The sequence below is a fragment of the Botrimarina colliarenosi genome (assembly GCF_007859955.1).
Taxonomy (GTDB): Bacteria; Planctomycetota; Planctomycetia; order Pirellulales; family Lacipirellulaceae; genus Botrimarina; species Botrimarina colliarenosi.
Window position 1 is genome coordinate 1742992 of record NZ_SJPR01000001.1, and the last position, 56033, is coordinate 1799024.

At 63.8% G+C, this 56033-nt stretch carries 56 protein-coding genes and 1 tRNA gene (2 of these 57 only partly in view); 23 read left to right on the forward strand and 34 right to left on the reverse strand.

Features of this window, described 5'->3' with window-relative positions:
• From Pla108_RS06905 to repC, 4 genes are all read right to left on the reverse strand, one after another.
• Nucleotides 1-1322, reverse strand: partial view of a GAP1-N2 domain-containing protein gene (locus Pla108_RS06905; protein WP_231934318.1) — the start only. It extends 1372 nt beyond the left edge of the window; only the first 1322 of its 2694 coding nucleotides appear in the window; its start codon is at nt 1320-1322; its stop codon lies beyond the left edge, outside the window.
• On the reverse strand, nt 1319-2329 hold the full coding sequence (locus Pla108_RS06910) for a hypothetical protein (protein WP_231934320.1): 1011 nt from the start codon (nt 2327-2329) through the stop codon (nt 1319-1321). The genes Pla108_RS06905 and Pla108_RS06910 overlap by 4 nt, the downstream gene beginning before the upstream one ends.
• 333 nt (nt 2330-2662) lie before the next feature.
• Complete coding sequence (locus tag Pla108_RS06915) at nt 2663-4333, reverse strand: hypothetical protein (RefSeq protein WP_146444130.1); 1671 nt, start codon at nt 4331-4333, stop codon at nt 2663-2665.
• A 705-nt stretch (nt 4334-5038) separates the two neighbouring features.
• The gene (repC, locus tag Pla108_RS06920; RefSeq protein WP_146444131.1) at nt 5039-6340 is read right to left on the reverse strand and encodes a plasmid replication protein RepC; all 1302 of its coding nucleotides are present in this window, start codon (nt 6338-6340) and stop codon (nt 5039-5041) included.
• 660 nt (nt 6341-7000) lie between these two features.
• Between repC and Pla108_RS06925 the strand changes: the two genes are divergently transcribed.
• Nucleotides 7001-7603 carry a hypothetical protein gene (locus Pla108_RS06925; RefSeq protein ID WP_146444132.1) on the forward strand — a complete coding sequence of 201 codons (603 nt, stop codon included), beginning with the start codon at nt 7001-7003 and terminating at the stop codon, nt 7601-7603.
• Between the two features lie 390 nt (nt 7604-7993).
• Nucleotides 7994-8119 (forward strand): hypothetical protein, encoded by a 126-nt coding sequence (locus tag Pla108_RS21450; RefSeq protein ID WP_261342511.1) that lies wholly within the window; start codon nt 7994-7996, stop codon nt 8117-8119.
• Nucleotides 8120-8125: 6 nt separating this feature from the next.
• On the opposite strand, the gene Pla108_RS06930 is transcribed toward Pla108_RS21450, so the two are convergent.
• Together Pla108_RS06930 and Pla108_RS06935 are read right to left on the reverse strand one after the other, a co-directional pair.
• Nucleotides 8126-9679 carry a relaxase/mobilization nuclease domain-containing protein gene (locus Pla108_RS06930; RefSeq protein ID WP_197526309.1) on the reverse strand — a complete coding sequence of 518 codons (1554 nt, stop codon included), beginning with the start codon at nt 9677-9679 and terminating at the stop codon, nt 8126-8128.
• Complete coding sequence (locus tag Pla108_RS06935; protein WP_146444134.1) at nt 9669-10136, reverse strand: plasmid mobilization protein; 468 nt, start codon at nt 10134-10136, stop codon at nt 9669-9671. Before Pla108_RS06935 ends, Pla108_RS06930 begins: the two co-directional genes overlap by 11 nt.
• Before the next feature lie 541 nt (nt 10137-10677).
• Here Pla108_RS06935 and Pla108_RS06940 point away from each other — a divergent pair.
• Together Pla108_RS06940 and Pla108_RS06945 are read left to right on the forward strand one after the other, a co-directional pair.
• Complete coding sequence (locus Pla108_RS06940; protein WP_146444459.1) at nt 10678-10965, forward strand: type II toxin-antitoxin system TacA family antitoxin; 288 nt, start codon at nt 10678-10680, stop codon at nt 10963-10965.
• Entirely contained in the window at nt 10962-11471 is a 510-nt protein-coding gene (locus Pla108_RS06945; protein WP_146444135.1) for a GNAT family N-acetyltransferase, read from the forward strand. The genes Pla108_RS06940 and Pla108_RS06945 overlap by 4 nt, the downstream gene beginning before the upstream one ends.
• Here the strand turns inward: Pla108_RS06945 and Pla108_RS06950 are convergent.
• From Pla108_RS06950 to Pla108_RS06965, 4 genes are all read right to left on the reverse strand, one after another.
• On the reverse strand, nt 11468-12361 hold the full coding sequence (locus tag Pla108_RS06950) for an ArdC family protein (RefSeq protein ID WP_146444136.1): 894 nt from the start codon (nt 12359-12361) through the stop codon (nt 11468-11470). The two genes, Pla108_RS06945 and Pla108_RS06950, sit on opposite strands and share 4 nt — an antisense overlap.
• A 206-nt stretch (nt 12362-12567) precedes the next feature.
• A complete protein-coding gene (locus tag Pla108_RS06955; protein ID WP_146444137.1) occupies nt 12568-13254 on the reverse strand; it encodes a site-specific DNA-methyltransferase in 687 nt (228 codons plus the stop codon).
• A complete protein-coding gene (locus tag Pla108_RS06960; protein WP_146444138.1) occupies nt 13251-13733 on the reverse strand; it encodes a hypothetical protein in 483 nt (160 codons plus the stop codon). Before Pla108_RS06960 ends, Pla108_RS06955 begins: the two co-directional genes overlap by 4 nt.
• Nucleotides 13730-14008, reverse strand: coding sequence for a hypothetical protein (locus Pla108_RS06965; protein ID WP_197526311.1), 279 nt, complete (start codon nt 14006-14008; stop codon nt 13730-13732). Before Pla108_RS06965 ends, Pla108_RS06960 begins: the two co-directional genes overlap by 4 nt.
• A gap of 178 nt (nt 14009-14186) precedes the next feature.
• On the opposite strand from Pla108_RS06965, the gene Pla108_RS06970 reads away from it, so the two are divergent.
• Complete coding sequence (locus Pla108_RS06970) at nt 14187-14666, forward strand: DUF2726 domain-containing protein (protein WP_146444140.1); 480 nt, start codon at nt 14187-14189, stop codon at nt 14664-14666.
• Nucleotides 14667-14808: 142 nt separating this feature from the next.
• Here the strand turns inward: Pla108_RS06970 and Pla108_RS06975 are convergent, their stop codons facing one another.
• Both Pla108_RS06975 and Pla108_RS21235 read right to left on the reverse strand, forming a co-directional pair.
• A complete protein-coding gene (locus Pla108_RS06975) occupies nt 14809-17922 on the reverse strand; it encodes a TIM barrel protein (protein WP_146444141.1) in 3114 nt (1037 codons plus the stop codon).
• Nucleotides 17916-18116: a hypothetical protein gene (locus tag Pla108_RS21235; RefSeq protein ID WP_231934322.1), complete on the reverse strand. Its 201-nt coding sequence runs from the start codon at nt 18114-18116 to the stop codon at nt 17916-17918. Before Pla108_RS21235 ends, Pla108_RS06975 begins: the two co-directional genes overlap by 7 nt.
• Here Pla108_RS21235 and Pla108_RS21600 point away from each other — a divergent pair.
• Entirely contained in the window at nt 18029-18367 is a 339-nt protein-coding gene (locus tag Pla108_RS21600) for an integrase core domain-containing protein (protein WP_390615424.1), read from the forward strand. The two genes, Pla108_RS21235 and Pla108_RS21600, sit on opposite strands and share 88 nt — an antisense overlap.
• A 135-nt stretch (nt 18368-18502) precedes the next feature.
• On the opposite strand, the gene Pla108_RS06985 is transcribed toward Pla108_RS21600, so the two are convergent.
• The 5 genes from Pla108_RS06985 to Pla108_RS07005 form a co-directional block, all read right to left on the reverse strand.
• Nucleotides 18503-18853: a hypothetical protein gene (locus tag Pla108_RS06985; protein ID WP_146444143.1), complete on the reverse strand. Its 351-nt coding sequence runs from the start codon at nt 18851-18853 to the stop codon at nt 18503-18505.
• A gap of 277 nt (nt 18854-19130) precedes the next feature.
• Entirely contained in the window at nt 19131-19661 is a 531-nt protein-coding gene (locus Pla108_RS06990; RefSeq protein WP_197526312.1) for a hypothetical protein, read from the reverse strand.
• A 294-nt stretch (nt 19662-19955) separates the two neighbouring features.
• Nucleotides 19956-22088 carry a hypothetical protein gene (locus tag Pla108_RS06995; protein ID WP_146444145.1) on the reverse strand — a complete coding sequence of 711 codons (2133 nt, stop codon included), beginning with the start codon at nt 22086-22088 and terminating at the stop codon, nt 19956-19958.
• Nucleotides 22085-22801, reverse strand: coding sequence for a hypothetical protein (locus tag Pla108_RS07000; RefSeq protein WP_146444146.1), 717 nt, complete (start codon nt 22799-22801; stop codon nt 22085-22087). The genes Pla108_RS06995 and Pla108_RS07000 overlap by 4 nt, the downstream gene beginning before the upstream one ends.
• On the reverse strand, nt 22798-23448 hold the full coding sequence (locus Pla108_RS07005) for a hypothetical protein (protein ID WP_146444147.1): 651 nt from the start codon (nt 23446-23448) through the stop codon (nt 22798-22800). Before Pla108_RS07005 ends, Pla108_RS07000 begins: the two co-directional genes overlap by 4 nt.
• Nucleotides 23449-23661: 213 nt before the next feature.
• Between Pla108_RS07005 and Pla108_RS07010 the strand changes: the two genes are divergently transcribed.
• The 7 genes from Pla108_RS07010 to Pla108_RS07040 all read left to right on the forward strand — a co-directional run bounded on the left by Pla108_RS07010 (nt 23662) and on the right by Pla108_RS07040 (nt 30026).
• Nucleotides 23662-24777, forward strand: a complete 1116-nt coding sequence (locus Pla108_RS07010) for a hypothetical protein (RefSeq protein WP_146444148.1) — start codon at nt 23662-23664, stop codon at nt 24775-24777.
• 72 nt (nt 24778-24849) lie between these two features.
• Complete coding sequence (locus Pla108_RS07015) at nt 24850-26379, forward strand: vWA domain-containing protein (RefSeq protein ID WP_146444149.1); 1530 nt, start codon at nt 24850-24852, stop codon at nt 26377-26379.
• Between the two features lie 51 nt (nt 26380-26430).
• Complete coding sequence (locus Pla108_RS07020; RefSeq protein ID WP_146444150.1) at nt 26431-28098, forward strand: type IV secretory system conjugative DNA transfer family protein; 1668 nt, start codon at nt 26431-26433, stop codon at nt 28096-28098.
• Between the two features lie 3 nt (nt 28099-28101).
• Nucleotides 28102-28419, forward strand: coding sequence for a hypothetical protein (locus Pla108_RS07025; protein WP_146444151.1), 318 nt, complete (start codon nt 28102-28104; stop codon nt 28417-28419).
• Nucleotides 28416-28844: a hypothetical protein gene (locus Pla108_RS07030; protein WP_146444152.1), complete on the forward strand. Its 429-nt coding sequence runs from the start codon at nt 28416-28418 to the stop codon at nt 28842-28844. Before Pla108_RS07025 ends, Pla108_RS07030 begins: the two co-directional genes overlap by 4 nt.
• The gene (locus tag Pla108_RS07035; protein WP_146444153.1) at nt 28841-29590 is read left to right on the forward strand and encodes a hypothetical protein; all 750 of its coding nucleotides are present in this window, start codon (nt 28841-28843) and stop codon (nt 29588-29590) included. The genes Pla108_RS07030 and Pla108_RS07035 overlap by 4 nt, the downstream gene beginning before the upstream one ends.
• A 136-nt stretch (nt 29591-29726) precedes the next feature.
• Nucleotides 29727-30026, forward strand: coding sequence for a helix-turn-helix domain-containing protein (locus tag Pla108_RS07040; protein WP_146444154.1), 300 nt, complete (start codon nt 29727-29729; stop codon nt 30024-30026).
• A gap of 345 nt (nt 30027-30371) precedes the next feature.
• On the opposite strand, the gene Pla108_RS07045 is transcribed toward Pla108_RS07040, so the two are convergent.
• The 3 genes from Pla108_RS07045 to Pla108_RS07055 form a co-directional block, all read right to left on the reverse strand.
• Nucleotides 30372-30923, reverse strand: coding sequence for a HEPN domain-containing protein (locus Pla108_RS07045; protein ID WP_146444155.1), 552 nt, complete (start codon nt 30921-30923; stop codon nt 30372-30374).
• Nucleotides 30924-31302: 379 nt separating this feature from the next.
• Entirely contained in the window at nt 31303-31713 is a 411-nt protein-coding gene (locus tag Pla108_RS07050; protein WP_146444156.1) for a transposase, read from the reverse strand.
• The gene (locus Pla108_RS07055) at nt 31710-32132 is read right to left on the reverse strand and encodes a transposase (protein WP_146444157.1); all 423 of its coding nucleotides are present in this window, start codon (nt 32130-32132) and stop codon (nt 31710-31712) included. The genes Pla108_RS07050 and Pla108_RS07055 overlap by 4 nt, the downstream gene beginning before the upstream one ends.
• A gap of 249 nt (nt 32133-32381) precedes the next feature.
• Between Pla108_RS07055 and Pla108_RS07060 the strand changes: the two genes are divergently transcribed.
• On the forward strand, nt 32382-33725 hold the full coding sequence (locus tag Pla108_RS07060; RefSeq protein WP_146444158.1) for a TIR domain-containing protein: 1344 nt from the start codon (nt 32382-32384) through the stop codon (nt 33723-33725).
• 96 nt (nt 33726-33821) lie between these two features.
• On the opposite strand, the gene Pla108_RS07065 is transcribed toward Pla108_RS07060, so the two are convergent.
• Genes Pla108_RS07065 through Pla108_RS07075 form a run of 3 tightly spaced genes read right to left on the reverse strand, consistent with a single transcriptional unit; the run spans nt 33822 to nt 35657 of the window.
• Nucleotides 33822-34730, reverse strand: a complete 909-nt coding sequence (locus tag Pla108_RS07065; protein ID WP_146444159.1) for an ImmA/IrrE family metallo-endopeptidase — start codon at nt 34728-34730, stop codon at nt 33822-33824.
• Nucleotides 34690-35052 carry a hypothetical protein gene (locus Pla108_RS07070; protein ID WP_146444160.1) on the reverse strand — a complete coding sequence of 121 codons (363 nt, stop codon included), beginning with the start codon at nt 35050-35052 and terminating at the stop codon, nt 34690-34692. Before Pla108_RS07070 ends, Pla108_RS07065 begins: the two co-directional genes overlap by 41 nt.
• Nucleotides 35049-35657 (reverse strand): RNA polymerase sigma factor, encoded by a 609-nt coding sequence (locus Pla108_RS07075; protein WP_146444161.1) that lies wholly within the window; start codon nt 35655-35657, stop codon nt 35049-35051. The genes Pla108_RS07070 and Pla108_RS07075 overlap by 4 nt, the downstream gene beginning before the upstream one ends.
• 217 nt (nt 35658-35874) lie before the next feature.
• Here Pla108_RS07075 and Pla108_RS07080 point away from each other — a divergent pair, with 217 nt between their 5' ends.
• The gene (locus Pla108_RS07080) at nt 35875-36375 is read left to right on the forward strand and encodes a lamin tail domain-containing protein (protein WP_146444162.1); all 501 of its coding nucleotides are present in this window, start codon (nt 35875-35877) and stop codon (nt 36373-36375) included.
• 188 nt (nt 36376-36563) lie between these two features.
• Here the strand turns inward: Pla108_RS07080 and Pla108_RS07085 are convergent, their stop codons facing one another.
• The 6 genes from Pla108_RS07085 to Pla108_RS07110 form a co-directional block, all read right to left on the reverse strand.
• Nucleotides 36564-38000, reverse strand: a complete 1437-nt coding sequence (locus tag Pla108_RS07085; RefSeq protein ID WP_146444163.1) for a glycosaminoglycan attachment protein — start codon at nt 37998-38000, stop codon at nt 36564-36566.
• Nucleotides 38001-38231: 231 nt separating this feature from the next.
• Nucleotides 38232-39491, reverse strand: coding sequence for a tyrosine-type recombinase/integrase (locus tag Pla108_RS07090; protein ID WP_146444164.1), 1260 nt, complete (start codon nt 39489-39491; stop codon nt 38232-38234).
• 198 nt (nt 39492-39689) lie between these two features.
• A tRNA-Pro gene (locus Pla108_RS07095) sits at nt 39690-39763 on the reverse strand.
• Between the two features lie 142 nt (nt 39764-39905).
• Nucleotides 39906-41150, reverse strand: coding sequence for a CAP domain-containing protein (locus Pla108_RS07100; protein WP_146444165.1), 1245 nt, complete (start codon nt 41148-41150; stop codon nt 39906-39908).
• A gap of 478 nt (nt 41151-41628) precedes the next feature.
• Nucleotides 41629-42933 carry an aminotransferase class V-fold PLP-dependent enzyme gene (locus Pla108_RS07105; RefSeq protein WP_146444166.1) on the reverse strand — a complete coding sequence of 435 codons (1305 nt, stop codon included), beginning with the start codon at nt 42931-42933 and terminating at the stop codon, nt 41629-41631.
• Between the two features lie 113 nt (nt 42934-43046).
• Complete coding sequence (locus Pla108_RS07110) at nt 43047-43442, reverse strand: iron-sulfur cluster assembly scaffold protein (protein WP_146444167.1); 396 nt, start codon at nt 43440-43442, stop codon at nt 43047-43049.
• Between the two features lie 218 nt (nt 43443-43660).
• On the opposite strand from Pla108_RS07110, the gene Pla108_RS07115 reads away from it, so the two are divergent.
• Nucleotides 43661-46495, forward strand: coding sequence for an SHD1 domain-containing protein (locus Pla108_RS07115; RefSeq protein WP_197526314.1), 2835 nt, complete (start codon nt 43661-43663; stop codon nt 46493-46495).
• A gap of 175 nt (nt 46496-46670) precedes the next feature.
• Nucleotides 46671-47402 carry a class I SAM-dependent methyltransferase gene (locus tag Pla108_RS07120; protein WP_197526315.1) on the forward strand — a complete coding sequence of 244 codons (732 nt, stop codon included), beginning with the start codon at nt 46671-46673 and terminating at the stop codon, nt 47400-47402.
• 17 nt (nt 47403-47419) lie between these two features.
• On the opposite strand, the gene Pla108_RS07125 is transcribed toward Pla108_RS07120, so the two are convergent.
• Nucleotides 47420-47653, reverse strand: a complete 234-nt coding sequence (locus Pla108_RS07125; RefSeq protein ID WP_146444170.1) for a hypothetical protein — start codon at nt 47651-47653, stop codon at nt 47420-47422.
• A 263-nt stretch (nt 47654-47916) separates the two neighbouring features.
• Here Pla108_RS07125 and Pla108_RS07130 point away from each other — a divergent pair, with 263 nt between their 5' ends.
• Nucleotides 47917-48504, forward strand: a complete 588-nt coding sequence (locus tag Pla108_RS07130; protein WP_146444171.1) for a hypothetical protein — start codon at nt 47917-47919, stop codon at nt 48502-48504.
• Nucleotides 48505-48527: 23 nt separating this feature from the next.
• Here the strand turns inward: Pla108_RS07130 and Pla108_RS07135 are convergent, their stop codons facing one another.
• From Pla108_RS07135 to Pla108_RS07145, 3 genes are all read right to left on the reverse strand, one after another.
• Nucleotides 48528-49577 carry a PIN/TRAM domain-containing protein gene (locus Pla108_RS07135; RefSeq protein WP_146444172.1) on the reverse strand — a complete coding sequence of 350 codons (1050 nt, stop codon included), beginning with the start codon at nt 49575-49577 and terminating at the stop codon, nt 48528-48530.
• A 165-nt stretch (nt 49578-49742) separates the two neighbouring features.
• Complete coding sequence (gene dgt, locus Pla108_RS07140) at nt 49743-50885, reverse strand: dGTP triphosphohydrolase (protein ID WP_197526316.1); 1143 nt, start codon at nt 50883-50885, stop codon at nt 49743-49745.
• A 37-nt stretch (nt 50886-50922) separates the two neighbouring features.
• The gene (locus Pla108_RS07145; RefSeq protein WP_146444174.1) at nt 50923-51465 is read right to left on the reverse strand and encodes an HIT domain-containing protein; all 543 of its coding nucleotides are present in this window, start codon (nt 51463-51465) and stop codon (nt 50923-50925) included.
• 127 nt (nt 51466-51592) lie between these two features.
• Here Pla108_RS07145 and Pla108_RS07150 point away from each other — a divergent pair, with 127 nt between their 5' ends.
• From Pla108_RS07150 to Pla108_RS07165, 4 genes are all read left to right on the forward strand, one after another.
• On the forward strand, nt 51593-52591 hold the full coding sequence (locus Pla108_RS07150) for a M28 family peptidase (protein WP_146444175.1): 999 nt from the start codon (nt 51593-51595) through the stop codon (nt 52589-52591).
• Between the two features lie 43 nt (nt 52592-52634).
• Nucleotides 52635-52994 (forward strand): CDGSH iron-sulfur domain-containing protein, encoded by a 360-nt coding sequence (locus Pla108_RS21245; protein ID WP_231934323.1) that lies wholly within the window; start codon nt 52635-52637, stop codon nt 52992-52994.
• 304 nt (nt 52995-53298) lie between these two features.
• Nucleotides 53299-54186 (forward strand): hypothetical protein, encoded by an 888-nt coding sequence (locus tag Pla108_RS07160; RefSeq protein WP_146444176.1) that lies wholly within the window; start codon nt 53299-53301, stop codon nt 54184-54186.
• Between the two features lie 91 nt (nt 54187-54277).
• A complete protein-coding gene (locus tag Pla108_RS07165) occupies nt 54278-54562 on the forward strand; it encodes an antibiotic biosynthesis monooxygenase family protein (protein WP_146444177.1) in 285 nt (94 codons plus the stop codon).
• An 85-nt stretch (nt 54563-54647) separates the two neighbouring features.
• Here the strand turns inward: Pla108_RS07165 and Pla108_RS07170 are convergent, their stop codons facing one another.
• Nucleotides 54648-55439: a sugar phosphate isomerase/epimerase family protein gene (locus tag Pla108_RS07170; protein WP_146444178.1), complete on the reverse strand. Its 792-nt coding sequence runs from the start codon at nt 55437-55439 to the stop codon at nt 54648-54650.
• A 133-nt stretch (nt 55440-55572) separates the two neighbouring features.
• Here Pla108_RS07170 and Pla108_RS07175 point away from each other — a divergent pair, with 133 nt between their 5' ends.
• Nucleotides 55573-56033, forward strand: partial view of a hypothetical protein gene (locus Pla108_RS07175; protein WP_146444179.1) — the 5' portion only. It continues 2497 nt past the right edge of the window; only the first 461 of its 2958 coding nucleotides appear in the window; it begins with the start codon at nt 55573-55575; its stop codon lies beyond the right edge, outside the window.

Consider the following 56033-nt stretch of genomic DNA (forward strand, 5'->3'; position numbering starts at 1 on the left):
GGTTTATCCTTCTGCGAGTGCTGACGGTCGATCACGTCGCCGTTATCGGGGGCGACTTTTTCTTCTGATGACCTAGTAATGGAGCTTTCCCACTTCGTGTCAGTCGCTTTCGCCTCGCCAGAATCAATGACTTCGGCTGTCGGTCCGAAGGGAAACCCTACGATCACCGCGCCGACCGCGACGCCCAGGAGCAGCAGGATCGATCCCGCGACAATCAAAACGGGCAGGGGGAGCGAGCTTCTCGCGCGACGTCGCGGTTCCCAGAGTTCGTCTTCCAGGCGGCGATGTCCTTCTACAGGCGTTGGCCGCATCGGCAACATCGGAGGCGCCGCACCGGTCTCCCATCCCCGTGGAGCCCCAGCGGGGACCGTGGGAACCTCGACTGGATTGTCGTTGATCTCAGCCGGGCCGCGTGCAGCCGGCGTGATCGTTGCCGCTGGTTTTTCGTCGAAAGGTCGCTGCTGATTTGGTGAACTCACTTGAGGAAGCGTGCCGGTTCGGGCCGCTTCCGTATACGGCGACGATTCGAGTGCGGGGCCTCGTTGAGCCAGGTCAATCACCAAGCGGTCGGGGGTGCGACGCAGGCGTTCGGCCTCCGGCGTCCCCTCTGCTATGCCGCGCCAGAGACAATCGACGCCGGGGGGAGTTATCGCGAAGTAGGTGCTAAAGGAGCACGTCCAACGCGCCGTGGGGGGCATCAGCCGCTGGGACTCGGCGAAGAGCGGAAGAAGGTCCGTCCCGGACGGGAAGATGACGTACGCGGGTTCGTTGGGGCGCTCGATCGCATGTCGCGCCAGCACGCCACCCCATCCGGCATCCCCCATAGCGGCTTCCCAAGCGGTACACCGCGACGCGACGACATCGGGGGGCGTCGGCCGCCGACTCGGGGGAAGGGTCCGGGGATCGCCCTCCCATCCCCGGGCGAAGTACTCCGCCTGTCCCGCTATTGCCGCCGGCCCAGCGGGATTTAGTTCCGACGCGTCCAGCACGACATGGTGAGCGATCTTGTTGGAGCGCTGCGTGTAGTCTAGTCCGCAATCGGCGATGCGAGAGAGGACGAAGTGATCGATCCCTCCGATGCGGAGGCGGAGGTAAGAGTAGTTGACCGGGTTGAGATGGGCCTGGGGACCGCCCGCCTTGAACAGGTGCTTGTACCCGCTAAGCGACTCTAGCTGCTCGGCGAGGTTCTTCGCCATCCCTTGGGTGCAGGCGACGGTACAGTAGCCGCGAGAACCAGGCCGCAGGCCCCGCTGAGACGACGTGTAGACGAGTTCTTGACTCAAATGTAGGAACCTTGCTGGACCTGGCCTTTCATCGGTCACGCCACGTCGGCTGGGAGGACGAGGCCGCCGCCCCAACGCGCCAAAGCCACGAGCATCGGCGTCTCGGCCCAAATCGGATCGATGTCCTTCGGGCTCACGCCAAGGGACTGACCCGTGTCCGAGTCGACCACGGGGAGACAGCCCGTGGCGCTGACGGGGACGTAGACAACATGGTCGGTGAATGACTCGGCGGCGGACACCATTGACGGGGAGTACTTGCGGAGGAGGTCTCGCACTCGGTTCGACACCTCGTCAATCAAGGCATGGTCGAGACCGCAGAGGCCGCCGTCTTTTTGCCTCCAGGGGTCCGGGAGCCTCTCACCCATCCCGAGCAAGGGGCTCCAGGTGTCGAACTTCGTCACGACGATGATCAGCGGCCTGGAGTGCTTTTGGTTCTGATGCAGCGCGCCGTGCTGACGAACCCTCGCCACCATCTCGTGGAAGACAGAGTCTTGGCGGTAGGTTTCCAGGCCGATATCTGTCTCGGACCTTCCCGAGCGCTCCGCGCAGTCGCGCCGTAAGCGAGGTTCTTGGGTCGGATCGAAACAGAACATCAAGAACTGGGCTTGAGCCAGGTGCCGCGTGACCGGCGCTGCGGCGTTTTCGCTGCCGGGCTGGAATGACTCACCCGCGTTGTCGTAGAGGCAGAGGAGCCGCGAAGCAGAACTCGTCTTGGCGAAGAGTGGGTGCTCCTTGGCCGGGCGGACCGAGAACAGGAACGGCCGAGGGTAGCGTACGATCTGTTCTCCGTAACGAACAAGATTGTAGAGGTCGCCTTCGGTTTGCGTCTTCGCGAGTTTGACGTACGCGTCGGGGTCGGGATTGTAGAATTGAAGGTTCTCGTATTCGTTGAGCGGAAGGTTCGAGATTGGGTCCGCGTCAGTAAACGAGACCCCGAAACTTCCCGGCAAGACATTCCGCAAACGCCAAGCCATCGACGCCAAGAAATAAGTCTTGCCACACGACGGCGTGCCGGCGATCGACGCAAAAAGAGGTGGGACTTCCACGAGTGGGCGGGGCACCCTCAAGTGACAGTTGGGACACGCCACTTCGTGGCATATCATCCCTCGCGAATCGACCGCGTTGCCCTGTACGTTGAACCTAGTCGGAAGAAATCGGAGTCCCTCGTCTCCCAAGCGAGCGTCGTTCTGCAAATCCGGATGCGTCGCAACCCAGCGGATGTCCTCCGAACCGAACCCCTGCCAGCAGTGGGGGCACGTCACCCGAGGTCTGAGCCGGATGAGGATTCTTGGCGGGGCGGCAGGTTGGGAGGCGGGCATGTCGGCGGACGCCGTGTCGATGTGGTGGCGATTGAGACGGGTCTTACCGGCGGCAATGTGTCAAGTTGGCCGTCCGGTCCGTCCGCGAGACGAGCTTACCGGAAGCCTCTTCGACGGAAGGGGACTACGCAGAACGTCGTATTCGCCCGACTCGGTTGGGACATAGACGCGAAATCCAATCTCTGCATTGAGATGTAACTCGTTGCCGATTGTCACCAACTTATACATATCTTTCGCCAGCTGTTTGGATTCAGGGATCGCGTCGGAGAGTCTTCGAATCTTGCTCTCCAAACCGGTGATTTGAGTGTCAAGACTCTGCGCCTGACCGTGGAGGAATACGGCTCGCGGTCCCTTTGCCCGCGATAGTTCCGCACGCACGGAGCTAAGACGAGACTTGGCGTTGGGCAAGTCTCGTTGGGCGCGTTTAATCGCCCGCTCGTTGTCGACAATCGACTTCTCTAAGCCCGCGATAGCTTCGGTCACTCGTTCAGCACTATAGCTTCGCCACCTCTTCCCCAGCTGAAATCGCGGGATTACCGTTACACAAGGCCCTTCTTCGTTGCTGGTAAGCCGGACCTGGAACTTGATTGGAAGCGGCGCGCCCTCGATAAGAATATCGAGGTCACGATTCGCCTCGACGACGCCCGTCTCAGGACGCATCGAGCTAGAGTTTCCGCCAAAGTAGGTCCCCGTCACCTGCAAGGCCATCGCTTCCTTGGCTGGCAAGTAGTCTCCCGTAATAGGAATCTCGCTCTTCACTTCCTGAAGATTGACCTTGTGGCAATCGATTAGTTTTGCCTCCCGTAGGCAGATCCTCTTGGACTCGTTTTGGTGATCCAACTGGAGAACGCAGTTCCGCAGCCGATCGGCAACCGCGGCGTACTTCGGGTCGAGCCATTCGAATATCAGTGCCCCTTCTCTTACATAAATCTTCGCCACCGGCTCCTCGAAGGTCCTGACCAGGTTCGAGGTCGATTCCGCTTTCAAACGCAGCTCCACCAACGCTTCGCCGTTTTCGCTGACCGTTTCTGCATAAAAGCTCGCGCGTTGGACGGCGCGAGTCTTTGGCTGATCGATCTTGACCACAAGTTCTTTGAGCAGATCCGGCTCGGCCTTGCCAAGAAGAACCGTCTTGGATGGCTTTGAATCTGAAGTCGTCAGAGCAGAGTCGATCGCCATCAAGAGCGGCAAGCTCGTGAACTCGACGATTTGCGCCAGGGGCTTCTGGCTCTTAATCGACTCGGTGGCTGTGGGCGGGGAGGCCGCGACGGTCGCTACATTAAAGCGGTCTTTCGTGGGACCCGGGGCATGACGCTCCTTTGGCCGGTTAACTAGGGGCGGTTTGGCTGGCCCGGAGGTGTCTATAGCCTCAGCGACAGCAGATAGGCTCGCACTCGTGGGGCTATCGGCGGCCTCATCTGGCAAGGGTTCAGATGATGTAGCCGTTGGGGCGTCCGCGAGGTCTTCGGACTCAGGCTGCAAAGCGCCGGCTGAGGGGGTCAGGTCGCTCTGCAAGTTGGTGGCGACGAGAGGCGAAGAACCACCATCGATATCACGGGGTTCAGCGCTGCGAGAGGCAAAGTAGACCGCGATGATGGTCGCGATAATCGCAACGCCCCCCCCTGACAATACCGGCAGCAGCCACGCTTGATGCCCGCTCTGCGGCTTAGGCGGCGCCACGGGGGATAAGGGCGTGAAGTCGCTCGACGCGACCGCAGCACGTTCCTTCACCCGGGCGTTAGCTGGTGACGGGGGCCCCGACGTCCGCGATGCGCGAACTGGAGTCTTTGGCCCCTTGGACCTCCCACGCACCATCTCGGTGTAGGAAAGCCGGGCGTCTGGGTCGGATAAGCAAATCGCGGCCCGCTGAATGGCCTTGAGAACAACCTTTGACGCCACGTCCAATTCGGCCGGCAGCTTTCCGGTCCGGAGTTTTTCGGCCTGTATAGCGGCCGCATTCTTGACGGTTTCCGGGTCCGCCTCGCCCACCGGTAGCCGGAGCAGGTGAAAGTGATTCGGGGGGCATTGTGCCGCCGGCACACCCAGATACTGAGTGCAGACTCGATCGACAGCGGCTTGCTCATCTGCATTCACGGCGCACTCAAACCATGGGTGGAACTTGAGAGACCACGTTCTTTTAGCCACCGGATGAGACAAAGTCTAGCAAAGCCGCCCATTGCTCTCGCCGGTAAGTTACTTCATTTGGAAAGCTCCGAGCTCTCAGGCAGCCTCGTCCGAACACGGGCACGACCCGCAAACGTCCCCGTCACCCGTCTAGTGGTTTTGTACCAGCGCGTGCCCTGCCTATTTTGGCGGCCGGCTCGTTCCCACAGCAAATCTACTGGTACCATCACAGGGGGCAGGTCAGAAACTGGGTTCCAGCCAGAGCCGCATAAGCCACTTTGATGGTATGGATTTGGCGGATCAGAGGCACTTTCAAGAACAATCCGTTTTGAGAAGTCCAAACACCGTCCTGTGCAAATGCAGTCCCCCCTGTTCGGCGCGGCGCACGAGTTCCCGGAAATACGCCGGCGGCTGTCGTACCGGATCTCTTTCACGCTGCGCCGCACAGTCGGTCACGAGAACGCTGAGCGCCGCCCCACTCCGCCCCAATAGACCACACGCTTCACCCCAGCTCGACTGTGAGATGCCCAACTCGGCGCGCAACCGGTACGTCGCCTCGATCAGGTCGATCCAACACGGGTCGGGTGGCAGCATCGCTGTGAGCCTCTCACTTGCCGCCCCGAGCGCCATCCCGAGCGAGATGTGCTCGATCCCCGACGAATCTTGCCCCGGGCCCGGTGGTCGCCGATTGGCCTGGGTGGGTTCCACTACGCTTTCCTGAAAGCCAGCGTCGCCCCGACTACAAGAATCAATTGAAGATTGAGTGGTGTATTTGTAGTGGGCGAACGGGGGTTCGTCCTTGGATGAACGTTTGCGTGTTTCTTCAGCCTTAGAAGCCTCACCAGGGGCCTCGGGTAATTCCGCCTCCCCTACCCCCATTGCCGTTAAAACGTCTTTGCAGAGCGTCTCGTGCTCGGCAAGTAGCTCATGCAATCGATCAAGATCGAGATGCGTCCGGATCGGCACGGCGATCCCCTCGTAGCGTGCGGCGAATCGATGAACGAGTTCAGCCGAACCCGCCTCCTCGCGCGCCGACCACTCGGCCAGCAGGCCCCGCACCCGTCGTCTCAGGGCCGAGATCGACCGCTTCGCCCCCATCCACTCGTCGTCGTGGCGGCGCTTCGCTTCAACCAACTTCTCAAGTTCGGCGCGCAGGTAGGCCAGCGGCGTGAGGTCGACCCCGTAGGCGTAGACGATCCGTCCCGTATCGCTGCAGCGTTGCCCGTAGCGCTTGTGGTTGCCGCTGTCGTTCCAGCCGATGGCGCCGGCGGCGAAGAGGGCCGCTTCGAGCTTCTGGACCTGCCGTTCCGAGACGCCGAGGTCCAACGCGGTGCGCGCGAGCGACTGGTAGACAACCGGCCTGCCCCCCTCCTCCCAGTCGATATCCCGCGTGAACGCAAGGTAGTAGTCCAGGAGCGCCACCATCCGCGGCGTGAAGCCGGCCAGCTTGCCGGCGCGCTTGACGAGGAGCAGCAGCCCGTAACGGTCGGCCCCCTCCTCCAGCCCGCAAAAAACGTCGGCGAGCGAGCGTGAGTAACGGAGGGCGTCCGATTCGACGCGCCCTCCCCCATAGTTCTTTAAGTGGTTTTCATTCGTTGGATAATTGGTTTGCATCCATATGTAAGCGTCCCCTCCTCGGCGGCGCCGCGGTCCTTCTTGCAGGCGCGCCAAAGCACGCCGGCGAAAAAACCGCTTGCGCCACGGGCCAAAGAGCGCTACGGTGGGAGTGTTGAAGTCACACCGCTGGCGTCTCTCGCCAGAGCCCTGAAGAACCGCCGCTCTTGAACGGCGGTTTTTTCGTTGGGGCTGTCCTCGTTCGGGTCGACGCCCTCCTTTCTTGGGTTGGTGGTGGATGGGCGCGTTAGAACGACGCGCCCGACGAGACCCAGCAAGGCCCGATTCGGCCCCGTGGTGGAACCACCGTAGCACGATTCGCCGCCAGTTGTCCCCAGCTTTGTGAACACCCCGCGGACACCCGTGGTCACGGGGTGGGCGAACCGTGTCCCCCACCCGTCCCGTGTTGTGCGCTTCGTCGGTGCGAACACGTCTTATATTCGTTCGCCGGCACAAGTCAGGCGAACTCAACGCCACAGCCCGGGAGGAGGGGTGTCCGGCGCCAGTGACGATCCGCCCACCTGCGCGCGTCGTGGCCGAACACCTCCAGCGCCCACCGTGGCGGCCACGGGGCGAACACCCCCGCCCAATCAGGCGTCTGTGGATAACCGTCGCCGCATACTCCTGCCGTCGTTGCGCGCCACTCGCCCGCGTGCTAACGTGTCCGCACAACAACGAACCAGCTGGGCGACCGTGACCACCAAGAAGCCGACCACCAAGTACTCGATCACCTCCGCCCACCGGATCACCGGCAAGAGCCGCACGACGATCCAGAAGCACGTCAAGCAGGGCAAGCTCTCCTACGAAGAAGACGACGCGGGAGTGAAGTGGATCGACGCTTCGGAGCTGATGCGCGTCTACGGCGACGAGTGCGACTTCGCGCGGGAGGAGGGCGGCACGACGGACGAGACCGGTCCGACCGCGGCGGGCGAGGGGACGCGGAGCGAGCTGCACAGTGTGCGTCGCCTATTGGACACCCTGGGCGAGGAGCGCCAACGCGAACGTCAGCAACTCCAGTCCCAGATCGACCAGCTCCAGTCGCAGATCGAGAACCTGCAAGACGCCCTCAAGCTCTCGCAAGAAGGCCACAACCGCGCGACGCTGCTGCTAGAGGACCGCACCGGAGGAGGGGAGTGGCGCCAGGCGATCCAAACGCTCGAATCGAAATTCGCCAAGCGCGAAACGGCCGTCCGCCGCGAAGCCCAACAAGCGGCCCGCGCCGAGATCAAAAGCGGCCCCTGGTGGGCGCTGCTCCGCAAGTAGTTTTTTTACCAATCTCAAACGGGCCCCCGGCCCACAGCGGTTCGCCTGGCTTCGTCGGCTTCGGAGGATCGGCTCTCACAACAGCGAGCCGCTTCCGGAGCAGCCGGCGAAGCCCCCCGCGCATCGCCAAACCAAAAAGCCTGGCTTTGTTGGTGAGGGGGTGAGGCTCTCTTCGCCTGTGACACGATTCGTCTTGCGCGCCATCGCCGGCTGCGCTACCTTCAACGGGTCGAACGAAAAGACGGTTCGACCGGGATGAGAAACCCGCCCAAGCATTCGGCCCGGGCGGGCCGGATGGCCGCCGAAAAAGCCCCCGGGCTCAATAAGCGGCGCCTTCGCTTGGGGGTTTTCTAACATCCGGCCCACCAACGAACGCAGGAGCCGTCCACCATGACCGACCCAGAACTCGAAGCCCTCCAGAGCCGCTGCGCCAGCCTCGACCGGCTCGTCACCCGTCTGCTACGCCAGGCCGAGGAAGAGGACCTCTTCGACGGGTTCATCGCGAACGACCGGTAGCGCGTGTCAAGGACCTCGACGAGAACCGCGCGGCTTCCGCTCACGCCGAACCCGTTTCGGCGCCGCCCCCGCCGATTCACTCCCACCCGAATCCCCCTGGTCGTCCACTCGCGCCTTAAACTTCCGCCGCGCCGCCTCGGCGGGCGAGGGCGCCGGCTTCAGGTCGCGTGTCCGCTCGCACGCCTCGCGAGCCGAAGTGGTCACCCCGCGCCGCACCGCGTTGAACTCCCCCCAGTCCGACTTGAGCCGCGCCGCGCTCTGGGCCTGCAACCGGTCGAAGAGCCGCAGCGACCTGCCGTACCGGACCCGCGCGGCGGTCAACCGCCGGCCAACCAGAGCGTCGATCCGAGACTCCCGACGCTGCTGCATCCGCTTCGCGTCGTCGTAGAGCCGGGCGACCCGCTCGCGATGACGCGTGTCGATCGTCGCCCGCCGATGCCCCACGTCGCTGAGCGCCGTAAAGGCCCGCGACAAGATCGAAGGCCCACGCTCGCCGCTCAGCTGCCGAAGACGAAAAACCTCCTTCCAGTCGGTGTACGCCAGCTGGTTGTATAAGCGGCCGATCCGCGACGTCTCGTTGCGATAGAACCGCCGAAGCTCCTCGGCGTGTTCCCGGTCGAAGCGGGCGTGCCGGCTAGCGACCGCGTTCTCGATCCGCCGCTTGGCGCGCCGCTTCTGGTCCCCCGCTTGTTCAGTGATCTGCAGCCTCCGGTGCCGGTGGTGCTGCGCAAGAAGCTCCCCCTGCCTTGCGTGCCGCTGTCGCTGCACCGCGTTACGCTTCGCCAGCGCGATCCGCTCGGCCGACGCCCGCACCGCGGCCAGGTAATAAACCCGCAGCCCGCGCCCGGTCGCCCGTAGCTCGGCGCGCCGCCGCGGGTCGTCTGTCTGGCGACGCACGAGCGTCACCCGTCGCCGCGCTTCGTAAAGCCGCTTGACCGCTTTCTCGAGCTCGTACTGGTCCTTGCTGGTTGTCTTCTTCGCCTTGGGGGGCGTGATCCCGTTGTCGCGGGCCGCCCAAGCCCGCTCGCGCTGCTTGATGAGCACCTCGCCCCGCGACCGTTCATAGCTCAAAGCCCACTTCGACAAGGCGCGGTGCGAACGCCACGCCGAGACCAGCTTGCCCGTCTGGAGATCGACCCGCGAAGCGACGAGGTGCAGGTGGGGGTTTTCGTCGGTGTCGTTGTGCGCGGCCATGAAGCACTGGTTCCCGTCGAGCTTCAGGTAGCGGAGCGCCCCGTCGGCGGCGCGCAGCATCTCGGTTTTGGTGAGCCCGCTCCGCTCGTCGTCCGACCACGACAACACGATGTGGGCGACCTCCCCCTTGCCGCTACCGCGCAGGGCGATCCCCGCCTGCCGCATCAGCTCCTTGCGGTGCAGCGCGTGGCTCGCCATCAGCCGCCAGCAGACCTCGGGGTTGTCGCTGGGCAGGTTGCGTGTCGCCACGAAGTCGATCCGGTCGTCGCTCGCCGACTCGGCCGGCGTCGAAGCGACGTAACGCACGGCCCCCTGGAAGCTGTGGCCGAAACCGCCCGTGTCGCTGTAGATCACCTTAACGATCATCACGCACCGTCACGGTCTGGAGGAGGCGGGCCGCTTCGCTCTCGATCTGGCGCAAGCGCTCGACAAGCGGCGTCAACTCTTGCATCGCGAGCAGCACGGCCGCCTCGCCGAAGCGCCCCGCGTTCGCTTGGTGCGCCAGCTGGTTGCAGTTGTTGGCGAGCGGCGCCAGCTCCTTGCGGAGCGTCGAAGCGGTGAGCCACAGCTTGTTCAGCGCGTCGAGCTGGCCGGCATCGAAGCCGTCCCGAGCGACCGCGCGCGGCAACTTCAAGCCGAGCGCGCGGTCGCGCACGAAAGCAGACGGCGCTAGGCCACGGCGCTGCGCTTGCTGCACCAGCTGCGCGCGCTCGTGGTCGTTCACCGCGACCTCCAACACGTGCGACCGCTTGAGGTGGGGCGGCAAGGGGGGCCGACCGGCTGGGGATCGTTTGCCGCGACCGCTTGTGTCGATACGGCTCATGGCGTACTCCTTTCCTAAGCGAACGCAACAAGGCGATTCGCGAGTGGCCTCCAAGGACCCTCCTTGGTCGGCGCCGGGACCGAGATTCCGGTCGATGGGGGTTCCAAGGGGGGAGAGTGAAATCTCCCCCTTGGTCGTTGCTCACTGCGTCTACGCAGACGGAGCGACGAGGGGTCTGGGGTCCCCCCAGCAAGATGAGCGAACCGCCCGTAAGGGCGAGGGTTCGCGGATTTAACCCCTGGTTAAATCCATCTTGCTACTCCCACCACCGGGCCATCCATAAAGCTCCCGGGCAGGCTCGTCAACAAAAAAGTGAACCGCCACACCCGCGTGTCACGACCGTCCAAGATGACGCGCCGTGTGAACCTTAGCCGGACCGTCACCGTGACCCTTTGGCGCCCGGCTCACCGCCGGACGATGGGACAGGCCACGACGACCACGTCGTGAACCTACGCGAACCGGTGAGAAGGAGGGGGTGTCGATTTTTCTTGACGGTGTACGGAAAAACGCCGTACACTTAGGGGAGAAAGGAGCATCCATGATGCTAGAGAACGAAGAACCCAAGACGGCCCGGCTCGAAGCCCGCTTGCCCGAGTCGATCCACGCGCTCTTGCGGGAAGCGGCCTCGCTGCAAGGACGCTCGCTGTCGGAGTTTGTGGTGAGTTCGGCGCGCGAAGCAGCCGAGCAAGCGATCGCCCAGCACGAGGTGATCCGGCTTTCGCTCGCCGACCAGCAAAGGTTCGCCGAGCAATTGCTCGAACCGGCGCCGATCGCCCCCGCGCTGCAGCGGGCGGCGCAGCATCACCACGGCCTCGTTGAGCCCTCGTGAGCGGCCGCTTCCGCCTTGAGTCGCTAAGCGGTCAAGACCGAAGCGGCTTCGCTTGCGGCGTCGCCGCACTCGACGACTACCTACACAAGCGAGCGAGCCAAGACCAGCGCCGCCGCGTCGCCGCTTGCTACCTGCTCGTTGAAAGCGAAACGAGCCGGCCGGCAGGCTACTACACGCTCTCGGCGGCCAGCGTCTTGCTCAGCGACTTGCCGGAAGCGACCGCCAAGAAGCTTCCCCGCTACCCGAGCGTCCCGGTGGTGCGTGTCGGCCGCTTGGCCGTCGATGCCCGCTACCACGGCCAGAAGCTCGGTTCGGTGCTGGTGTTCGATGCGGTGAAGCGAGCGGCCCAAAGCGGCGTCGGCGCCTTTGCGGTGGTGGTGGACGCCAAAGACCAGAACGCCGCGGCGTTCTACGGTCATCACGGCTTCACGCCGCTCGACTCAGCGGGCCTGACGCTCTTCCTACCCATTGGTGAAGGCCTGCAACAAATGTTGCGAGGCGGCTAGCTGTCGAACGTCACCCCCAGAATATGGTCGGCCGCGCGTTGCCCTTGCCCCGCCGCGGCGATCACCAGCTTCTTGTCCGCCTTGAGCGAACGGCGCCAGCCGTCCAGGTAAGCGGCCGACTGCTCGATCGTCGGCGGGCTGATCCCGGCCACCGCGCACAAGAACGCCGACCCCATCTCGGCGACAAGTTCTTCCTTGCCGTAGTCGGGCGACCCGAAGGCGCTCGGTCCCTCCCCGAGGTCACGGGCCAGCCGGTGTTTCGCGCCGGTCGAGTGCGCCAGCTCATGAAAAAGCGTAGCGAAAAACGACTCGCTGCTTTCAAACCGGTGCGGGTCGGCGATTTCGACACGGTCCGTTGCGGGGAGGTAGCAAGCCCGGTTGCCACGCAGTTCGATCGCGGGGGGATTGGGGTACTCTTTGACGATCCGTGACGCCGCTTCGATCGGCACAAACGCCGCTTCCTCGGGCGGCGCTTCATCGGGTCTAGCCAGCCCCTCAACCTGGTCGGCGTTGAAGACGACATAGTGCCGCAGCACCGGGACGGTCACGTCCTCGCCCGAGTCCTTGTCTTTCGTCGCGTGCTGTTTCCAGAAGACGACGAGCGAACCCTTTTCTCCCTTCCGCACCTTGGCGCCGAGGCTCCGGCTCTGGTGGAAGGTGAGCCAGTAGTTCGACGAATAGTCGTGCGCCCAGGCTTGCACAGCCAGCAGGAAGAGGTTGATCCCCCGGTACGGCTTCTTGGTCCCAAAACTCGTCGGCATCCCCGGGCCGTCGGCGGTGGTGATCGGCTGACGCCACGGCGGGACGCCCTGGTCCAGCAGCGTGAGGATCTTGTCGGTGACCTCTTGGTAGAGGTCCCGTTTGGGTCTTGTGGTGTGTGACTTGGCCATCCGCCCCTACCTTTCGGGACGGGCGGCCTCGTGGTGTGTGGTCGATGGAGTGGTCATCGCTTGCGCCCTTTCTGTGTTGTTGGTTGACGTAAGCCCCGCTTAAAGCACACCTCGCGGCCGCTTGTCAAACTTTGCGATACGCAGGTTCGTCCGCGCGCAGTAACAACCGCCGCAGCGACGGGCGCTGCGGCGGTCGGGTAGGCGTCTTAGAGCGACCCCGCCTCGAAGACGAGGCACTGGTCGTGCAGGCCTGGGATGAACGACGAGCGGTACGTCTTGCCGCTCGACGTGTTGCCGTACTGCAAGCGGATGATCTCGGTCGCCGCCATCCGCAGGCCCACCTTGGCCGCTTCGGCCACCAGCAGGTGCGGCAGCGGCTGGAAGACGCCCCGGTCGCTATAGCCGCCGATCAGAACAGCGATCTTGCCGTCGGGGGTCAGCACGCTCTTACAGTTCCGCAGCACCAGCCGCATCCGCTGCAAGAACGCGTCGAGCGTCGGCGCTTGCGAGAGGCAGCGAGGGTCGTCGTTGTAAACGATCTGGCGCCAATAGGGCGGATGAAGGAACGCAAAGCCGATTTTGCCTACCGCCTCGTAGAGGTGACTGTCGGCCGCATCTTGGCCGAACCGCACGTCCATCGACACGCACGGGATCGCTAGCTCACGGCACACGTCGCGGCACGTGCCGCTGCCGGTCATCGGGTCGAGCACCCGGCGGGGCTGGTAGTACCGCAACAGGTCACGGATGAGATACCCGCCGCAGTTGCCGCGGTACTTCGACGAGCCGTAGGGCCCACGCCGCCGAGCGGCGTGGATGCTCGTGAGCTCGGGCGCCGGGCTGCCATTACGCGGCGCCGCCGGCAGTTCGATCAGCTGGGGGAAGGGCGGTTTCATGCGTCACCCCCTTCGCACAGCTCGCGGATAAAGAGGAGGTGGTCCTCGGCTTGGGCGATCATCCGCGCGACCACCGCCGCGGGGTCCTCGGCGTCCAGAACGCTGGCGACCGATTTCAGCTCGGCCGCGTGCTCCGTAAGCCCCGCGTAGCCCTCGTAGTAGAGCTGCTCGGTGTGCTTGTCGGCCAGCACGTCCATCGCTTCGGCCAGCTCTCGCAGCCGGTGCGGGTCAACGCTCGGGCTGCTCGCCAGCGGCAAGGCGTTGAAGAGTGAGTCGAGCGTCTGGTCGAGGGCCGTAAAGAACCGCTGGACCAGCCAGGCCATCTCGTCGGCCGTGAGCCGGCGGTGGATAAGCCCCTCGGCTTTGGCCTGGAGGGCGTCGGTCGTGACGCTGTCGGTGAGCGCGAGCACCGCTGGCGAGGCGGCTGGTGCGTCGGCCGGGTTTCCCCGGCCGACGCGGCCCGTGACGCGGGGGCTCACTCGCCCGCCCCGTCGTCGCTATTGGCGAGGCCCGCTTGGGCGATCGCGTCGTAGGCTTTGCCGGCGAGGTGGGCGACCCTCAGCAGCTCGTTGCGGCCGAAGTAGTGCGTGTCGTGCCAGTTCCCGTCCTTGTCGGTGTACGAACGGCTGATATCGACCGAGTAGCGGACGCGGCCTTCCTCGGTGGGGTTGGACCACACGGTGGCCTTGATGGCGCCGTCGCGGAGCGTAGCGAAGGGTTTGTTGTTGGTCGGGGTGGTGGGTTGTGTCGTCATCATTTTCTCCTTGGTTGGGTTGAAGGCGGGGCCGAGATTTTCTTGCCCCTCACCCACCGGATAGGGGGCAAAAAAATCGCAACCAACTTCACTCTCACCAAGGCAGAGAGAAGGAGACACGCCATCACTCGTCCAAAGAAGCTTGAGTCGAGCGGCGCCGTTGTGATAAGGCTGACGGATGACCAGCACCAAAGAGCGGCCTCTATTCGCCACCAACGCCCAGCCGTCGGGCCGACACGGCGACCTGCCCTACCGCAGTTGCGACAAGCTGCTGAGCGAGGGGGAGCTCCGTTTTTACCGGCAAGGCCTAAGGCCTGCGATCGGGAAGCGGTACGTCATCGCCCCGAAGGTGCGGCTCACCGATGTGATCACGGTCCACGCGGAGGCCTGGGGAGCGGCGTCGGGCCGAAAAATCCGTCAGCGGCACGTCGATTTCGCGCTCGCGACCCGACGCGACCTGTCGATCGTTGCGGTCGTGGAGCTGGACGACGCCTCTCACCTCGACCCGGCGCGGCGCGTCAAGGACGACTACTTGGGCGACGCCCTGCATGCGGCCGGCGTCCCGCTGGTCCGGTTCCCGGTCTATCAGCGCTACGACCCAGAGCGGATCCGCCGGATCATCGACCGCGTTCTGCGGGATTGGCGATCGGCTCGCTAATCCGCTGCCAATGGAAGACCTCGCCCCTTCTCCGCCACATCGTCAAACCGATCGGTCGAGCCCCCTCGCGTGTCAACCAAATCGAATCGTTCAACTACTTCTTAAACGCCGGATACGCGCCCAATGCAATCACAAAACCGCTCTAGCGAACAAAGACTGCGTCACTCTGCAACTGGGACAAAATAACAGCAGCGTCGCGAGTTGCAACTGTCGCGTATACAGCGTCCCTTGTTGCCTCTAACTCGAGAGAGACGTAGCCACTAAATGGAATCGGCGCATTCCGTATGCCGGCGCGCTGAGCCAACAGCGCTATCCACGGACCGTATGTCGCTCGCGAATCCTTCAACGACAACGCTCGATCGCCAAAGTGTGCTTTCTGGCAGTGTCCAGAAATGTGGGCGTGCACGATGCGTCTAAAGATCGGGCTGTCCCGCACACGCGCGGCCGACACGCGTTCATCGATGCCCGCTACGCCTTGCACGCACGTCATGCGTAGGTGTGATATGTCAAGGTTAACCCCTACCCTATCGTTCAGAAGAGGGTCGTTGTCCAGACGGGCACAGAACGCCTCCAATGACTCTATGCCATTAATCGTGAAGAGCGGGCCCGGCTCGAGCTCTACGGCCCATGCGACACCTGAAATGCTCGCCCTTAGCTCGCCAATCGTCAGCCGCAGGTTCTCAACAAAGTTGTCCAAAGCGACTTCTTCATTTTCGTACGACATCGAGTAGCGGTCCGCAGCTCCATTCGACTTGAACAGGCTTGTTACCCTTGAGCCTGCGACAAGCTCAACAACAAACGGGCGATCACTGGCTATGCCCGATACCAGCCGCTGCTTCGTGATTGATGCGCCTAGGCGGCTGACGAACCTAATCGCACGTCGCGCGGTCTCGGCTCCTCTACAGCTAGGCGGCAACGACATCGACGGGATGAAGGAGGCGATCCCGATCACTGGGCAGGTGAAATCTGCAGACCGTATCGCCTGGTCGATGATTGCTTGCCGAGGTTCGGGCTGCAGCGATTCGCACGCTGCCATAAAGTCCGCAGCGGTATCAAAGTTGATAGAGTGCGAGGTCGCAAGCTTCCGAAGGGGACTTGCCTCAACATCGGTTTGCATCAACGTGTACCACTCAACACCCTCTATTAGAGGCGGGTCACTCGAAAATTGGGGCAGCCGGGCGGCAACCGCCGAGGGCGCGGTTGTCATTGAAGTGATGGCGGATAGGCGAACAGGACCCACGCCAAGCCGTAGCGGCCGCCAGCTTTGGTCTTTAGGGTTCTTGATCGCGGCGAAACGGGGCAAGTCGAGGCCCATGTGATAGCCTCGGCCACGAAACGCAGAAGCCGTCGCGTCGATCAAGACAATCGCCTCACGAGTCTCCGTATTGCTAATTGCGATCTTTCGGTGGACTGACCAATAGGCTGACGAAAGCCGTCCGCCGGAAGACCTCAGCCATTCCTCGATGACGCCGATAGCTTGGGGGTGGAGATTGTCCCCAATCGCTAGGACGCGAGCTGCGCCCGCGTCTGTCTCGTCTGCCGACATGAGGAGACGGATCTCGTCGTCTTTCCGGAGGACAGCTTGCCCTTCGGGGAAAAGTGGTCGCAACTCTTCTGGGCAATGCTCTTGGAACAGCATCAATATGTCGAAGACACTCATACCCAATGGAGCGCCGCCGTCGCCCTTAGCACCCTTCCTCTTGTCGTAAGCAAGCGGGACCGTCACACACCTAGGCAATACCGCCAAGATGGACTCCGAGTCGCGCCGCCCCTCGGCGTCCCTAGAAAGAACCTCCAACAAGCTAGTCTCGCTAAGCTCTATGAACGGAAAGGTGGATGGATCGTTGATCAGAAAACTGCTAGGTCGACACTTCTTGCAACCAACCACAACGACGGCGTGCGGCCGTCGTATCGATGATTCTGCGGCCGCAAACTCTGAGTAACCGGGGGTTCGAAGCAGCTTAGACATGTCCGTGTTTAGGATCACTGGCATCCCACTCAAGACGTATGCGCGAATCAGGGTCGCGAATTGGTGATCTGCGACGCCCATTCGCGCCCCGTCACAACCTCGCCGCCAAAGACTCTCCTGGGTGTGATGGAATGCCGTAAGTCCGACATGCGACGAACGCATGTACTTGCGCGCAGCTTCCATCGTCATGCCCGACAACACAGCCTCCGATTCACTTGCCACGGAGCGGCTCGGTTGCGAGAGGGCGGTAATCTCAGTCGGACCAAATATTGCATTGGCGTGTTGAAGAAGGATCCCGTTCGCCATAAAGCACGCTGCCTGCTGACACATCCCACCGCGTCCAATCCCGACGTGCTGTAGGAACGGAACGCCGGGGGATGGCAGCGGCAGGTCCTCTTCAAGGTAGTACGCGGCAATGTTGCTGGTGAGGATGTGCCACTCCGCTGCAGTTAGCTGTGCTGGCGGCACTAAGATAGAGTCGGCAAGACCGGTTGTATCTAATGAGAGACTCACAGACAGCATCTGATTCAGAGGCTCGGCTTCCGGATCGCTGGTGAACAGATCGCGGCAGCTCTTGCTCAGAAATTGCAATCGACGGAGCTGCAACATGCTCCCATCGGGGAGAAACGTCCGTATGGCGAACCGTGGAGCCGAGACCGACAAAAGTTCGCACTCGCTACGTGCGACAATCGAAGGTCGGACAGAGTAGGTGAGCTCTCGATGGGTGGGACCGTTGGCGCCAAGATGATTTTTCAAAAAAGCATCGAGGAATCTGATTTGCGGTTCACCGATCTGGTCACGCACCCAGGCCACGGATGGCGATGGCTCGATCATAAGAGATGCTTCGGATGAGAAGTTTCTATGCCTAAGAGCGGCAAGAATGATCCGACGCAAGTCCGGTTGCAAGTGGGCCACGTGAGCCAACAGATGCAGGTGACAGACGTGTGGCACCGCTGAAGACGCACTCTCAGCTGACCTGCTCCCCAAAAACCAGAGCCACACAGTGAGAGTACGGGTTGGGTAAGACCGCTGCCCCCACTCCGCCGGGGTCAGGTACCCTAGCGAGCTGTGCGGCCGGTAGCGGTTGTAATCCTCTCGCCAAGCGGCCCCGGGCTCGATGTACAGCGTCCCGACGCCCACCTTCTCCAGCCCCGCCTGCAGCGCGTTCGCGACGAACTCGGGCCCGTTGTCGCTGCGGATGTGGCCCGGCACGCCACGCATCGCCAACAGCTCGCACAACGCGTCGATCACGTCCTCGCTCGTGATGCTCCGATCGATCTTCAGCACCAGACCCGCTTACGCAGGGAGACTTGGCGCGTGAACTCGTCAACGATCGTCAGGCACTTGATCGCCGATCCGCTGGTCGTCCGGTCGAACACGAAGTCCCACGCCCATACGTCGCTCTTGTGCCTCGCCTCGCGGCGGACACAGCCGTTCTCCTTCCGTCCCGGACGACGCTTTTTTCGCTTCTTCGGAGGCACTTTCAGCCCTTCCTTCCGCTTCACCAGCGGCGCCTCGTCGTCCCTCGGCTTCTCCCGGTATCGAGTCGTTCAACGGACGCGTACGCCAGGAGTGCTTGAACCAGCATTGGTTCTTGAGCCTAGCCGACGCCGAAGAGAAGATCGAGGACTGGGGGATCGACTACAACACCGTCCGGCCGCACAGCAGCCTGGGTGACCGGACCCCAAAAGAATTCGCGGCTTCACTTCTTCCCGCGCGCGGGAAGAAGTGAAGCCAAATCCTCGCACTGCGACTGGTACAGGATTGGGGTGAGGGTCAGGGCGGTTGAGACTCTCATAGCAACTGGATCAGGGTTTGGGGAGCAGACCACCAGGGCTGCGTCTTTTTATGGAGGAAGGAAGGGAGTTCACCTGCGATAGAGAGGCGCCAACTCGCCAGGGAGAAGGCCAACGGAAGCGAACTCGACTTCCTCTTCCGCTTCGGAATTTGCCTCTCGAAACGCGCGTTTTTCTTCCTCGATCGCTTTGAATAACTCAAGCGATAGCTTCTCGGCTGGCGATCGCGGTGGGGCAAAGAACTCCTCTTGATCCTCCGTCGAGTCGCTGAACGCTTGACTCGCCACCTTTAGCGCTTCCTCTGGCGTCAAGGTCGCTTGATGATCGCGGACTGACTCGAAAGCGAGACGAAGTGTGTTAATCACTTCGGCGCTCGTGAAGTGCGGCTGATTATTGGCGCGATCGTTACCGTTGATTCCCATTGTTCCCAGAATACCACGAGGGGGTGGGGATGTCAATTTGATTGCGCCCGCAAGTGTGTGTCGAATCGCTCTGCGATACAGAGCCGGTTGACGGCCGCATGATGGCACAAGTCAGTCGAGCAGGATAGTGGGAAGCGGATCCTGCCAATAGTCTGGGCGGCACCCTTCGATCCGACGCTATCGGCTGTGATCGGCAGCCTAAAAGTGTAGCGCCGGCTGGCCCCTGGTAGCATCCGAATCGTGATGCGCAGATACGTCGTTAGCGGGATCCGCCGGATCATCGACCGCGTCCTACGGGAGTGGCGATCGGTTCGCTAACCTGATCCCAGTGGAAGACCTCGCCGTCGGTCACCCGCTGCAGGACGAGCGAATCGTCTCGAAAATCGTTGATATGGAAACGGGTGACTCGCTGCAGCGCAAAATTCAGCACCGCACGGTAGGCCTTCTCCGGAACGCCCCCCGTCAGCGTGAAGGTCACCTCGTCGTTGGCCTCGTCGACTTCCCAGTTGGTGTCGATGACGACTTTGTTGGCGTCGACGACCAGCCCCGACAAGCCGCTGAAGTGAAGGATCAACTGACCCCGGCCTTCGCTCTTGACGAGCAGGAAGCGGGGATCGGCGCCCTGCGCCAAACGCTGCTGGTAAAGTCCCGAGCCGATACGGTAACGCGGAGCGGGCTTCTCCTTGGCTTCTCGTTCGCGCCTGCCGGCTTTGACGAGAGCCCGATAAGAGGCCAGGTCGCGGTCCGGCCCGGCCTGCACAGGCGCCTGCACAGGGGTCGGCTTTGCAGCGGTTCTCGGCTCTGGCACGGCGCCCGCGAAAACGACGATCGGTCGTGGGGATTCTTTGGCACGGCCGGCCTCGGGGATGAGACGCGTTAATGGCTTGGGGCGGGGAGGTGGCGCTTCCGGCAAGGCGGGCGTGGAGGCCACCGGCGCCTCACGGCGGTCCGCTACGCGATCCAGCTGGGGCCCATGAACAATCAAGTGCCCGATCCCCAGACCGGCCGCAACCAAAGCCAAGGGGAACAAGGCCGCGAGGGCGCACTTCAGCGCGGGGGGCATGCGGACGCTCCTGGGGCTCTGGGTTCTAGGGCTGAGGAGTTACTCGGTCGCGCGGACGAGATACAGCAGCCGCGCCAGCCGTGGCAACCGGGCGACCACGTCGTCGGACGTGTACCCCGAACGGCCCTGGGCGGTGGCGACGACACGGTTGAGGTAGGCGTGCAGCGTCGCCAGCCAGACAACGCCCACCGACAGCATCAGCACCAAACAGATCCCGACCAGTGGCGCGATCACCTCGACAAACGACCCTTCGCGATCGATCAGCCGCACCCCCGGCAGCGTTGTTAAGTAGTAGTACCAGAGCGTGTTGCGGGCGAAGCCGAAGGTGAAGACCACGACCATAAACGCCCCCATCATCGCGAGGCTGAACGCCCAGTCCTTATGGATCAGCTCGCAGCGGTCGTCGTAGATCGGCTCGGTGTGGGCACGGGTCTGGATGAGGCGGATCACAAACGCGCTGACGCCGAACAGGATCGTCACAAACCCTGTCGTCTGAGACAGCGTGTGGAGAACGAGCAGGCCCGCGCCGCCCCCTTCGATGACGCTCTGGGAGGTGAGCTGGGGCTCGCCGAATAGCACCGAGTAGAGCGGGTTGTCGAGCAGGCCCTCACCGCGGACGCCGATCGGCAGGAACTGGGCCGCGGCGACCATGCAGAGGCAGACGCCGAACGCCAAGAGCGAAGAGCGCCCGCTGTCGAGTGAAACGCGGATCGAGCGGCCCGAGTAGAGGAGCACGAATAAGCAGAGGAATAGGCACGTCATCTCCGCCGCCACGAGCGCGGGAAGTACGAGCGGCAAACGGGCGACCAACTCGACGGTGGGGGTCTCGGGCGGGCTGGCGCCCCACTTATACAGCTGCCAAAAGCACGCGAGCACCGCGAACGCCAAAGTGACCATTGCCGGGACTTTTAACGAGAGCTTCCAGAGCGAGCGGGTCTCCAGGAACCGCAGCGCATCGCGGCGGTAGAACTCGCTCGCCACGACATCGGGCCCCTTGGCGATCGTCTGGGTGCGGTGGGCCTGGTTCTGCTGCTTCCACTGCTGGGCGATCTCGGCGTGGACCACCACGGTGGTGAGGTGGTTGCTGACCGCCGCGACGTACTTTTTATCCTCGAAGCTGGCCGGCCCCATGACGGGATCGCTCAGCGCCCGATCGGCGCCCTCCAGGGTGAGCGTGGCGGAAGCCGCCGCATCGGGTCGTAGCGCCCGGCGCCGGATGGCCGACTCGATCGCGGCGAGCACCGCGACTTCGGCGGAGCGGCCCGACAATTGTTGCACCACGGTCGCCACGCTCGGACGGACCGAGAAGCAGAGCATCGTTGGGCCACCGACCGAGAGGGTCGAACGGCTGTAGCGCCACGCTGCCGCGACGCCGGCGAGGAACTCGTCCGATATCACCAGCAGCCCATTCTCTCGCAGATCGGGGACCACCATGCCATCGAGGAAGGCCCGCCGGCTGTCGAGCGGCAGGAGGCTGGCGGTCACCACGCCGGCGGCCGGGCTGTTGTTGACGTTCAGCTGCTCCAGCAGGATGTGGGCCCGGCCGACCCCCCGGATCCCGGGCGTGATGTCGCGCGAGACGACGTGGTCCATCGCGAGAGCCGTCGCCTCGCACACGTCCTCGGGCGTCGACCCCAACGCCTCGTTCAGGGCGATCCATTCGCGCCAAGCGAGTTGGTGATCGTGCAGCAAGGTGGACCGGTCCTCCCCGGCGCGGGGTTGCGCCGCGCTGATCACATAGCTACGCGCCAGCTCACGGCCCAGCACGTACTTCAGGCGTTGGGGCGGGTCGCGGTCGTTGTCGCCGTAGTCCCACGGGAACAGGTCGGCGTTGAACTCGTTGAAACGCTCGCCCACCTCGGCCAGCACGGCGTTAACGTCGAGGCTTCCCGCGCCGACCGCGACGCAGCGCCAGCCGGGCGACTGAGTGGATCGCAGGTCGGCGGCGAGTCGATCGGGCGTGAGCCTGCGCGCCCAGCGGACGATCTGCCAGTAGGGGAGGGGGGCTTCCAGGAAGAGCCGGCGCCACAGCCTCTCGCGGCCGTCCGACTGGACGCCCGCCGCCGGACCGATCCAGCCGATCACGTCGAGCGGCTTTTGGACGACTCCATCGTGTCCGAAAGCAAGAGCTGCGTCGAGACGGGCGGGCGCATCGGATTCACGTGGCGTCACGGGCGGCGCTCAGCGCGGGCGACCGCTTCGTCGTAGAGAGCGAGGCACCCGGGGTCGCGCAGATTCCGCCGCGAACGCTTGAGGCCGTCGAGTTGCTCAGCGGTAAGGTCATCGATCGGGACGCAGTCGATCTTGGATTGCAGACCGGCGGCGAAGTGGTCGGCGTAGAGCCGGCTGAAGACGGGCGAGGCGTCCGCTAAGAACGTGATCGGCGCCAACGTTCCGCCGGGATGGAAGACGAAAGCCACGCCCACAAACTCCTCACGGCGCCCCTCGTCGATCGTGATATCGATCGCCAAGTCGGCGCGCATCGGTGACTGGAGCAGCCGGAAGTTTCCCGCTTCCCAGCGGACGCTGGCTTTCACAAGGTCGGCCGCGGCGAGCGTCGCGATCGGGCCGAAGTGCAACTCGTACTCACGCGACGAGGCGAGCGTCGTTCGGCTTTCTTCGCCGAGGCCATCGCTGGTAGTGGCGTCACTCGCTTGACCCTCATCGGGCGCCGCCAAGATGGCGGCCGACACAGCGCGATCCCACGACTCTTCCGCCGCGGCGCGGAGCGCGACGTACTCGGCGTCGGTCTCATCGAGCCGGCCACCGGCAAACCGGGCTACGAGCTGCAACTCGGACGGAGAGAGAGGGCTGCCTTCGGAACGCGCCACGCGCCGGTGAAGGTCGCGCACCCAGTCCCCCGGCAGTTTGTCACGGTCGGTCATAGCGCGACCCCGTAGCGGTGGAGGCAGCGCCGCAACTTGTCCGTCGCGTTGGTCAGGCAGTTGTGCAGACCGCGATCCGTTATCTCCAGCAGGCTGGCCACCTCGTTCAGCGCCAAGCGCTCCTCGGCGAAGTGCGCCAGTTCGACCGCCTTGGCCTCCTGGGCCGTCAAAGCCTCCCGCTGGCAACGACGGAGCCGGGAGACGATGTGCGTCATTTCATCTTCGTCGATATAGCGATCGACTTCACTCAGCGGCGCCGTACTGACGGCCCCGATTTGCTCGACGAGGTCGGCGTCGTTTTTGCGCCGCGTGCGTCCTCTATCGATGGCGGTCAGCAGTGAATAACGCACCATGATTTGGAACCGGCCGACGCAGTGGTCGTCATTGACGCAGGGGCTGTCGGGCTTCTTGCGGAGTTTCTTGTCGAGCAGCACCTCACTGGCGTCGCTGAGGAGTTCGTCGAAGTCGAGCGCCGTGCGTTTCGCGGCCGCTGCGCAACGCGCCGAGATCAAGGGCTGCGCGGTCTCCAGCAGCCGGCTCGGGTCGCCGGACGTCTCAAAGTGACGCCACGCATCGATCAGGCGGCGACGCTCTCCGACCCGATCCGGATCGCGTCGTTCGGGCGTGTTGGGCGCAAGCGCGGTCACGGCGGGGGCACAGCGGGGAGTGGGGAGGCGACGTGCTAGCGGCCGCGATCATACCCGCGAACTTTTCCAAGAAAACCGTGCGACAGCAACTTCCGGTCGAATCGCTGCGCCTGGCTTAGGGGGTGAGAGGCGAAGGCGTCTGAGTGACACACGGCTGTCACCGCCGCTCGCCCCTAGCCCTGACGGGGATGTCCCCACAAGCCAGGAGGCGCAATGTCAATCGAGGACTACAACGCGAACGGCCGCCGCCACCCGAACGGCGAAACTAACAATCGGGCCTTCGGCAAGGGTTCCCCCAACGACACGGATCCAGCGACGGGCGGACGAAACTTCTCGACGCCGTTCGTATTGGGAAGCGAGGTGTTCGACGCTTACGCCGCCGACCCCGACGGCGTGACGCGGATCGGCCATCACGTCGGCCTGCAGTGGGACTCCAACCCCGACCATCGTGAGCGGCTGGCGGACGCCGAGTCGCAGCGCGCCGACAACGAACGCCAGAAGCAGGAGCACCTGCACGACGTGGCCGTCGTGACCGCCGCGAAACGCCGCGCCCGTCTGGAACGCCGCCGCGTCGTCGGGGAGCCCAAGTTCCGCACCCCCGACGGCCGCCTCAAGTTCGACGCCAAGAAGGCGATCGTGCTCGCCGTGGCGGTCGCCGTGCTGTTGCTGGGCGAGTTTCTCGGGGCGACCAGCCTGGCGCTCATCAGCGGCTGGACCTTCATTGACGAGAGCTGGTGGCGGGCGGGGCTGCTAACTTTCCCGGTGGTTGTCTCGGGGTACGTGCAGCTCCGCAACTTCCTGATGCTCTTGCGGGGCCGCCCGCGACGCCGGTTCCGGCTGGGCGTGTTTGCGGTCGGCCTGGTGATCGCCGTCATGGGGCTGTTCCTCTTCAGCCTCTCGCTCGGCGACGCCCACCGCGAGACCGACGGCATGGCGCCGCCCGAACCGCTCGTCCCTTACGCCCTGCTCACATGTCTTTCGATGGGCGGCGCCGCCGTTTCGCTGCTGGCGGTCGAGAGCTGGCTCCAAGAGAAGATCGACGCCTGTCGGCAGAAGGTCTGCGAGACCGATCCGACCTACATCCGCCTCGACGCCAAGGTCAAGCAAGCGATGAAGCGCGTCGCGGAGCACGAATCGCGCCAAATCGACGCCGAATCGACGCTCAAACAACTGCAGTGCGACCGGGCCGCCTGGGTCGATTGGGCGCAGAGCCAAGTCCGCCTCCGTCAGATCGAGCGATCTACGCAGCAGCAGCGTGACGCCGAGCAGCGTCGCCTCGTCGCGGCGAAGCGGCAGGCCGACTTGGAACTGAGCGCCTTCAAGAACTGATCGCCCTCCCTCGGGCTCCTTTCATTCACCAATTCCTCTCATTCATCAACCCCTCGTTAAGGAAACCTACGGATGAACGTCTTCACGCTTACCAGGCGCCTGTTCTGGGCGACGCTCGTCGCCGCCCTCAGCGGCTGCTGCGCCCCAGCGCTCGCGGCGCCCACGGTTGAACGCTTCTACTTTATCGCCGACGAACTCGACCCGGCGCCGCGCCAGGCGGCCTACCGCGCCGTTACCCGGTTGCTCACTGAAACCGCCGTTCCGGGCGAGTACGTCACCATCGTCGCGACCCCCGCCCACACACCGATCGCCACCCTCGCGGTCCCGGCCGGCTCAAAAACGGTCCGGCTCCGCAAGCCGGCCATCCGACCGCAAGTCCGCGCCCTCGCGGCCTTCTTCGAGAAGAAAGGGGCGGGGGGGTCGACGCAGGCCGAGCCCCAGAAAATCGCCACCACGGTGCGCTCGCTGCGTCGCACCGAGTTGCCCCTCAAAATCGTCGTCGTCGCCGACCCGGTCTATCGCAACGACGACTACCCGACGTGGTCGATGACCGGTGGCAAGGTTCCCTGCGACGGCTCGGTCTTCGTCGATTACTCGCCGTGGCGCGTCACCCAGAAGCTGCCCAAGAACACGAGCGTCGCCTGGATGACGCCGACCGCTGGGTTTGGAGACGACCTGTTCCATCAGGAAGCGATCACCCGTTGGCACCGGCGCTACCTGCTGGCGTTGGGCGGATCGCTCGACTGCGTCACCCCGAACGCCGACCTGGCTTTCAACTACGCCGGTTCGCAGTTCGGTGAACCGCTCGGCAAGTTGGAGGATGCGGCCGGGATGCGGTCGGTGGTCTCGGTAGCGGAGACCGTCGAGCCGGTCGTCATCCCGGCGCCGGCCATCCAACCGCCCGTGACGGCGCCGGTCATCGAAGAGCCCTCCATCGATGTTCAAGTCCCCGCGGCGCCCGCTCCGGCGACGGCGCTTCCGATCGACTGGTGTGACACGCCCCCCTCGGCGCTCGACGCGCTGCGGGGAGACCTACGCCATGTCGTGTTCTTGCGGGACCTCTCCCGCTCCATGATCGAGAGCATCGATGGCGAGGATTGCAGCGACGTCAATGCGGCGGTCCTCCGCGACATGAACGAGAAGCTAAGCGGCATCGCGTGCGAGCGGTTCGCCGTGATCGGTTTTGGGGGCGAGGGGACCGTAGGGAGCGTAGTGCGGCTGTGCCGTCACCCGTCGCTGTTCTGGCGTCCCGTCTGGGCGACGGCCACGCCCCAAAGCCGTCAGGCGGCGAGCCGGGCGGTCGCCCGTTGGGAGGTCCGCGGCGGTACCTCGACCCTCGCCGCCCTTCAAGAAGTACGCCGGCTGGACGGGGTCACCAGCGTGATCCTCTGGTCGGACGGCCTGCCGAGCATCGGCACTGGCGCCGACACGCAGCGAGAGGTGCTCGACCTGGTGCGTGAGTTGGGGGCCGAAGGGATCGTCATCAACACGATCGGCGCCGGCAACCTGTCGGGCCGCGGCGGTGGGACGCTCGACCTGGAGGGTTGCCAGTTCCTCAAAGAGATCGCCGACCTGACCGGCGGCGCCTACTTGGCCCTGTGAGTTTTGCCCCACCAAGCAAGTACCTCGCCCACCTCAGAAGGAATCATTCCCATGAACCCCTCTCAACCTGCTGCGGCCAATCGGCCGCTCCCGCTGCCCTCGTTCTTCATGCTGTCGATCTGGCTACTCGGCGCGTGGAAGCTGTGGCGTCCCGCGATGAACGGCGATGATCTGGCGATCTTTGGAATGCTGGTCTGCGTCGGCCTCGGTCTGAAGTTTGGCGTCCAGTGGCTCAACGCCCTCGACGAATGCTCCGACCGCCAAGAAGCCCAGGCCGCTCTGGCCAGCTACTCCGACAAGCAGGGCGCCGCCAAGCTGGGCGATTTGGCCGACGCCAGGCGCGCAGCGCTGACGACGAGCCGAGGCCTACAACTCGGATCGCTCAAGGGCCAACGCCTCAGCTACGCCGGTTCCAATCACGTCTGGATTACCGGCCCCCCCGGCTCAGGGAAGGGGACGGGGCCGTTCGGCGTCACCGGCCTCACCGCTCGTGTCGGCGACGACCCGCAGGGGGATCCGTTTAGCCAGTTCTGGAACGACCCGGCCCTGGAGAGTTTTTGTTTACTCAACAAGCGGCAACGCGAGTTGGGCCGCCGCGTCGTCGTTATCTGCGGCGAGCCCGAACGGCTCAAGCGCGAATTGGGGATCGAGTTCGACGCGGTACGGGTCAACCCGGCGACCATCATGGACCCGGCGAGCGACACGGTCGTCGATGACGCCCGCATGCTGGCGATGCTCGTCTTCCCCGGCCAGCCCCCTGAAAAACGGAGCGGCAACACGGGCCACTTCGAGGACACCAGCCGGATCGCGATCAAGACGCACGCCCTCGACGAGCTGTCGGTCGAGGGGGTCGTCACACTGCCGGCGCTGCAGCGCCGCATGGCGGGCGACCAGACCGCCGTCATCGCCGCGATGCTCAACAACGACGCCTACGAGGGGGCGATCGCCGAAGGCGCCGCCAAGCTGCAGAGCATCCTGGTCGATTCCCCCGAGGAGTGGTCGGGCGTGATGAGCACGGTGGCGCGGGCCCTGGAACTCTACGACGGGTTCAGCTCGTACGGCAAAAGCGTCAGCAACGCCAACTGGGATTGGGTGATGATGAAGCAAGAACCGACGGCGGCCTTCCTGTGCAACAGCGCCGACCGCGCCCTGACGCACGCGGGGCACAAGAACCTGATGCTCGGCAGCGCGATCGAGTCATTGGCCCGGGTGCGGACCCGGCGTCGCATCACCTTCTATTTGGACGAGTGCGCCGGGCTCCGCTACCTGCCAACGTTGCCCCACGCGATGGCCGAGTACCGCAAGTTTGGTCAGCAGTATGTCTTGGGCTGGCAGCAGTTCTCGCAGGCGCAGCGGATCTACGGCCACGAACTGGCTCGGGAGATGCTCGGCATGTGTGAGGCGGTCCTGGCGATGAACACCCGCGAGCCAAGCGACTGCAAAATGCTCTCGGAGATGATCGGCTCGACGACGCAGGCGACCGCGTCGCAGTCGGTTGACTTCGCTCCCGGCGGCGGCCCCCCAAAGGTCTCTTACAACGGCTCGTTCCAGACGCAGCCGGTGCTCCGCCCCGAGGCGATCCGCACGCTCGGCAAGGACAAGGCGCTGCTGATCTGCGGCGACGAGCCGGCGCTGGTCCTCGACAAAGTGAGCTACCTGAAGGATCGCCGGCTGCGTCGCCTGGCGGGCGCTAACCCCTACTTTCGCAAGGAGAACTGAATCATGGCCTGGACGATGGGACAAACGCCCCTCGACCCGTCTGGCACTTGGCGTTGGCGGCGTCGGCAACTGCGAAACGTCGCTGTCGTGCTGATGGCCCTAGTGGCGCTCGGGCACGCGGTCGGTGTCCCGCACCTCCGCTGGGAGTACACGTACCGCGGACCGCGGTCGTCGCCGGTGATCTCGTCGGGGACCTACATCGGGCCGACCGGCGTCCACACGATCTGCGCGTGCGATCGAGAGTGTTCGTTGGTCGTATTCATCAAGCCGCAACGGCCGCTCTGGGGCCTGCTCGGAGAGCTGACGGAGACCCCCTCATGAACGAACGCTTGAAACGGATCGACGAAGAGTTGGCAGCCGAGCTGTCGCAGATCGAGGGTTCACTCACCGAAATCGACACGCGTCGCAGCGGTCTGCTGGCGGATCGAGAACGGATCACCGCGAGCCTCACGGCGCTGCGAGCCGGCCAAGTCTCTGTGACGAAGGCGCGAGGCCGTTCTCACAAACCATGTGCGACGAAGGCTGATGTGGCCCAGGCGGTGCAGAGTCTGATCGAGCAGAACGGGCCTTGCCCGGAAGACGACCTGATCGGCTTGGTCGAAGACCGCTTGCGTGAGGCGGGAAAAAGCCTCTCGGGCTTCAAGCTCCGCTACCAAGGCGTCCGCGAGGCGCTGCTTGTGGAAACGACCGGAGGCCGGCTCGGCCTGGTCACGACTGAACTCCAACCGAGGCGAACCGCCGGATGAACCCGCACGACGAACTCAAAGATAAGGAACGCTCGCTCCGCGAAGACCTCGCCAATGTGCAGGACGTGGTGCTCGACTTGAACCGGGAGGACGCCATCCTCCGCGGGGCTCGCGCGAAGATCGAGGGCCAGCAGAAGGAGACAGCGATGGACCGTCACAAGGCGACCGAAGCGAAACGTAATCGGCAAGAGTGGCTCTCTAAGCAGCCTGCGACGAAGAAGGACGATCGCCTTTACCAGAGCCAGAGCGAATGGCTCGAAAAGCTCGATCACCGTCGGGCGAGCCTCAAAGCGAGAGAGCAGAAGATCGACGAACAGATCGCCGACCTCGACGCCCGGCGCCGGCCCTTCATTGAGAGCCAGCAGCGTTTGTTGGAACAGATCGACCAAACGGTCGCGGCGCGTCACGACCTCCACTTCGAACCGATTCCCCGCAAGAAGGAGACCGATCCGATGAAAGTCCCCGGACCTGACGAGTTCCGACGCGTGAGCGCCAACAAATCACCCTCAATTACGCCGACGCAGAAGAAGCCCTTGGCGAGTGCTCAGCGCCTCGAAGAACTCAAGAAGCGGCTCGATAAAGCCAAGCCGGCGCCCGGGCTGAACCCTCCCGGCATGGCGCCCAACCTCGCCAAACGCGTGAAGGCCAACAAGGCGATCGGCGACGAGATTGTCAGCATCCAGAAGGCAATGGCCAATCGGCGCGGTCAGGCTCGCGACGGGTTCAAGCGTTCGGCGGGCGGCTGAGGGTCTGATTGACTCCGCCGAAACGCAAACGAGAGAGAGCCCGCCCGACCCGGCGTGCGCCAACACGTTGACCCGGGTCGGGGCAGGCTCCAGCACAACCAGCCCCTCGCGGGGCCAGCAGTGGAGATTGTACTCAATGAACGGTGATCGACGGTTCCCTGCCGCAGAGGAACTGAGCCTGGGCGAGGCGGCCGGACTGCTAAACCTCGACCGGAGGACCGTGAAGAAGTTGATCGAGCAGGGGGTGCTGCCCGCGCGTCTGGCGTCGCCTCCGAACAGCCGCCGGCCACGGTACCGTCTTCCCGCCGAGAACGTGCTTTCCTACCGCAACACGTACAAGACCTTCCAGAGGCCGGCCCGTCATGAGGGAAAGCAAGCGGCTCGCCGTCGCGGCGACGATGGCTTTCCGCATATCCGGCTACGAAGGGCGACCTGATTTTGTACTGGTCTATGCGGTGAGTATTGGGCTTTGCAGGTCAAGCCAAACCAATCTGCTGAAAAGTGTCGGGCCGACGCAGGTTTGAGCAACCCTAAAACCACCGAGGTCTTCATCACCGCCCGCAGCTCGGTAAGAGGCCAGGAGCGAATGGGTAACCCAACCGTCGCAGTTTCACGACCGACCAAACTTGCGGCTGCCAAAGGACCTCGGCAGTGTTGCCAGCGGATTCGGAGCATGCTCGACCCCGCCTAGCGACACAGTTCACCGGGCCCGAGGAGTTGACTTGGAATTCAGAACCGTCGCCCGACGACGGCGCCGGTGCAATCGATTGTTACCCAGCTTTCACCATGGGCGATTGCCAGTCTGCGATTGAACGTGATCCGAAACAATAACATCAATTCGATCGGCCAGCCTTTCAACGCAGCCTTTCCATTTCTTGGCGGTTAGTTTTGACACCGTTTTTGAGCCGCCGTGTGCGATCGAATTTCGAGCAGTGACGAGCTTCCCAAGGGTTTCTTGAACCTTGGCATTTGTAAATTTCTGCCACCGAACATCTCGATGCTGCATGATCCATGGAAGGCCGAGATTGAAGAACAGTCGATTGACTTTGAAGACGCTTGCGTTGTTCAGGCTCCCACTCGTGTCTTTCTTCAAGGTCTTTCGGTCGGCCTCTGTTTCATTCGCGTGAATCAAATCGACGGCCGCGTCAAATACCTCTTCAATGTATCCCTCGAATGATGCAGCGAGCATGACTACAGCTGAACGGATAAGGGCGGCCCCTTTTTTCTGAGCGGGCCGTCCGGCGTTCGCGGGGCAAACAGTGTCGCGCGCTGTCATAATCTCGTCGAAGTCTTTCAGGCGACGAGTCAAATCTGTGCGGGCTTGTGAGGACATGTGCTGGGTAACGACTCGGTTCACCGGGCCCAAGGAATTGATCTGGATTTCAGTCCTGACGCCTGACGAGGGATACGGTGCTACCGATTTTACCCAGCTTTCACCTCGGGATTGCTCAGCAGTCCTTAAGCAGGTATCCGAGGCCCACTGCCGGACACGCCGCACAGTGGCGCGATCCGCGGTCCGTCCGTACCGCCCGTTTGCCTGTCGGCAAGTATACGGCGGATGCCCCGCCTTCGCGACCTTCAGTTTCCGGCCAAGTCGCCGAGGTGATCCACGTCGGTGCATCGTAGCCCGGTGTCGCTTCGGCCCCAAGTCGAGGCTTCCGTGGCCTAACACGCCCACTGGCTCAACATCATCATGAGCGCTAGAGGCAGTTTCATAACCGTCGAAGACAGATCACCAGACAAGCGAGTTTAACAAAGCCGTGGTAGAGATGGGCGTAGACTTCGTAGCGGGTGACGACCCGGCGGAAGTCGTGCAGCCAGGCGATGGTGCGTTCGATCTTCCAACGCTTCCGGTAACGCCGGAGCTTCCTACCGTCCTGCGTCGGCTTGCGGACGCGACCCTTGCGGTGCGGGCAGACCAGTTCGATCCCGCGCTGGGCGAGCCGTTCGCGCAGCGGGTCGCTGTCGGCGGCCTTGTCATACACCAACCGCGGTGGGACGTGGTCGGTCACTGCCTCGTCCAGCAGCGACTCGATGAGGTTTACTTCGGCGTGGTTGGCCGCTTCGATGTCGGTCGCCAACGGGATCCCGTTGCCATCGGCAAGGACCATGACCTTGGTCACCTTGCCCCGACGGGTCGGCCCGATGCGATCCCCCCTTTTTTAGCCGAGGCGAACGTGCCATCGGCGAAGCCTTCCTCCCAGTCGATCTGGCCCGACTCGTCGAGCAGGCGGATCAGGCGACGGTGGACGCGATCGAGCGTGCCGTCGGTCGTCCACTCGACGAAGCGACGCCAGCAGGTTGGGTACGAGGGGAAGCACCTCGGCAAGTCCTTCCAGCGGGCTCCGCTGCGGAGAACCCACAGCACACCCTCCAAGCAGGCCCGTGAGTCAACGCGAGGCCGACCGCCTTGCGGGCTGGCCTTCGGCGGCTTGAACAGGTCGCCAATCATCGCCCACTGCTCGTCGCTGAGCTGCGGACGCATTGAATTCGATTCGGGCTCCATCCTGGACCCCGCGTCACCGCGGGATCGATCGCTCATCGTAAGGCTCCTCCTTGAGCAACCCTACGAACCAACCAGCAACTCGGTTTAGCTAGCAAACGAAAGTTCTGAAACTGCCTCTAGGCAAAGGACGGCCTATCGCGCTGGAATGGCGATACCGACGAAAAAGCCCCTTGCTATAATGCGATTTGCGACGGCTTTCCGCTTACGCGTCAGGCGGCACATTTGCGGCCTACAGACGATAGGCCACGGCTACTATTACCAATTTTACCCTAAGATAGCCACCACATGCCTACCGGTGACGCCATAACGAGAATTCGTGTGTTCGTTGCGTCACCCGGCGATGTTGCATTGGAGCGAGAGAGTCTAACGACAGTCATTAACGAATTGAACTCGACGGTAGCGTCGCACAAGAACTGCATGCTGGAACTCGTGAGGTGGGAGACGCATTGCCAACCTGACATGGGGCGGGCGCAGGAAGTGATAAATCTCCAGGTTGGCCACTACGACATTTTCGTGGGCATCATGTGGAAGCGCTTTGGAACACCGACCGGCGAGGCCGATTCTGGAACTGAAGAGGAATTCCGGCGGGCTTACTCATGCTGGGAAAAGGACCGCGGTGTCAGAATCTTATTCTACTTTTCGCAGGACACCTATAAGCTATCAAAGCCTGAGGAAGTCGAGCAGCTTTCGAAGGTGATGGCATTCCGATCCGAGCTTCAGGAGAAAGGATTGGTGTGGGAGTACTCTGATGTAGGTGATTTCAAAGACGTTGTTCGCCCACATCTAGCGCGTCTCATTCTCGACCTTCCAGATGACGGAGGTGAGCCGCCGAAACTCGAAAGAGAGCCACCGACGCCTGCTTCAACTCCGGTTAGAGTATTTATCTCTTCGTCCATAGAAGGACTGACTGTCGCTCAACGCCTTCAGGAAGAGTTGCGTAAGGCGAACATTGAAGCAGTTTCTTGGACGGATGGATTTGCTGCCGGGAAGACAATTGTGGGCGAGCTTGATCGCGTCTTGGATGATTGTGATGCCGCCGTGATGGTGCTGACCTCGGGTGACGCAGTGTCTATGCAAGGCCAGAAGCATCCGCTTGCTCCCGACAGTCTCATCTACGAGATTGGACTGTTTCACGGACGACGCGGCAGGGATCGAACGTTTGTGCTGGCAACAGAAGACTTCCGACTTCCGTCCGATCTGGCTGGAGTCGCTTACCTGCGCTATGATCAGGATCGGTTGGACCCAGTTATCACGCAGCTCCGACGCGAACTAGACCGAATCGCACACGCCAAAGTCATCGCACAGCAAAGTTTCCGAGTAGGCCAAGGCATCGACCCAATTGATGACGCGACGACGGTGGTTGTACTCAAGGCGTCTGTTAGGGACATGGAGATGGCACTCACCGAACTTCAGCGCTCGTTCGGCAGCTTAATCACGCCCCCATTCGATCACGGTGACGGTGTTTACGAGGTGATGATTAAAGCCCCTGTCAGCTCAGCCCAGCTTTCAATCCTGGCACGGCGTTGCAATATTGTAATCCAGAGCATTGATCACATGCCTGAGCCTTATCTAAGCGATGTTATGAAACAGCTGAAGCGATACATGGCGTCCCAGTTCCCCGCCGTTTAGATCAACTCGATAGTGCGGACAGCCCAATGTCGTAGTGTAGCGGAACGCCCTCCGAGGCGAGACGCCAAGACCCTGTCGTCGAGCGACTGTACGTTATTAACCGTCATCGTAATCTCCCTCTTCGTCATCGGGAGCGACGTCGCTTTCGTCCATCGTGATGAGAACAAGAAGGGTGCCCATGCTGTTCACCGGAACGAATTCCTCGGTGACAAAGACTTGGCCAAAATCCTCTCGCTCGTACGTGTTGAACCAATCTCGAACCCGTCCCTCGTTCTGGGTCCGATCGGCGACGCCCGTCTGAAATTCCGCCCAAGGCCCAGTCGCGTTTCGAGGGAGCACACCCTTATTCGGATAGATGCCGGCCTCAATCAATGCTTCCGATGGGAATGTCCACGCAACGGCGCTCTGCCTGATGCCCACGAGAGCGCAAGGGAAGTGTGAGAGCTGGACCGAACGAATCGCCGTGCTGACGAGAGACGTCTGAAAGTCTGTGGCGATGCCCTCAAGACGGGCGACCGATAGTTCGCCGGAGTTGACGATTGGCTTCACAAGGCCAGTCGGAAGGAGCAGGCTCGCCGCGAAGGCGTCCGCCTCCTTTTCGATCAGGGTCTTGCTGCGAAACTCATTGATCGATGCATGCGACTTCCCGCCGTGCGCGAGGTACGCATGGTGGTGCTCAAGATGGTAATGTCCGAGCTCGTGGGCGATTGAGAATCTGGTGCGAGGATGATGGGTGCCGGGACGGCAACCGGCATCATACTTCGTGTTGTAGAGTAGTCCGAAGCAGCGTTTTTCGCTGTTGTAACGCAGTTTCCCGTCGAAACGTTCGCCGAAGTCGCGTCCCCCAACGCGAAGACGAGGGCGTTCCTCCTTCGCTATTACCAAGGGATCAATCGGGTACGACAAACCGAGCCGGCGAACAATGGCATCGGCCTGCATGCCAGCTCGTGTTTGAACCGACTGTTCAATTCTCCATTTTGTCGGCGTCATCTTCGGGTTCGTCATCGTCGAAAAGCTCCTCTAGTAACTCGTTTTCTACTTCGTCTGAATCGTTCGCACCGTCTCCTTCATTGCGACATAGTGCGGCTTCCCGGTCCATCACGGTGTGGTCGTATTCGGGCGACCAGTCGACACCTGGCTGATCATCGGTTTCGGGAAGCTCGCCGCGAGTCACTGCATCGACAATCCGATCGATTTCTTCATCTAAGGCTCGACGACGCTTGGCTTTCTTTAACGCCTCCTCGGCTTCTGCAGGAGTCAATGGACAGAGCCCCTTGAATCTTCGAAGCATTTCGGCACGTTCGTTCCAAAACTGTTCGTCGTTCATTTTTTGCCTCGCAGTCTCTCGCATTCCTGGGCGAGCTTCGTCATCTCTCTACGAATGGTCTCATGTGCTTTGTTGCGTGAAACGTAAATTGAATTCTTCGATGTGCTGTGCAATTCGGCTAGGCTCCCGGCGTCTGCTGTTCCACCCACAACTAAATCAGCTTTGACGATGGCCTTCTGGAGGGGCGGGAGCTTCGTCTCGATGATGTGATCTAAATCCTTCAGATATTGCTTCTGCGCCTTGGTGAGCTCCGGAGGCTCCTCCTCGCATGCTTCGGCGACATCATAGTCGTCGGGCAAGATGGGGCACCTCTTCCGAAGCTTCTTCTCACGGCGGTATACATCGATGACGGCGCTCTCCGCCATCGTGTAAAGCCAGCTCCCAAGCGTGCCCTTCTTCTTGTTGAACTCGCCGGCCTTCTGCCAGAGCTTCATGATTGCCCCGTTCACGGCCCCATCGATGTCGGCCTGTTGGACGGTCGTTCCATACTTTCCGTCCAGCACCTCCTTGATGGGTTCCAAATACTCGCGCAGCACCTCACGCAGGGCGTCTTTATCCCCGTCCATCATCCGGATGGCTAAGTCTTCATCGTCGCTTTCTGTCATGGCTCTTGCCGCCCCTAGGGTTCGCAGCCTCGGCCCTCCTCGAACATTACGAAGCCACCTTAACTAGTGCGGCTCACAAAAAAAATCGGCTACGCAGTTAAGGTCGGTGCTGGCGCCGTCGTAAGGTCTGGTGAAGCGGGAACGGCGTTCGATTCCCGTTCATGAAATCGCCCACTACGGGCATGGCTTTTTGAATGAGAGGTACTAGATGAAGACGATGAAGAGTGTTCGGATCAAACCGAACCCCGCCGGCAAGGACCGGAACCGCCGTGGCCAGGCCACGGCGTCCCAACTCGGTGCCGAGTGGGTGGACCTGAAGAACGAAGGGTCCGTCCCGGTCGACCTCGACGGCCTGTCCTTGTACCACGTAGCCTACAGCGGCGCGACCGATAACGGGACGTGGGCAAAGGTGCAGGGCTTCAAAGGCAGCCTCGGTGCCGGGAAGGTCATGCGAGTCCACTCAGGCAGTGGCCCGGTGACCGCACTGAACCCCGCCGACCTAGTCGGGGCCGACGAGCACGTGTTCACCTACAAGGACAACTACATCTGGAACAACGACCGCGGCGATTGCTCGGCGCTGCAGAAGGACGGTGAGTCCGACAAATTCGACAAGTGCTGGTACGACGCCAAGCCGCCCGAGGGCGTCATCCTGCAGCGTGTGAACGGCAAGTTCGTCGTCTCGGCGAGCTCGATGGCGACGGCCGGGAGCCGCCGCTAGTTTCTGTGACACAAGGATGGGCGGCGGCGACCGCCGCCAGCCTTTTTTTACGCTGATCTGCACAGGACGTATACGCCTGAGCACTGAGGGACGTCTCTCCCAGAGCAGGTTGGGCTCCGAAAAACTCAGCGACTCGGGTCACCGCCTAAGTTGGGCGGCTTGCCAAGACGCTGATGTTGCTCAAACCTCTACTCTTGGTTGCTGTGAAACAACCGTTGTGGAGACTGGAGGAGTTTCGTCATCGCCTCATGCATCAGGCCTCGCGCTTGATCTCGGGTTTCGATGCCTGTCTTGAAGTCTTGTAACGTAAACCGCTGATTTTGATTACGCACATGGACTGCAAATGCCCAGTCGTGATCGCAGCGGTCAAACACGAGGACGCCGAGAAACGCCCCGGTATCGTCCATGAACCACCCCTGCTCGTCGTACACCTCGGGCATCGGGATCACGCATCGCGCTATCCCGTGAAAGACTTCGTGCGGGATCGGGTTGATTGAGAACGACCGCGGCAGCAGTTGGAGCTGTTCCCAAATCTCCTCCTTGACCTCGCCGAAATGGAGAGTGACAGTCTTTGAGGCATACGGATGCCAGCCCTGGAACCGCGAAACCGACTTGCCATCCTCAATCCAGCAGTCAACGACATCCGGCATCGCCCCCAGTGGGATCGGATGCAGGCAATTGGGGTTATGGTATAGGACTAAACCCTGCCCCCAAGTTTCGACCATCGGAGGGTTGTCCAGGTTGTAGCTGAAGAAGGCCGGGTCCTGCGCTGTGTCCTCAGGAGCGTAGGCGAAACCAGTGCGTTGGATTACAAGACGTTCATTACCTACGCCGTGCTGATACCCCATCCGCTTAAATTTGGCCGCGGTGCCGCTGTTGCTAAATAGCACCCCGCTGATGTGCTTTGTGTCGGGTTGGCCGAAGAAATAGGAGGGGATTCGTTTCTCGGCGAGTTGGTGCTCCTCTGTCGATTTTGATGAGATTTTAAGTCGTTTGTCTTCGGTGCGCGATGGCACCTCAGTGGCCCCGAACAGATAGGCCGACAAGCCGCTGTCGGTAAGGCCCAACGCGTCGTCGTCATGAAAAGGCTCGATCGCAATCACGATCGCCCTGTCGCGACAATGCGGCAGCTCCCAATACTTCTTCTTCAGCTTGCTGAACAGTGCGCTCCCGAAGCGAATCGGCAGTTCATCGTGCACGTAGGCCGCTAGTTCTGCGGGGTTCAGATCTCTGATGGTGCGGCCCTCGCGGCCAACCACGCCCGAGGTCGCTTTGTTGACGGTTGTGGCTTCGATCGCTACATCGAGCTCTTCGTTCGAGGCGCTGAAGTCCGGAGCAGCGTACCGCCGATCGACCGAGAAGCCACTGCGAGAGAGATAAGCGTACAGATAGAGTTCGTATGTGCGCTGATCGAATCCGGTGCTTTGGAACTGCTCGACAAAGTTGCCGTCCCGGTCCTCGTACGAAGAGAACACGTCGTCCATCATCCACCGCTGTGGCTCAAACCCGGGTTGCTCCATCAGCATCCGGAATGATGGATGAAGGCGCGACTCCTCGACGATTGGTGTAAATAGCGATGGCAATCGGTGACCTTCGTTGTCGAACTGCGGGACTTTCGATTTCATTGATGACCGGCACCGGGTCTTTTCGGTTCGGACGGAGCCGAGGCCCGACAGGTTCACTCATCAACTGCAGTGCGAAGAACGGTGCGAGCACACCATCCTACCTATTAGCTAAATCCCATCGGTACGGCCCACCGCTGAGGATTCTAACAGAAATCGAATCTACACCGGACGTAAACGCCGAGGCGGATATCGGTTTTGGAGCCATTGGGTGTCGAACGTCTGTCTACGAGCCTATGCGAGCTTGGAAAAGCGGTCCCTACGTGACGCTGACAGACGCGACTGGGCCTCGGCCAAGTCTTGATTGAAGAAGTGGCCGTAGGTCCGGTCGATTTCCTTTAGGCTGGTGCCGGCCATCTTGGCGACCTTGAAGGGCTCCACCCCGATCATTAACAGCTCGGAGATATAGAGGTCGCGGAATGAGTAAGGTGTGATGTGATCCCGGACCGGCTCATCGTGCTCAGTCGCCAACGCACGGATCGTACGGAGTCGGTTGTTGACCTCGTTTTGGTTCCACGGCCTCCCGTCCGGGTGCGAGAAGAGCGGTTGGTCCCTCACTTTGTCCCGCGTGTTGCGGGTCAGGATCGCCAGCAGCTCCTCGTCCACCTGGATGTTCCGCATGGTCGAGTTGTGCTGGGTGCGGACCCGCTTGTGCTTGCCGAGGCAGACCTGGCGGGTGCGCGGCATAAAGTCACTCACGAGCGCTAAGCACAGCTCGCTCGTCCGTGCGCCGGTCGCATGGTAAGCCCGCATTAGGTCGGCGAAGACGAGGCTGTCTGGAGAAGCGTACGAATCCGCGAACTCGTCATTCCACCCTTCTGCGTCATCGGGTAGCAGGACGGGCTCGACCCGACACCACCGACGGAGGCTGGCGATCTCTGTATCCGTGGGCAGGTCGATCTCACTGAGGTCCTTCGGCTGGACATATCCGCGCGGCAGTTTTCGTAGCGGGCGGTGGTCGGGCGGCAGGAGCTCGCCGCCGCCGTCCTCGGTAGAATCGGCGGCCCAGTTCCACGTCGCCTTGAGTGCGACGACGATGTGCCGCAGCGCTTTGTCTCCAAAGGGCTTGCCCGTTTTTTTGGACGGCGTCGTCCGGCAATGCTCCAGGTACGCCTCGACGTGCGCCCGCACGATCTTCACCGCCCGAAGCTCGCCGACCAGCAAGCCGGCACCAGGCAGTCTCGCTGAGTTGTGCTCGCCGATCCGGAAGTTGCAGAAGCCGTTCAGCAGGCTTTTGCGCTGATGGAAGAGACTGGCGCTGCGGTTCTTCAGAACCCATTCGAGGTGGCGGCTGCAAACCTCGGCGACGCATCGGTCGGGCAGGTCGGTCGTGGGAAGAGGCGTCGCCTTGAGCTGGGCGAGGTACTCACCGAACCGGGCGCGGGCGACCTGGTAGGGAACGTCAGAGACGCGTCCGAAGTAGACGCCGTCGCGGGAACCGGCCTGGGTGTACCAGTAGTCACCGGAACGGCGCAGGGTGGGCTTGCGCGGCATGGAGGGCCTCGCTTGTAGGGGGACTGGCTGTGCTTGGGTGGGGCGAGTTGGCGCTCGCTTACCGCCTAGTCCCCTCTACGCACGCGGCCGGCCATAAGGCTGCCGGCAGGCAGAGGAAAACAGTATTGAAAACAGTATGGGTTTTCGGCGGTTGCCAGCATCTCGACCTAAGTCGTTGCTGGTCAACCGCTTAGAAAGTCGGGCCGACAGGATTCGAACCTGCGACCTTTTGACCCCCAGTCAAACGCGCTACCAAGCTGCGCCACGGCCCGACCGTGCTCGGCATTCAGGGCGGAGGCGGGGGCCGGTCGGCTGGGCGGCGCCGCTTGGGCGCCGTTGGCCGGGCGAGGGCTGGAGGCTTCTCGCCGTCCCCGTTCCGCTGCGGCGGGCAATCCCCGCCGGCAGCCGAGTCGCTTAGCGTAGCTCAAAGCGGCGCGGCCGGAAAGGTGGTCGGCGGGAACCGACCCGGCCCCAAGCTGGCGCCGCCGCCAGGGCGGCTAGCAGCAGGCCGGCCGCGGTCGGCTCGGGGGCCGTCGCCGCCGGCTCCGCCGTGCGGTTTCCGTACGCGAACCGCCAGGTTAGCAGGTCGGCGGCGGTGAATTCGGTCCCGATTCCGTCGCGGATCGCCGTGTAGTCGGCCGCATCGACGACGCCGTCGAAATTGGCGTCCCCGGGGATCGTGACGCCCGGGTCGATCAGCGTCACCTCGTAGGCGATGCTCTGGGCGACGCCGCCGATGCGGGCGTTCTGGATCGTGACCCTGTAGGGCTGGTCGGCCGTCGGGCGGGGGAAGCTCTCCGAGTTGGCCATGTTGTTTACGCGCCAGCCGATGTAGCCGAGGTTGTACTCGGCGCCGCGGCTTTCGACCTGGACGGGGACGCTCTGGCCGTTGAGCGTGAGCGAGACCGAGGCGGCCGAGAGGTCGACCCCCTGCTGCGAGAAATGCCACCGCGGGTAGGCGACGTCGTACGGCACGTAGCCCGGCGGCGGCCAGGCGACGAAGCCGTCGCGCGCCGCCGGTTGGGCGCCAGAGAAACCATTGTCGATGACGTAGAGGGCGTTGGCCGATTCACGGGTGACGCCGGCCGGGACGTCGCCGACGCCGATCTGCTTGGTGGGGGGGTGGAGGATCCAGCGGCGGTGGCCGATCGCTCCGTTATGGGGCCCGTCGTCGCGGACGTAACCGTCGATCGCCTCGAGCCCCGATTGGTAGAGGAACAGGTTCGAGCGCGACGCGCCGTCGTAAGCGTCTTGGCTGTAGCAGGTCCAGCTCGCGTCGGGCGCGTGACTCGAGCGGGCGTTCACCCCCATCAGGTAGGCGGCGGCCTGGGCCTTGCGGGTGTAGGTGGCGTTCAACGTGACCGCCGGGACGCCCGCCATCGCTCGGAAGTAGTTGACGCGGTCGAGCACGGCGTTCTGGTACGTCGCCGTGGTGTAGCCCGGGTCGCAGGGCGCCGTGCCGGTGATCCACTCGAGTCGCGTGCCGACGCCCGATGCGTACTGGCTGTGGTAGAAAGCGACGGCCGCTTGGCGGTCGGCCGTGTCGACCGACAGCAGCGCCGCGTCGGCCGGCCGGGCAGAGAGAAAGACGATTAGCGAGCAGGCGACTGACAACCAGGCGATTGGCAAGCAGGCGGCGACGGAGCGTTTCGACGGCATGCGACGGTAGGCGAGAGGCGGAGCCGACAGCGAACCACCGCCACGGCTACGGTGCTAAGTAGACCGCCGGGCGATCGGGCAAAAGAGCGATTCATCCGGCCGGTTGTGGCGGGCCGCAAAGCGCGGCGTTACCGAACTGCTCCGCTAGCGAGGCGGGCAATCGACTTGGTTCGCCAGTGGCAGGCGGCTCTATTGCAGCGTTGCCGACCGTATTTGCTGCGTCTTCGACGGGAATGCAACGGCTTGAGCCATGACGCCGGGAGAACTGCAAAGTCGATTTCTTCACCGCCAAGCCACCAAGAGCGCCAAGGATCGCCAAGAGGTCGTTTTTGGCCGGTTCGACGGGAAGAGCGGGGAAAGCCTCAGCGAGGGAGTCGCCTCCTGTGACGCCTCTTATTAATCCTGTCCAAAGCCTCTTGGCGGTTCACTTTTCGGACTTTGCAGCTCTCTTGGCCATGAAGCTGGCCATGAAGTCGTCTCAAAAATCTTCGACACGCCGGCGCCGCTTGCGGCCGCTCGGCTTGAAGCGTTCGCGGACACCCGCCAGCGCGTCGGCAAGGGCGTCGATCTCCGCCGGCGTGTTGTAGAGGTAGAAGCTGGCCCGGGTGCTGGCGGTGATGCCGAGGCGGTCGTGCAGCGGCTGCGTGCAGTGGTGCCCGGCGCGGACGGCGACCCCCTCGTTGTCGAGCAGTTGGGCGATGTCGTGGGCGTGGGGCCGATCGAGCACGAAGCTCACGAGCCCCGCGCGGATGTCGGCGCCATGCTCAACGGGCGAGGGCCCCAAGAGCCGGATTCCTTCGATCGCCGAAAGCCGCTCCCAAGCCTGGGCGACGAGCGCCTGCTCGTGGGCGTGGATCCGTTCAAGGCCGATCGCTTGGAGGTAGTCGATCGCGGCGCCCAACGCGATCGCGGGGGCGATCGGCGGCGTGCCCGCCTCGAACTTCGCCGGCAAGTCGGCAGGCGTGAAGCGATCGTCGTAGACGCGGTTGATCATGCTGCCGCCGCCGAGGAACGGGGGCGTCGCCTCGAGCAGCGCCTCGCGGCCGTAGAGCACGCCGACGCCCGACGGGCCGCACAGCTTGTGGCCGCTGAACGCCAGGAAGTCGCAGCCAAGGGCCTGCACGTCGGTCGCCATATGCGGCGCGCTCTGCGCCGCATCGACGACGGTGACAACGCCCGCTTCACGAGCCTGTCGGCAGATCTCCGCAACGGGATTCACCGTGCCGAGCGTGTTGCTCACCGCCGTGAAGGCGACAAGCTTCGTCTTGTCGGTCAAAAACTCGCCAAGCCGGTCAACCTCAAGCAATCCCTCAGCCGTCATCGGTAGATGGCGGACAACCGCGCCAGTGCGCTCGGCAAGTTGAAACCACGGCACGAGGTTCGAGTGGTGTTCCATCGGTGTGAGCAGGATCTCATCACCGGCGCCAACGTTCGCATCGCCCCAGCTCCGCGCGACGGTGTTGATCGAAGCGGTCGTCCCCGCGGTGAAGATCACCTCGTGGGCGTGCTCGGCGCCAATGAACTCCTTCACCTTGCGACGGGCCAGCTCGTAGCCGTCGGTCGCTCGTTCGCTGAGAACATGGATGCCGCGGTGGACGTTGGCGTAGTCGTGCTCGTAGCAATGGACGATCGCGTCGATCACCTGCCGCGGCCGCTGACTGCTGGCGGCCGAGTCAAGAAAGACGAGCGGCTTATCGCCGTGGACGGTCTGCGCGAGGATCGGGAAATCGTCGCGCAGATTCTCCGGCAGAAGGGCGGCGTTGTTGGCTTCGGCGAGCCTCATTGTGATAACCACAAAGGCACAAAGGGCACGAAGGAAAAGGACGGTGAAAGCATCGATCTCTCTTTGTGTCCTTTGTGCCTTCGTGGTTTAAATTAAGAACGCGACGTAGTGAATCAAACCGGCGAGTGCACGGCCTGTCGGATCACCCGCCACGACAGCAAACAGCACTTCTGGCGGTTGGGGGTCAGCCGCGGGCCGTAGAGTTTGAGCATGTCCTCGGCGGAGAAGGCCTCGACCTCGTCAACCGTTTTGCCGCAGAGTTCCTCCAACAGCATCGACGCCGACGCCTGGCTGATGACGCAGCCGTCCCCCTCGAACGCGCAGTCGACGATCTTCGCCGCCCCCCCCTTCGATGCGTCGTCGACCTTCAGGGCGATCCGCACGACGTCGCCGCAGAGGGGGTTCTTGTCCTCGTGGGCGTGCGTCTCCCCGGCGAGGGGCCCCTGGTGGAAGGGGTCCTCGTAATGGTCGAGGATGTGCTCCTGGTAGATCTCTTCTTCGGAAGGCATTGCGACACTAGCGAGAACGCGGCGGGAAACGGCCCGGGGTGGCAGGAGCCCGGGGTGACAGGAGGATGTCGCCGGGTAGGCAATTCAACCAGTCTAGGCGGCCCGGGACGCCCGGACAACGCGGCGAGCGAGGCGCACGAGAGTTGGACAACCCACTTGGCCTGTGGTTTACACTAGGGATCGCCGTGCGGTTCTTACGCCTTTCCGATTCGATTCCGATGACGATGTTTCGACAAATAAAGAGCCCCTTGCCCGCGATCCTGTTGCGTACCGCAGCCGGTCTCCTCGCCGGCTTCGGAATCCTTGCCACTGGGGGGCAATGCCTCGGGCAAGAAGTCACCATCCAGGTCGCCAACGCCGACGAGATCGTCGCGTCCTTGCCCGACACCTCGCTCGTGAAGGACGTGTTTGAAGCCATTGACCGGGACTTGTCGTCGGTCGCTTTTCACCGCGACGCTCGCTCGGTCACTCCCCAGGACCTGACGAACCAGCTGATCGTTCTGTCGGCGCCCGACGCGGTCACCAACTCTAACTTCGCGGTCCGCAACGGGGTCGCCACCTTCCGCTTGAGCCCCGTCGAAGACTTCCCCGCGTTCCTGGAGTCGATCGACTACGGCGAGGTTGTCTCCGAAGACGCGTCGACGCTGATCGTCAGAGTGAAGATCCATGTCGACGAACTGAAGCCCGACAAGCTCATGGCGCGGGCCGAGAAGAAGGGGGACGACGAAGCCGACATGCTCGAGGCGCTCCTCAACGGCAATTCTCGATCGAAGAAGCCCTCTTTCCCGATGGATGGTCGGTTCGATCTACCCGGCATGTCCGACGAACCGGATGAACCGGACGTTAGGGAACGACTCGGAGCCGATTACGCCGAAGGGGACTACGTCGAGATCTTGCTAGAGGGCAAGCCACACGTCGGCACGGTCCTCGCCGTCGAAGAAGGGACCTTTGGGAAAGCGCAGGCGCACGTCCGACTAACGGACACGCAGCCGCTGCAGAAGCAGCTGAAGCGCTCGCTCCGCCGACGCCTCGAGAAGGCCGAGGAGTTCGCGTTCTGGGCGCCGGTCGAACGCCTCCGCAGGCTGACGGGGCCACCCGCCGACGCGCCGGAAGAACGGACCTGGCAAGACGCCACGGGCAAGTTCAAAGTGGCCGCGACCTATCAGAAACTAGACGGCCAGAGCGTTGTGCTGAAGCTCTCCAACGGGAAAGAGACCCGAGTCCCGCTCGCCCGACTCTCCGACGCCGACCGCGCGTACGTCCAGCAACTGCAAGAGAAGGCGGATAACCCCTTCGTCGCGACGCCGACCGCCAACCCGGCCGCGGGCCGATCGCTGCGGGCCGACTGGCGAAATGTTAAGCGAATCAGCCTTAGCAACTCCAGTAATTGGCGATGGAAACCGCCCGCCGTTTCGCGACCGAACGTCGTCGCGTCGTCGGTCGATCGGATCGACCTCGACACGCCGACGGGCGATAGCCCCTTTGGAACCAAGTTGGTCAAACTTTCCATTTCTCCCGATGGCGGTTCCGCGGTCGCCGTCATGGAAGTGGGGCACATGGACACCCGGACGCACTTGCAGCACCTCGACCTGAAGTCGGGCGCCGCCGACCAGCTGGTCGATTGTCCGCTGGAGAGCCGCGTTCTCGACGCACTCCCCGCCGACAAGCTCGTCGCATTGACGACCGAAGACCACGGCGATAATTCCACGCGGCTTTTCATTCAAAAGCTCCGTAACGGAACCCTCGAGGCCGTCACCGATTTAGACACCGACGTTCCCGGAAGCTTTTTTCACGGCATCGATCACGCGCGGATCTTGGACGGCTCGCGGGTGCTGGTCTGCAGCAAATCGGATCGCTGGACCATCTGGGACTTCACCACCGGTGAGGCGGTTTACACCTTCGAGCTCGATGCGGGCTTCAATCCCCGCGTCGCGCTCGGACCCTCGGGCCGCTTCCTCTTCGCCGGTGGGTCCAACGCGATCGTCGTGGTCGACCTCGACGCCGGCAAGCAAGTCGCCTCGCTCGCTCACAACTTCTCACGGCTCGGCGAGCTCTCGGTCGACGACCGGCTCAAGCGGCTCGCCATCAGCAGCGGGGACAACCTCTACACGGTCGATCTCAGCACGGGTAAGCCCACCAACGCCTTGTTCGGGTTCCCCCACGACTGCGACGTCGACTTCCTCGGCAAGTTCTTGCTTGTCGAGAACCGCTACATCGTCGCCCCCGAGTACCCGATCTTCCTCTGGCAGTACGTCATGGCCGACGGCGCGTCGTACGACAACCACGCCACGCTGCGCGGCAGGCAGCTGTGGTACGCGTCGCGCCACGGCCAGCAGAGCGGCATCTCGTGGTCGGTCTCGTCGGTCCCCGTGCCGCACGACGCCGTGCGGGACAAGTTCAAGGAGCTCGGCGACCTTGATGATCTGATCATCCTCAAAGAGAACGACCCGGTCACGATCGTCGCCGATACGGACCTCGACGCGGCAACCGAGGAGAGCCTCGTCAAGGCGACGACCGACACCTTCCGGGCCGCCGGCTACAAGATCGTCGCCGCCGAAGACGCCGACGAGAAGACGAAGAAGGTGATCGTCACCTGCAAGAAAGCGTCGGAGCCGGTCACCGTCCAGATCGGCAACCCCGACGCCAAGCCGCCCGACGCGGACGAGCGTCCCGATCAGCAGTTGGCCCGCAACCACAACTTGCCCGCTTGGGTGCTACTGCATTCGGGCCCCCGCGGCGGCGCCTTCGGCTGGATGTGGGAGGATCACACCATCACCCCCTACCAATCGTCGATCTCGATCCGGCTCGGTGACAAGGAGATCTGGACCGACGGACTCCGGGTGCGCGAAGGCCAGCGGTACTGGCCGATCAACAAGGAAACCCCGCAAGATGTCATCGCTCGCATCACCCAGCCCAACACCGAGCGGCTGCTCGAGCTGACCCTGCCGGCGCAGATGTGCAAACCCGGCCCCGTCGGCGGCGCTTACGGGGCGTCGCTGCTGAACGCCGACGGCATCGTCTCGGATTACCTAGGCGAAGGCCGCAAAGAGTAACGCCGTCGCCGCCGTGCGACGCGCGGTGCGTTGTCAAATTAATTGGCGTATCGGGGGTCTATCAAACGTCGGATGACCGAGAAGGAGGCGCCGCTCGTCTAGCGTTCCATTCCACAACATCGCTATCCTCGCGGGTGACGAGAATTCTCTCCCCGCATCGATGGCGGCCTCGGTCATGAAAATCACGCAGCTTGTTCGGCGCCTGAAGCAACGCGAATTCTTCTCCTCTTCCTCTCGGCAAAAGTTGCTGCGCGGGATCGAGGGGTTTGCGAACCTTCCCAACGAACAACTCCGCGATGTCGAGGTGATCGCTAACCTCATCCGTGGGATCGGGCTGCGTTACGACGCGCGGGGCCTGTACGGCGAGGAAGCCCGCTACATGAACGCCACCACCGATGGGCTGTGGCAGCTGCCGTTGCAGTTGGCGAACGCCCTGGTGGTGCTCGCCGACCAAGAGATTAAGACGTTTCTTGAAGTCGGCACCCACTCCGGCTTCACCGGCGCGGTGATTACGGCCTACCTCCATCGGCTGCAGCCCGGGCTGCAGGCACTGACGATCGACCCGTTCCCGTCCTTTCGGAACTACGAACTGGTCCGCCAGAAGCTGCCCCTCGAGTACCGCCGCTGCACGACCAGCGACCTCATGGGCGAGACGTTCGATTGCGTGCTGATAGACGGCGACCATTCTTACGAAGCCGTAAAACGTGACTACGAGATTGTTGGCCGCACAGCGCGGGTCTGCCTCTTCCACGACATCGACGACGACCTTTCGGGCCACGACAACGTCCCGCGATTCTGGCGCGAGCTGGTCTCTGGCGGCGACTTCGATCAGACGTACGAGTTCACGCAGAGCCCTCCCGGCAAGCGGGTCATGGGCATCGGCGTCGGCGTTCGCCACGCGGCTTAGCGCGGAGCCGGTAGGGCTTAGCGCTCAATCGGCGCGGGCGGGACTTCGTCCGGTTCCGCAGCGGGGCGGTCGAGGGAACTCTCCACCGCGGTCCCGGCGTCCTTGAACGACTGGGAAACGTTGTCGATGTCTCGCTCGATCTTTTCGGATTCGACGGTGGCCGAGGCGCTGTCGCCGCTCACATTGAACGTCACCCAGCCGAGCAGGGCGAGGACAATGGCGATGACAACGAGGGCGAGTAGGGCGCGCATGGGGTGAGCTCCGAGGGGAGAGGGGTCGTTCACCCTCACGACGATGCAGCCGCTGTGCCACGCACCGAAACGGCCGAGCGGACCGCATTTTGACCCGAGCTGCTGGAGCCGCTGGTCGTCCGACCACCAGCCTGGCCGCCCAATAGCCAGTAAATGGCAAGATCGGGATGTTGTGTCGGGCGGCGTCGTCGAACGCGGATAGGCTCGTAACGCGGCTTTGACGTCGCGAAGCGCCTCAGCTTCCCCCCACACGAGAGACTCCCATGTCGCGTCCCCTGCTGCTCTCCGCCGCCCTGCTCGCCCTGGTCCCCGCCAGCTCCGCTGTCGGCGCGACGCTTGTCGGCGACACCGTCGAGATCTGGAGTCACGCCCAGCTGAACGACAGCGAGTCGCTCCGCGACACGGTCGCCGTAGTCGACCCGGGCGTCGAGTACACGGCGACGATCACCAGCGACATCTACGACCTCGATTTCGGGCCGACGTCGATCACGCTCACGACCAAGTCGCCGTGGTACAGCCCGTGGTTCAACTCCGGGTTCGACCCGACCGCACAGTTGTATCGCGACCTTGACTTCGTCGGCGAACCCGATCGCAAGATCGTCGGCGTCGAGGTCGAGTGGACCGGCTCGATCACGCCCGAGGACAACGCCCCGTTAGGTTACCCGGCGTTCAGCGCCGCGGCGGTCTCGTGGACGGAAGACTCGGTGCGGCTCAAGACCGGGCCCTATTCGTTCGCCGAGGGATCGACCGTGACGATCCACTTGCTAACTGCCGTCCCCGAGCCAGGCGCGGCGTGCCTGGCGCTGGGAGGCGTCGCGATCGCGGCAACTCGGCGTCGGAGTCGGCGTTAAACGGCGACCGAGCAACAACGGCTCTACGCTTCCTGCTCGGGTGGAGGCATTACCGCGCGGTCGAACTTGGCGAAGACCATCCGCCCGGCGTTGGTCTGCAGGACGCTCGTTACCTGGGCGGTGACCATCTCGCCGAGATGTTGGCGGCCGTTTTCGATGACGACCATCGTGCCGTCCTCGAGGTAGCCGACCCCCTGGTGGGTCTCTTCGCCCGGCTTCATGACACGGACCGTGACCTCTTCACCCGGCAAGAAGATCGGCTTGAGGGCGTTGGCCAACTCGTTGAGGTTCACGACGCCGACGTTCTGGACCTTCGCCACCTTGTTGAGGTTGAAGTCGTTCGTGACGACCTTGCCGTCGAGGTGCTTGGCGAGCAGCACGAGCTTCTGGTCGACCGGCTGCCCCTCAAACTCGGGCAGTTCGCGGTCGAAGATCATCAGATCGATCTGCTTGTCGCCCCGCATGCGGTTGAGCACGTCGAGGCCGCGACGGCCACGGTTGCGGCGCAGCTTGTCGCTGCTGTCGGCGATCGTCTGCAGCTCGGCGATAACGAACTGCGGCATGATCAGCTGCGACTCGAGGATCCGCGTCTCGACGACGTCGGCGATCCGGCCGTCGATGATGACGCTCGTGTCGAGCACCAGCGGCGTGTTCCCCTTCGCCTTGCGCTGGAACTCGACGTAGGGGATGATGAAGCGGAAGTCGTCCTTCGTCTGCAGCAGCACGCTGATGCACGTGTAACAGACGACCGTCGCCATCGCGAGGCGGATCCAGTCGGCCAGGTCCGCCAGCTCGCGCGACTGCGGCAACAGCGGCGTCAGGGCCAGCTGGAAGACGTACGTCAGGAACAGACCGATGATCATGCCGAAGTAGACGGCCGTGATCACGTCGATCCGCTTGCGTCGCACGAGGGCGTCGGCGTAGATCACGCCACCCGCGAAGACCATCACGCCGACGAAGCTCATCCAGCCCAGCAGGGGCGATTCGCTAACGACAAAGTCGGACCGCGCAAGCTGGTACCCGAGCGCCGAGGCGACCATCAGGAAGACGAGCCTGAGGATGATCAGCGCCATCGGCGATTCGTATGGAAGTCGGAAGGGGGACCGGACAGACGGAAACCCTAGTCTATCGGCCCGGAGTCCCCTAGCCAGCAGTTCCGCGCCCCACGGGGCCCGGCAAGGGGGCCGTCGTCACCCGGCCCGCCCCACGACCGCCCCAAACCGCACGACCGGACCGCGTCAGCCGCGGGCGAGCCGCGCCGAGTCAAGCACGGCCCGGTCGGTGAGGGTCGCCACGTAGTCGCCGGCGGCTCGGCGGAGCGACTCCTCGGCGGCGACCGTGGTGAACGCCGGCGGCAGCTCCTCGGGCGTTTCGAGGCAGCGCTCAAAACAGCCCCGCAGCGCCTCGCCCGCCTCGTCGCGGTGCCGCAGCACCGACGGGTGCCGGTAGACCGCCCGGAACAGGTAGCCCTCGAGCTCGAGTTTCTGTTCCGCCACTCCGCTCGAATGCCGAGCGATGACCCCCGCCGAGCGGACCGCCGCGACCGAGGCGATCCCCTGCTCGGCGATCGCGGCGGTGACGACGGCGAAGAGGTCGCTCACTTGGCGGTCGATCAACTCGTGGACCGTCGCCCGCCGGAGATCGCCGTCCGCCAGCGCCGCGTACCGCGAACGGACCCGGTCGGCCGACTCGCGCCAGAGCGATATCGTCTCGAGTTCGTCGAGCGTCACGAGGCCAATCTCGAGCGCGTCGTCGGCGTCGTGCGAGTCGTAGGCGATGCTATCGGCCGCGTCGACCACCTGTACCTCTAGCAGTGGCGCACGGAGGTCGGTCGGCTCGGGCGTCAATTGCTCGACGGTGCGGGCCGGCTTGGCGGCGCGGCGGCGCTGGCCGTCGAGGACCTCGGCGCTGAGGTTCAGCCCCGGCCGGTCGGGGTAACGCCGCTCGAGCCGCGTGAAGAGCCGCACCGCTTGGGCGTTGTGGTTGAAGCCCCCCTCGTCCCGCAGCAGCTCGTCGAGCACCGCCTCGCCCGCGTGGCCGAACGGCGGGTGCCCGACGTCGTGCGCGAGCGCCAGCGCCTCGACGAGGTCCTCGTTGATCGCGAGCGCCCGGGCGACCGTCCGCGCTACCGAAGCCACCTCGAGCGTGTGCGTGAGCCGCGAGCGGTGGTAGTCCCCCCGGCCATCGCCCAGCTCGCGGGTGAAGACCTGCGTCTTGTGCGACAGCCGGCGGTAGGCCGAGCTGTGCGTGATGCGGTCGCGGTCGCGTTGGTACGGCGAGCGGTACGGGTGGTCCTGCTCCGCGACGGCGCGCCCCGCCGAGTCGGTCGCGTGCATCGCGTAGGGCGCGAGCAGCAGGCGTTCTCGCTCGGCGTAGTGCATCAATCGGCTGAAAGCTTGGAGGGGGCTTGGAACGGATCTACCGCAGGGCGTCGCGTACGAGCTCCCACGCCGCGTCGAGCGACTGGGGGATCACCCGCACGCCGGCGAGGGTCGGCATGAAGTTGTGGTCGCCCGGCCAGCGCGGCACCAGATGCCAGTGCAGATGCCCCGGGACGCCGGCGCCGGCGACGCCGCCCAGGTTCAGCCCGATGTTGAAACCCTGCGCGCCGATCCGCTGGGTCAGCGTGGTTGATAACCGCGTCAGCACACGCATCGCGGCGAGGTGCTCTTCGTCGGAGAGTTCCGCGAGCGTCGCGACATGCCGCCGCGGGCTGACCAGCACGTGGCAGTTGCTGTAGGGGTAACGATTGAGCACCGTCACGACGTGCTCGTCCCGCGCCGCGACCAGCAGCCGCTGGTCGGCGTCGGCCTCGGCGTAAGTCGCAGCGGCCAGGCAGAGGAAGCAGCGGTGGTCGGCTTGCGGAACCCAATCGCTAGGCGTCGGCGGTGGGTCGGCCGACTCGGTCCCCTTGATGTACCCCAACCGCCATGGCGCCCACAGGCGCTCGTCGTCGTTCATACGGGCCTTCCCTGTCGAAATCTGGTGGGACGTCCCCGCCCCCGAGGCCGCTAATTTACCCGATCGACCGCCGGCGTGGGGGGAACCTGAGCTAAGCGCTACGGCGGCGAAGGGGTAGACTGGGGTCATGAACTCTTCGACCCTGCCGACCCTGTTTGCCATCTTCGTCGCGGGCCCGCTAGCGGCGTTCTCGCAGGAAGCGCCCGCGAACCCCGTCGAGGGCGACCGGGCGATGGGCTACCTCCGCGCGATCTGCGACATCGGCCCGCGCGTGAGTGGCAGCCCCGGGATGCTGGCGCAGCAGAAGTTGATCACCGAACACTTCGCCGGCCTTGGCGTCGAGGTCGAGGAGCAGCGGTTCCGGGCGCCGCACCCCCAGAATCGGGCGAAACGGGTGCCGATGGTCAATCTCGTCGTCCGCTGGCGCCCCGAGGCGACCCGCCGCGTGCTGCTGTGTGGCCACTACGACACCCGCCCCTTCGCCGACCAAGACCCCGACCCCCAAGCGCGCCGCACCGGGACCTTCGTCGGCGCTAACGACGGCGGCAGCGGCACGGCGCTGCTGATGGAGCTCGGCCATCTCATGAAGGACCAGTTCGACGACGCGACGGACGACCCCGACTTTGGCGTCGATTTCGCCTTCTTCGACGCCGAGGAGTTCGTCTTCGACGACCGCGACACCTACTTCCTCGGCAGCCAGTGGTTCGGGACGCAGTACGCCAAACGGGGCCCATTGCCGGCAGTCGATGGCGGCAAGCCCCGCGAGTGGTCGTACGAGGCGGCCGTCCTCTTCGACATGGTCGCCGACAAGGACCTGCAGATTTACTGGGAGGGGCACAGCTTCGCCTCGCGCCAATCGCGCCCGATCGCCCGCGAGGTGTGGGACGTCGCCGAGCGTCTGGGCGTCGAGGAGTTCGTCCCGCAGGTGAGGCACACCGTCCTCGACGACCACCTCGCGCTACGGAAGTACGGCGGCATCCGGGCGATCGACCTGATCGACTTCGACTATCCCTACTGGCACACGCTCGGCGACACGCCCGACAAATGCTCGGGCGCGTCGATGGCGAAGGTCGGCTGGGTGACCTGGGAGTGGCTGCTCGAGCGTTCAAAAGATCGCTCACTGTAGGAGGGGTCTCTGACCCCGATTCCGCGATCCATGCCGAGACGGTGTGGTCCACCGAATCGGGGTCGGAGACCCCTCCTACAATGATCCCCTCTCCTACCGCTTCTTGGCGTCTTGGCGGTTCCCCCGGGCCGGTCAACAATCGGACGCCTATTACCGAATCCAACCACCGCACCGGAGTTACGCCACGATGGCCGATGTGAAGATCACCGTCCGCAAGAATGGATCGCTGAAAGTCGAAGGGCCGATCGAGCTCTACGACGCCGACGGCGGGCGTTTCCCGCTGGACGAAAGCAAGCCGGCGATCGCCCTGTGCCGCTGCGGCGCGTCGAAGAACGCCCCGTTCTGTGACGGCGCCCACAACGCGTGCAGCTTCGATTCGGAGGTGAAGGCCCCCGCCTCGTGAGGCGGTCGACGGCCTCTCGACAACCTTCCGACGCGTTCTCCACCGCCGCCGAAGAAAGTTTTCCACGCCCCGTCCGCCCCGCGGACGGGGCGTTTTGCTTGCGCCGGCGAGAATCGGCGCGGGTCGCTCCGGTCGTAGGGCGCCGCTGTCGGTGGCGGGCCGCGATTGGGGACTTTCGACGCGTGGCTGCGGGGGCGGCGGCGGATAGAATCCGTCCCCCACACCGACCGCCGCGTTGAGAACGCCGCCGAGAAACCGCTCGCGGCGCCCCTCAACCGAATCCCGACCGAGCCCCCCGACGCCGATGCCCGCTCCCAGCGACACGCCCCCCACGGAAGAATCCTTCGAGCACGCGATGGCGTCGCAAGTCGTCGGCGACGAGCCCAACGTCGAGGCCGAGCTGTCGGCCAAGGCGATCGAGTCATCGACCCCCTTCGTTGGCCAGTGGAACCAGCTGGTCAGCACGACCAACTGGGATAAAGGCCAGATCATCACCGCTTGGCGCGAAGCGCTTCGCAAGTCGGGCGCCCACGTCACCGAGTACTCCGACGAGGCGTGGACCCGGCTCGTCGGCAACGTCACCAGCCAGCACGTCGGCCGACTCCGTCGGGCGCACGAGCGGTTCGGCGCGGTCCGCGAGCAGTACGCCGGGCTCTACTGGAGCCACTTCCAGGCGGCCCTCGATTGGGAAGACGCCGAGATGTGGCTCGAGGGCGCCATCAGCAACAAGTGGAGCGTCTCGCAGATGCGGGCCGGCCGCTGGGAAGCGACCGGTGGCGGCCCCGAGGGCCCGAGCGACGGCCGGGTGATCGAGACCCAGCTCGACGAAGACGCCTACCAGTCGCTGTCGTCCCGCGAAACGGAAACGACCGACGGCGCGAAGCCCGCCGCGAGCGGCGACGGCGACGCGACCGCCGCCTCGACCGCCCGGGAAAGCTCCCCCCAGCACGACGACGATTCGGAGGCCCCGTTCGATGTCCCCGGCGAGTCGGCCGGCGAGCGGGCCCCGCGGGTCCGGCCTTTCGCCGACCTGGCCGCCCTGCCGGACGACGTGGCCGACGCCTTCGAGCAGTTCAAGCTGGTGATCCTCAGCCACAAGCTCTCGGGCTGGGACGCGATCTCCCGCGACGACCTGCTCGGGGCGCTCGAGTCGCTCAAGGCGCTCGCGCTCGCCCCGTCGGACGACCAATAACGCCGGCGGTTGGCGTCCCCTCGGGGGGCCCGACTGTGCTACTCTCTGCGGGCGCGTCTTGCGTATGAGCCCGTCACATGAAGGAAGAGCGATGGTCACCGTCGGAATGAACTATGTCGTCCTGCCCGGCAAGCAGGGTGAGTTCGAGGAGAAGTTCGCCGCCGTCCTCGGCGCCCTCGACGCCGCGGACGGGCACACCAGCTCGACGCTGTGGCGGGACGTGGTGAACGACGCCTCGTACCTGATCACCAGCGAGTGGAACGACGAGGACGCCTTCAAGGCGTTCATCACCAGCGACGCCTTCCGTAGCGTCACCAGCTGGGGCAAGGCCGAGATCCTCGCCGGCCGGCCGTCGCACAAGGTCTACAAGCACTAATGCCTCGGGGTGTGCCGTGGGCGCTAGCCGCGGGGGAATCACCCGTGGGGCAACCCGCGGCTAGCGCCGACGGCTCATCGCTGGTCTAACCACCGAGCGACCTGAGATAAGCCATCGCGTCGCCGATCTCTCCGACGGGGTCCTTCGTGTCGTTGCGTTCGATCGTGATCGGGCCGCGGTAGCCGTGCTCTTCGAGGACCGCTAGCAGCGCCGGGAAGTCGGCCTCGCCGCGGCCGAGTTGGACCTCGGTCGCCCGGCCGCCCGCGATCGACGCCTCGCGGACCGCATCGACGGCGTGGACGTGGAGCGTGTCGGGGCCGAGGCGGGTCGCCGCCTCGACCGGCTCGACGCCGCCGCCAATTAACAGCGCCGGGTGCAACGCCACGCCCACGGCGCCGTCGCCGACGCGGTCGAGCAGCTTCCGTTGGGCCGCCACCGGGGCGCCCGAGGCGAACGCAAACCGCGCCCCAACGCGCTCGCCGTGGGCACCGAGCAATTGGAGCGACTGGACGAGCGTGTCGGACAACGGGGCGTCGTCTTCGTCGGGGAGTTCCCCGGCCCGGCCGATGACGACGCCGGCGCCGAGCTTGTAGGCGAACGCCATCGCTTCGCGGGTCGCCATAACGCGGCGTTCGAGGTCTTCAGGCTCGTCGAACCCACGCCGGGTCGGGAAGGACGCCGCCAGCACCCGCAGCCCCAGATCATTCAACAGCTTGCGGAACTGCCGCAGCGCGGTCTGTGAGAAGTCGGCGATCGATAGCTCGGTCCGGAGGTCGATCTCGACCCCGACGGCGCCAAGCTCGGCCGCGGTGGCGAGGGCTCGCCGCAACGGTTGGCGGAGGGAGCGGGTCTGAACGCCGATTGACGGGGTTAGCACGGTCGTATCGCAGGGGGGAGTCGGTCGTCCGTGGGCGGCATCCCGCCGGTGGGGTCAGCGCACCGTACAGTTGCGGTGGCCTGGGCGACAAGCGCTCACGCCTCGAACCTGCCCAAAAACCATCGTTGCGTTTATGCGATCGCCGTTGCTCCGCCTGCGCCTCACCCCCACCGTCCTGATGTCGGTGCTGATCGGCGGCGCGACGGTCCCGGCCCAATTGGCCCCCGCCCAATCGACCCACAACCGATCGGCAAAGACCCCGTCGGCCAAGCCCCTGATGGCCCACTCGCAACCGGTCCAGTCGCCGGTGCCGGGCGATGATAATTCGGACTTGGTGCGGGTGTTTGACTGCCCGTTCAACGACGACTGGGACATCAACTACGACGCCTGGCCCGACCGTTGGCAACGGGTCACTGATGACGCGCACCCGCCGTACGCCAGCATCAAGATTGGGCCCACCGAGGACGCAGCCGTCCCGGGCCGCGCGCTGGTGATCCGGGCCGACGGGGCGTCGGCCACGGCGATCAGCCCGCCGATCCACGTGATGCCGAAGTTCAGCTACAAGCTCCGTTTCAACGTCCGGGTGAGCGGAGC

What these genes read in the sequence shown, in the direction of transcription:
- Pla108_RS07040 (WP_146444154.1), top strand. Translation starts at nt 29,727, where the DNA reads ATGAACGGTGATCGACGGTTCCCTGCCGCAGAGGAACTGAGCCTGGGC.
- Pla108_RS07115 (WP_197526314.1), top strand. Translation starts at nt 43,661, where the DNA reads ATGACGATGTTTCGACAAATAAAGAGCCCCTTGCCCGCGATCCTGTTG.
- Pla108_RS07035 (WP_146444153.1), top strand. Translation starts at nt 28,841, where the DNA reads ATGAACCCGCACGACGAACTCAAAGATAAGGAACGCTCGCTCCGCGAA.
- Pla108_RS06950 (WP_146444136.1), bottom strand. Translation starts at nt 12,361, where the DNA reads ATGGCCAAGTCACACACCACAAGACCCAAACGGGACCTCTACCAAGAG.
- Pla108_RS07020 (WP_146444150.1), top strand. Translation starts at nt 26,431, where the DNA reads ATGAACCCCTCTCAACCTGCTGCGGCCAATCGGCCGCTCCCGCTGCCC.
- Pla108_RS06930 (WP_197526309.1), bottom strand. Translation starts at nt 9,679, where the DNA reads ATGATCGTTAAGGTGATCTACAGCGACACGGGCGGTTTCGGCCACAGC.
- Pla108_RS21450 (WP_261342511.1), top strand. Translation starts at nt 7,994, where the DNA reads ATGACCGACCCAGAACTCGAAGCCCTCCAGAGCCGCTGCGCCAGCCTC.
- Pla108_RS07090 (WP_146444164.1), bottom strand. Translation starts at nt 39,491, where the DNA reads ATGCCGCGCAAGCCCACCCTGCGCCGTTCCGGTGACTACTGGTACACC.
- Pla108_RS07015 (WP_146444149.1), top strand. Translation starts at nt 24,850, where the DNA reads ATGAACGTCTTCACGCTTACCAGGCGCCTGTTCTGGGCGACGCTCGTC.
- Pla108_RS07120 (WP_197526315.1), top strand. Translation starts at nt 46,671, where the DNA reads ATGAAAATCACGCAGCTTGTTCGGCGCCTGAAGCAACGCGAATTCTTC.
- Pla108_RS07160 (WP_146444176.1), top strand. Translation starts at nt 53,299, where the DNA reads ATGCCCGCTCCCAGCGACACGCCCCCCACGGAAGAATCCTTCGAGCAC.
- Pla108_RS07070 (WP_146444160.1), bottom strand. Translation starts at nt 35,052, where the DNA reads ATGAACGACGAACAGTTTTGGAACGAACGTGCCGAAATGCTTCGAAGA.
- Pla108_RS07075 (WP_146444161.1), bottom strand. Translation starts at nt 35,657, where the DNA reads ATGACAGAAAGCGACGATGAAGACTTAGCCATCCGGATGATGGACGGG.
- dgt (WP_197526316.1), bottom strand. Translation starts at nt 50,885, where the DNA reads ATGCACTACGCCGAGCGAGAACGCCTGCTGCTCGCGCCCTACGCGATG.
- Pla108_RS06935 (WP_146444134.1), bottom strand. Translation starts at nt 10,136, where the DNA reads ATGAGCCGTATCGACACAAGCGGTCGCGGCAAACGATCCCCAGCCGGT.
- Pla108_RS07105 (WP_146444166.1), bottom strand. Translation starts at nt 42,933, where the DNA reads ATGAGGCTCGCCGAAGCCAACAACGCCGCCCTTCTGCCGGAGAATCTG.
- Pla108_RS07065 (WP_146444159.1), bottom strand. Translation starts at nt 34,730, where the DNA reads ATGACGAACCCGAAGATGACGCCGACAAAATGGAGAATTGAACAGTCG.
- Pla108_RS07010 (WP_146444148.1), top strand. Translation starts at nt 23,662, where the DNA reads ATGTCAATCGAGGACTACAACGCGAACGGCCGCCGCCACCCGAACGGC.
- Pla108_RS07000 (WP_146444146.1), bottom strand. Translation starts at nt 22,801, where the DNA reads ATGACCGACCGTGACAAACTGCCGGGGGACTGGGTGCGCGACCTTCAC.
- Pla108_RS07150 (WP_146444175.1), top strand. Translation starts at nt 51,593, where the DNA reads ATGAACTCTTCGACCCTGCCGACCCTGTTTGCCATCTTCGTCGCGGGC.
- Pla108_RS07080 (WP_146444162.1), top strand. Translation starts at nt 35,875, where the DNA reads ATGAAGAGTGTTCGGATCAAACCGAACCCCGCCGGCAAGGACCGGAAC.
- Pla108_RS07100 (WP_146444165.1), bottom strand. Translation starts at nt 41,150, where the DNA reads ATGCCGTCGAAACGCTCCGTCGCCGCCTGCTTGCCAATCGCCTGGTTG.
- Pla108_RS07025 (WP_146444151.1), top strand. Translation starts at nt 28,102, where the DNA reads ATGGCCTGGACGATGGGACAAACGCCCCTCGACCCGTCTGGCACTTGG.
- Pla108_RS06970 (WP_146444140.1), top strand. Translation starts at nt 14,187, where the DNA reads ATGACCAGCACCAAAGAGCGGCCTCTATTCGCCACCAACGCCCAGCCG.
- Pla108_RS07030 (WP_146444152.1), top strand. Translation starts at nt 28,416, where the DNA reads ATGAACGAACGCTTGAAACGGATCGACGAAGAGTTGGCAGCCGAGCTG.
- Pla108_RS07060 (WP_146444158.1), top strand. Translation starts at nt 32,382, where the DNA reads ATGCCTACCGGTGACGCCATAACGAGAATTCGTGTGTTCGTTGCGTCA.
- Pla108_RS07135 (WP_146444172.1), bottom strand. Translation starts at nt 49,577, where the DNA reads ATGGCGCTGATCATCCTCAGGCTCGTCTTCCTGATGGTCGCCTCGGCG.
- Pla108_RS07130 (WP_146444171.1), top strand. Translation starts at nt 47,917, where the DNA reads ATGTCGCGTCCCCTGCTGCTCTCCGCCGCCCTGCTCGCCCTGGTCCCC.
- Pla108_RS07165 (WP_146444177.1), top strand. Translation starts at nt 54,278, where the DNA reads ATGGTCACCGTCGGAATGAACTATGTCGTCCTGCCCGGCAAGCAGGGT.
- Pla108_RS07055 (WP_146444157.1), bottom strand. Translation starts at nt 32,132, where the DNA reads ATGAGCGATCGATCCCGCGGTGACGCGGGGTCCAGGATGGAGCCCGAA.
- Pla108_RS06965 (WP_197526311.1), bottom strand. Translation starts at nt 14,008, where the DNA reads ATGACGACACAACCCACCACCCCGACCAACAACAAACCCTTCGCTACG.
- Pla108_RS06955 (WP_146444137.1), bottom strand. Translation starts at nt 13,254, where the DNA reads ATGAAACCGCCCTTCCCCCAGCTGATCGAACTGCCGGCGGCGCCGCGT.
- Pla108_RS07085 (WP_146444163.1), bottom strand. Translation starts at nt 38,000, where the DNA reads ATGAAATCGAAAGTCCCGCAGTTCGACAACGAAGGTCACCGATTGCCA.
- Pla108_RS06940 (WP_146444459.1), top strand. Translation starts at nt 10,678, where the DNA reads ATGCTAGAGAACGAAGAACCCAAGACGGCCCGGCTCGAAGCCCGCTTG.
- Pla108_RS06985 (WP_146444143.1), bottom strand. Translation starts at nt 18,853, where the DNA reads ATGGGAATCAACGGTAACGATCGCGCCAATAATCAGCCGCACTTCACG.
- Pla108_RS07125 (WP_146444170.1), bottom strand. Translation starts at nt 47,653, where the DNA reads ATGCGCGCCCTACTCGCCCTCGTTGTCATCGCCATTGTCCTCGCCCTG.
- Pla108_RS07045 (WP_146444155.1), bottom strand. Translation starts at nt 30,923, where the DNA reads ATGTCCTCACAAGCCCGCACAGATTTGACTCGTCGCCTGAAAGACTTC.
- repC (WP_146444131.1), bottom strand. Translation starts at nt 6,340, where the DNA reads ATGCAAACCAATTATCCAACGAATGAAAACCACTTAAAGAACTATGGG.
- Pla108_RS07145 (WP_146444174.1), bottom strand. Translation starts at nt 51,465, where the DNA reads ATGAACGACGACGAGCGCCTGTGGGCGCCATGGCGGTTGGGGTACATC.
- Pla108_RS07110 (WP_146444167.1), bottom strand. Translation starts at nt 43,442, where the DNA reads ATGCCTTCCGAAGAAGAGATCTACCAGGAGCACATCCTCGACCATTAC.